Here is a 57,671-nt window from a genome sequence, read left to right on the forward strand (position 1 = left end):
GAAAAAACACCGCTTTGGGAAGACGTTCACGCTAACTACGAAACTGAAAATGAACGCATTCAGTTATCGAATTATCAGCGTGATCTTCAACTACGAAAAGTGAAATGATGTCTATGAATCACACATGTTAGGCTCTTCCTTTTTTACTCAATACCAAGCAGTTATCGATTTTTCAAAAAATAGGTTGGAGCTTTATAATAAAAAAATTAAATATCTAACCTAAATTTTGTTAGTAGATTTTAACTAACGCACCATGTTTATGGATTTTACTATGGCATGGTGCGGCAGCTGTTATTGTTTACAATCTGTATTTTATAGCTACTTTTCTAATTCTCTTTTAGTAATTCTTTTCTTATAATTTCTGCCCCTGCGCTCAAGGCATTTAATTTGCCGTTAGCTATATGGTGAGGTAGTGGAGCCATGCCGCAGTTTGTACATGGGTAGAGTTTGTCGGCATCTACAAATTGGAGTGCTTTACGTAGCGTATTAGCTACTTCCTCTGGCGTTTCGATAGTATGATTTGCTACATCAATAGCGCCTACCATTACTTTTTTACCGCGAATGAGTTCTAGTAAATCCATTGGTACATGTGAGTTATGGCACTCTAATGAGATAATATCGATATTAGATTGCTGAAGCTTAGGGAATGCTTCTTCGTACTGGCGCCATTCGCTTCCTAGTGTTTTTTTCCAATCTGTATTGGCTTTAATGCCGTAGCCATAGCAAATATGCACGGCGGTTTCGCATTTGAGCCCTTCAATTGCGCGCTCTAAACAGGCAATTCCCCAGTCGTTTACTTCATCAAAAAATACATTAAACGCGGGCTCGTCAAATTGAATAATATCAACGCCTGCGGCTTCTAACTCTTTTGCTTCTTGATTTAGAATTATGGCAAATTCCCACGCTAGTTTTTCGCGGCTTTTATAATGATCGTCGTAAAGCGTGTCAATCATTGTCATTGGGCCTGGCAATGCCCATTTTATTGGTTGCTTGGTTTGCTGGCGTAAAAATTTAGCGTCTTCAACAAACACAGACTTTTGACGGCTAACAGGGCCAACAACTGTAGGCACGCTTGCGTCGTATCGGTCACGAATTTTTACTGTTTTACGTTTTTCAAAGTCAACACCGTTTAGGTGCTCTATAAATGTAGTTACAAAATGCTGCCTTGTTTGCTCACCATCGCTAACAATATCAATACCTGCTTGTTGTTGGTCGAATAATGACAAACGTAGGGCGTCGTGTTTTCCTTGGGTTAATTCATCACCTTGTAATTTCCAAGGTGACCAAAGTGTTTCTGGCTCTGCAAGCCATAAAGGCTTAGGTAAACTGCCTGCGGTAGATGTAGGTAGTAATTTTTTCATAATAAATAATGCCGTATATTTTAGTTAATTATTAAACGTATTGTTAAGCGCGTTATTACTGGTTGTTGCTATTAGTTGTTATGACAGATAGCGAGTAGAGAATTGCTCAAGAACTCTTTGGTACGGCTTGATAAAATGCTCTTGTGCAAACTTGCCTTGCTCACTGGCTAACTTGCCGCGCTCTTCTCGGTCATACACAATTTGCGTTAGTGAGTGGTCCAAGTTTTTTAAGTTTGGTTTATATGATTTACCCGCTGTTGCGTTGGCATTATAAATCTCTGGTCTGTAGATTTTTTGAAACGTTTCCATCGTACTAATGGTGCTTATAAGCTCAAGATTGCTGTAATCATTAAGTAAATCACCAAAGAAAAACAATGCTAAAGGCGCGGCACTATTTGGTGGCATAAAATAACGTACCTGTAAGCCCATTTTTTTGAAGTATTGCTCAGTTAAAGACGATTCATTTGGTTCGTACTCAACGCCAAGTACCGGGTGTTGGTTTTCAGTGCGGTTGTAGGTTTTGTTATCTGACACACTTAGGCATATAACCGGTGGTTTTTTAAAGTTTTGTTTATATGTATCCGAATTTACAAATGACTGAAATAGCTTGCCATGTAAAATCCCAAAGTCATCAGGAATACTAAATTGAGGCTTGCCTTTATTGTGCTCTTGTAGGAGTACGCTAAAATCGTAGTCGCGCACATACGATGAAAAGTTGTTTCCTACAATGCCTTCAATGCGCTTATTAGTTTTATGATCAACAATATTTGTTTTTAATATTTCGATTGATGGGAAGCTTTCGCCGCCGTCTTCAATACCTATCTCAACAGACACAATTTCAAGCTCAACAGCATAACGCTCACCTTTGGTGTTATCCCAATGGGCTAGGGCATTAAAACGGTTGTTAATCATGTTTAAGGCGTTACGCAAGTTTGCTTTGCGGTATTCACCTCTGGCTAAATTAGCAAAGTTGGTTGTGATACGCGTATTAGTTGATGGATGATAATTTTCGTCGAGTGAAACGCTCTTTATATTAAATGTAAAATCTTTTTTCATCGTGTTTATATCCAATTTTATAATTTAAACCTGATTGATGCTTTGCGCTTTATTAACCTTGCAACTTACTTAGCTGGCTTAGCTGGTTTAGGTATTCAGCAGCTTTAAGTTGTTAGCAATAGTGTTTAGCGCTAAGGGATGAGTAATTTATACGTTGATTGGTATATGAAGAAAAACGGTTTAATTTCACATAAAACATGAGTCATATTCATTACACATTATTGTTAGATGCGATTACGTAGTAATTGACGAAAAAAAGGCATAAATCGATAAAAATAAAGGATGGATGTTTAGCCGTTTAGACTTCCTTTGTGTTGATGTGTACTTTATTCATGTTAAACATGAGGAATATTCAAAGAGTTTTTTTGTAGCTATATCAGTGTATTAGTTGGTTTTTAGCATATTGCATCGCTGTTTATAATAAATGTCGTCACGGGTAAGTTCCAGCTAGCTATATAAGTAGATACCTTAGCTAATCTAATCTCAAAAGATAAACCGACTTTTCTGAGTACGTATATAAATGCCTGTAAATTAATAAAAGGCTATAAATCATATTAATAGCCATGGCAGTACGTTAAGTAAGTTATACTCGTTTTTCATCACCTCACCTATTGAGTATTCGTGGATATCAAAGGCACTTGTATTGCATCAACTATTGATGAGCATGGCCCTGTTTATGTATATCAAACAAAAAAGAATCTTATTCTCAGCTTTGACGGAAAAATTTATCAAAGCTGTATTAAATTAAATAATATTAATGGGTTAAGCTTAGCTTATACGCAAGCTATGATGGCTGCGCTTTTTTTTATACCAAATTTAAAAACCGCGATGATAATGGGACTTGGGGCGGGCTCTATCGCAAAAAGTCTTTATCATGCGTTTCCTGCACTAACTATACATACCGTTGAATACCGTAAAGCCGTTGCTGAAATGGCTATAAAATATTTTGAACTGCCTGTGTCAGAACGTTTGTTTATTCACATTGATGATGCGGCAAACTACATGAAAAACACGCAGATAAAAACGGATGTTATTTTTTCTGATTTATACAGCTCAGAAGGGATGGAGTCAGATCAGGTGCAATCATCCTACTTACGTGATTGTAAAAATACGCTCACTTTTGATGGTGTTTTAGTACTTAATATTTGCCATACCAAAATTGGGCAAAGGGAAGTGTTTGATCAACTACTTGAGAAAGAATTTGCAGGAAAGATTCTTAGTTTTATTATTGAAGGCGGTAATAAAATTGTGTTCGCTTTTAACAATAAAATGCCTGCACTTAGTGAAGACGAATTACTTGCTAAGGCTCACGCGTTACAAAAATTAATAAACGTACCAATGACGCGCTATGCCGGGCTTTTATTTAATTAAAATGGTTAGTTTGATTTACTGTTAAATGGGGCGTTTAAATCCATTCATCTATCTGTTGTTCATTTAAACTTGGTTAAACTAATCATACTCTGAATAAAAATAATAAAGTACGTACCCGTACGGAAACACTCATACATGGATTACTGTAAAAATATAATCGCTAAATTTATAAGCGCGATGCAAAAGCGGCCTGGATTATTGGCTGTGTTGGCGTTTTTGTCGGGCGTTGCTAGCTTTGTACTTGTAGATAGAAAAGAGTCTTTTTCGCAATTTATTGCAATATTTTTACTTATTAGTTGGTTGTGGCTAATTATTGATAATTGGCTGCGTGATAAAGTAGAAGAAAAGTTTGGTGTAGCGGTATCGCCTAATGTAATGCGTTTTGCGCTACAAATGGTGCAACAAGAAAGTCTATTTTTTGCGTTGCCATTTTTTTTAGCGGTTACGCAGTGGGATCATCCTCAAGCAATTTTTACTTCCCTTATTGCTTTGTGTGCAGTTATATCGGTTATCGATCCCTTTTATTATAAAAAACTGGCTAGAAACCGCACGCTATTTAGCGTGTTTCATAACTTTGCTTTATTTGTTGTTTTACTTGTTACGTTACCTATTTTGTTAAACCTTACAACGAGCCAAAGTTTAGCTGCCGCACTTGTAACTGCTATAGTGGTTACTCTTCCGAGTTTAAACAATTTAATGCCTAATGCTCGCTGGTGGCGTTTTCCTATTCTTGTATTGATTTTATGTGCTTTAAGCACAGCAGTGTGGCAATTAAGAAGCTATGTGCCTCCTGCAGCACTGCGATTAACCGATATTACGTTAGCTCATGAAGTTGATTTACAACATAAAAAGCCAGTAGGGAGTATTAAACAGTTAGATTCTTATACGCTGCACCATCAAGGTTTATATAGTTGGACTGCTGTTAAAGCACCAAGAGGCTTAAACGAAAAAATATTTCATGTGTGGCTTCATAATAAAAAAGAAGTTGATCGGATCACGTTAAATATAAACGGTGGGAGAGAACTAGGTTATAGAGCGTGGACACACAAAGTAAACTTTCCTAAAGACTCTGTTGGTAAGTGGCAAGTAAAAGTAGTCACCGAATCAGGTCAGTTAATAGGTTTAACGAAATTTACTGTTACACCTTAATGATGGTAATAAGTTTGTAATCGAATAAATATTTGATAGGCTATTTTTAAAGTGTTTATTGGATGAACGATATGAGTTTTGCATTTGATCTGTTTATTTGGTTAATGGTAGAGACTATTTTAGGTTTTTTAATTTACTCAACAGGTTGTACTATTTTAAAAATAGCTACCTTTGGTAAGTTTAAAAGTGATATTACCGATTACGTATCGTTTAAGGCGAATAAAGCCAAAAATGTTTATTTAATTTGTATGCTCGGGTTTAGCTTTTACGTGCTATTAATTGGCTTCGTTGCCTACATGAGTCATTAAATTATAATTACATGAATAATAATACATTATTTACAGCAGGCATTTTAAGCTTTATAGCATCACTTTTACATGTAGCCTGTGTTTTTGGAGGGCCTGACTGGTATCGCCTTTTGGGTGCTGGTGAGCAAATGGCTCAAATGGCAGAGCAGGGTAGTATGTATCCTACTTATGTAACTTTAGCTATTTCAGTTATTATTGCTATTTGGGGCCTTTATGCGCTCTCTGGTGCGGGCGTCATTTTAAAACTGCCACTTTTAAAAACTGCGCTCGTATTAATAACCGCAATGTATTTAATACGAGGTATTGCGGGTTTAATCATTCCTTTTTTAACTTCAAGCCAAATCGTTCATCAGAATTCTATTCAATTTTGGATTATAAGCTCGATAATCTGCTGCATTTATGGGTCATTCTACTTATTTGGTACCCTTAAATGGTGGCGAATAAAAAATGTATGAATGCTAGATTTCCTGATTTTTTAAATTCAAATTATTAAATACTGATAGCTTATTTTTATATTGCGAAATACTATGTGCGACTATTTTTTACGCGCATATATTTTGGCTTTAGGTATCTATAAATGAATAAAACGTTATTGAGTACTTTGCTTGCAGCTCTTATTTGTGCATCTCTTTTAGCTAAAGTGCAGGCCCAAGACGTTCATGCACTTGAGCCTGAATTAGGTGTTGGCGGAAATATTAAGCTAGATGAGGCAAGTACAGCTTATGTTGATGACGGTTTTGATTTTCATGTGCATCCACTTTGGGAAAGTCGATATGTAAGTGAGGGCCGTGACAATTTAGCGGGTAAAGGTATTGCCTCAATCGCAACTGAATTCAATTATAATGAAATAGCTATTATTCCTTGGGTTGCAACGGGTGTTGATAGCGATTATACCGAGTTTAACTTAAATGCTATTTATGCAACTCAGTTATTTAATACCGTTGATATGTTTATTGGTTACAACCATTTAAGATCGCGTGAAAATACCTCTAATGCTCTCGACAATGAGGTTAGCTTAGATTTTTCGTATTTTTACGATGATAAATTTCAGCTCACTAGCAGCGCATATTATTCGTTTGATTCTCAAGGCACATTTATAGAGCTTACGATAAATAAAGGCTACGAGATAAATGAAGCTGTTAATATCGATTTTCAAACGGGGCTAGGGTTTAATGCAGGTTATGTAAGTGATGGCCATAATGGTATCAACAACCTTAAGCTTACAGCTAACGTATCGTATCAAGTTATTAAGCAGCTTGAAGTATACGCATATACTAGCTACACCATGGCAATTAATAAAAATGCTGAGCGCTTTGTGGGTGATCAAACCTTAAAAAACGTGTTTTGGAGTGGTATTGGTCTGAGCTATCTATATCGTTAAAAGTTAGCAGCACAATAAAATGGTTGTGCTGCTTATTAAGAGTTTATCAATAAAAATTAGCCCTAAATTTACATAGCTTTATTAACGTTGGTTTTTAAATCACTCTTTTCTTTTTCGTGAGTGTGGCTTTTTATAGGGGCGGAAATTCCATTATCAATTTTTTGAATCGGCTGGCTTCGTACACACATTAAATCATCAGCCATATACTGGCAGCTGCCAATATATAAATCGTTATGGCCGCCTTCGTATTTACATGATTGAGATTTTACTTTATCTGCGCAAGCTTTAACTGCAACACCATTTAACGGCCCTGCATGAGCATTTAAAAATGTGGGTGCTGCAAGTAAAGCCATACCAAACACGCTTAAACAACTACTTTTTATAAACATAACAACTCCTTTTTAATGTTTTTCAAGATCATGGCCTGGCGGTGGACCGTTGTGATCACCTGGTGGCCCACCTGCAGGCCTAACTGATTCTCCATGTAGGCACCCTATAAACATATTTTCACTAGGACTGGCTGCGTGGTAGTGATAACCCCTTACTTCATCTGTATTACCTCGGCATTCATCAAGTGACTCTTCTTTACCGCTTGTATCACGCATTGCATAAATACCATAACCGTCTATTGCATAACCTATAAGAGGTGCATGTCCACCTTCTGTAGCAGCTGAGTCAGTACAACCAGTGGTAGAGTGATAGTGATAACCTTGGTGTAAATTTATATGGCCACCACAATCATCAAATGCCGCAATGGTATAGCTCTCTAAAATTGCATTAATTGGAGCAGGCCCTGATAGCTCAGTACCGTCTAGTGCTATACCTACTGTTCTTAATCGGCCAGTATCAGATGCTGGAATAGGTGTAACAGGAATTAAATACGTTAATGAAAAATTATCTTCTAAATACGAAAGTTCACACTCAATACAATTTTGTTTATATTGCTCTTCAACATCAGGGCGAGCTGCACCAGCGCAAGACTTTTTTGTAGCTGTATACCTAATTTCATTTGTTTTAGTGTCGTAAAGTACCCACTTTTCATCGCCGTAGTATTCATCAAGCTTTAGGACAAATTGGCCTGTTAAATCAACTAAATCACCAGTACCTTCTTTACTAAACCAACTGCCAGTTACATCAGCGCCATCGGTCGATGTGCGCGGGCAAAATGGACCCGGCTCTCTACCTGCAGGTGCGCCTGATGTAATTAACTCATAACACTTAGTTTTAGTTCCTTGCGCCGTTTCGCAATCAACAATGTTAGGCTCAGATAAAAAGGCCCCTTTTTTAAACATAGATAAATTTATTGTTTGATTCGTTTTTTGTACTTCACTAAGGGAGCTACTAACTTGCTTAGTATTTTTATTAGTTGGTGAGTCGTCGCAGCCACTTAGAGTTAAAACTGTTGCGGTAATAATGATTGCAAACGCGCTGTAATTATTTGAGCCCATTACTTGTATCCTTTTCAGTATAGGTTTTGGTGTACTTATACTGTGGCATATTACTGGCTAAATGTGCAAAAAGTATGGAGAACGACAAAATAAGCACATGATAAAAAACCTTTAACAGTGTGTGGTTGCTAAAGCGCAGTTTTAAATTTAATTATTAGTGTTCAAAATTAATAAAAACGGATATGTGTAATACACATAAGCTAAAAGTGTTAGTGTTTAGATGTTATTCAAATACATATGAGGATTACATATGAGGATTACATATGAAGTTTTTAGTGTTTTTAGGGACAGTGCGTAACAGCACGCCACCAAAACCTGCTCGCTTAGGTGAGAGAGTGTCTAAAGCCTGCATGGAGTGCTTAAACGAGCAATTCTCCGAACATGAGTTTGAGCTTATAGATGCACTTGATTACCCAAGTGATCAAGTTTTTAAACCACATTTTGCCTATGCTCAAGGTAAGGCGCCTTCAATGCTAAATACTTTAGCTGATAAAATTAAAGCGGCTGATGGATATGTAATGGTTAGCCCTGAATATAATCACAGTATGAGCCCAGCTCTCGCTGACTTACTTAATCACTTTGGTAGCTCACTATTTTCATATAAGCCCAGTGCTATTGTTACTTACTCTGCTGGGCAGTGGGGTGGACTCAGAGCGGCAATTAGTATGCGCTCGTTTTTATCAGAGCTTGGCTGCTTACCTGTATCAGCAATGATCCACGTACCAAAAGCACAAGAAGTATTTAATGATAATGGCTCTGTGCAAGCTGGTGAAGAGCAGTCATCGTGGTTTAATTATTTTCACCGTACTTTTGGGCAATTGGTTTGGTGGGCGCAAGCGGCTAAAAATCAGAGTGGCGTTGAAGATCCTGAGCAGATGCTAAAAAGCTTTAAATCAAATCCATCGCAGCGAAATGCCCCATAACGAATACTTTTAAAATATAACAAATTTAGCCCTTGATTGGGCTAATTTTGTTTCTTTTATAGAAACTTAAAATATATAAATGTTAATATTAACATCTACTTATAAAAAAGGATGTTATATCTTGAAATACCTTACTCTTTTAAGTGTATTAACACTTAGTGCTTGCAGCTCTGTACAAAACTTACCGGCGCTAGGCGAAGGGACTACTGCTAATATGAATTTAATAGCTCTATCGGAGCAGAGCGCGCCACAAGGTGTTAGCGGTACATTTAAGTTTTATATTAAAACTACAGGCTCTCAGTTCGGTGACGTATTTTTAAATACCGAAGCTGACTATCGTGATCGACGTGCTATTACAATTTCAATTGATTCAAACGTAGCTGCTAAACTCACAGAAAAATACGGACGATCAGCCAACACATTTTTTATTGGTAAAACAATTGAAGTAACAGGTGAAGCGAAGCGAGTAACTATCGATTTTTTAAGTAAAGGCAGAAAAACCAATAAATATTACTATCAAACACATGTTGCTGTTAACTCAATAAATCAACTTCGCATTGTTGAGTAACATCAGCCAGCTTGTTGAGGCATCGGATTAATTACTAAGATACTTATTGGCTAAGGGTATGTTTTACAGTGGCACTGTTTTTATATACAGTACCCCTGTAAATCTCAATGAATACTAAAATAACAAGCTTAATGTTAGTCGCGCTGTTCTTGGCTCTATTGGATGAAAGTGGTTATCTTCAACGCCTTGTGCTGATTCGCCAGGTAAACGCGATGCATAATAGTAATCTATATCGTGGTCGGTGCTATTAAATAAGTTAAGTAATTCAAAGTTTACTTTCCAGTGAGTCTGCTCATAGCTAATTGCGCTATTTACTACTGTTAAAGGCTCCGAACGCTCGTCACCATCGCTAGTTAATGTACGTTTGCCAATATGGCGAACTCTAACTGATGACTGCCATTGCTCACTTAAGTGCCAATTTAAACCTGTACTTGCAACAACCGGAACAGCACCTTCTATATAATCATTATTGTCATTAATATCTAAACGTGAATGCGTGAACGAGGTTTCTGCGTCGATACTAAAGCTGTCGTTAATCCAATAATAAGCGCTTATTTCTAATCCGTAACGCTTAGATGCATCACTTGGTTCTGTGTTACCCGCATCGCCAACAAATAAAAGCTCTGAGTCGAGTGTTAGCCACCAAAGTGCAGCTGATAGATTAAACTTTTGCTCATCAGCAAATCGGACGCCTATTTCAGCGCCTTCACTTTTAACTAATAAGTCAACTTGCTCAGCTTGCTCACCGGTAACAGGGTCAATATTAATAGTAGATCCGCGCGCATCATTTGAATGAAAAGATTGTCCCCAATTAGCATATGCAGCTACTAAATTTGTAAAACGGTAATTTAAACTCCCTTTAAAACTTACTAAATCATCCTTTGCTTTTCCTGAATTTACGGCGGTAATACTAGTCACGTTTGTATCAAAATAGTCGTACCTAACGCCAACGGTTGCTTCAAGTTTTGGAGTAAGTAAAAGTTTAGACTCCCAAAAGCTTGAGTAGCTCGTTTGCTTTAGTTCATCTTGCCTAACCGTACTAAGTCGCTCTCTTGCTTGTGTGTTATAAAGCCCTACGTTATCTATGTCGTCGTGGCGAAGCTCAATACCTACGGTATGTTGTATGTTTATATCTGATGTTTTGGTTTCAAACTGGTAGCTTATATCTGTTCCATAAATATTTCGGCTATCTTGCTGATTAAACTGATCGCCATTAATTGGATCATTTAAAGAATAACTAAAATTAGAATACAGGTTTAAATCGTAATTAATTACATAAGCGCTGGCTTTTATATGCTCGCCCTGCCAGTTACTCGATAAGCTATAACGGCTAGAGCTACCGCCAAGTGTGGTGTCAAGAGAGCCTAATTGAGTAATTAAATTTTGTGATATAGCGCGCTGTGGAATTTGATCTGCTGAATTCCATGTATTGTCGTATGCCATGGCACTTATTGATAAGTCACCATCAAAAGCTTTACCAACATAGCGCAGTAGGGCATTCTTTTTATTTACATCTTCGTTTATATCATCCCATGGGCCGTCATAGCCTTGCCATTCTGCCGCTGCAATGAGCTTACCTGTTGCAATGTTAGTAGATCCTAGTACAACAGCGCGTTTATAATTATCTTCTCCTATGCTGAGTTCTACTTGGTGATGTTTTAGGTTATCAGCAAGTTGAAATTGAGCACTACCAGCGGTTGAAAAGTCACCTTGGCTTGCGCTATATGAGCCTTTTTGATAGTTAATAGTTGAAATAGACTCAGGGATTATAAAGTTTAGGTCGGTGTAACCTTGTCCGTGGCCATGGCTGCGCATATTAATTGGCATGCCATCTATGCTGGTGGCAAAGTCGGTGCCGTGATCTAAATTAAACCCCCTAATAAAGTACTGATTAGCTTTACCAGAGCCGCTATGTTGAGTGACCGCCATACCTGGGATTAACTCTAACATTTCGGCGCTTCTTAACATTGGGCGCTGCTGAATTTCACCTTGACCAATAATACCGCTAGATGCGCTGATTGACTCACCAATTAGCCCATCTCTGTGACCATAAACGGTTAACTTTTCTATGTTTGCATAGCTATAACCACTATACAAAGTGCCTAGCGCTAAAATTGCTAATGTTCTCATGACTAAAATCCCTATCTAATGTATTTGTTATTAATGCAGCTATGTTAAATACGGCTTAGATAATTTATTGGATGCAACATTTGTTGGTTATTTGTAATTATTTAGGGGTGAGTAAAGATGGGTAACTTAAAAACTACGCCGCACGCTATTGTAATCTTATTACATAAAACTAATAATCGAGTGCTTTAAATGACTACATAACACTAACAAAATAGAGAGCCCGCATTGAAAGCCAAAGAAATCCGCAATTTTTATATTAACGAAGAGCAATCTGTTTATTTGCTATCGCATCATGATGCTAAAAAACACCGCCAGTGGCTTAATATTTGTATTAAGCAGTTAACAGTGTTGGGTTATAAAAACGTTGAAATGATTGGCTCGGGTGCTTTTGGTTTTGTGTTTGCAGGAGATGACGATAACGGATTACCTTGGGTGTTTAAATTTTCGCGTATTACTCTTGCCCAAAGTGTGCGTGACCGACTAGAAGACGAAGCGTATATGCTTTCGCAAATTAATAACCCCTTAGTGCCTACCTTTTATGCTTTTGAACGTATTAAAAAACAAGGGATTTTAATGATGGCACGCGCCATTGGAGAGGACCTTGAAAAAGTATCGCTTAAAACAGGGCGCTTTAGTGCCGCGCAAATAATGGCGCTAGCTGTTAGGTTACGTAATGTATTAATTGATTTACGTAGTCACAAAAACGGCGTTAGCCCACAACCTATAGTGCATGGAGATATAAAACCTTCAAACCTTGTTTGGGATGCAAACACTAATGCGCTTTCGTTAGTGGATTGGGGCAGCTCTGTGTATGCACAGCTCGATAGTGATGGTAACCCTGTTGCCAGTAACTTTATGGATTTAATGTCGGGCGATTTAAGCACAACGAATGCCCGTATGGGCGATGTATACTTTATTGGTGAAGCGCAAATGTCGGGGGAGCAATCATCCCCACGATTTGACGAACAAGGTGTAGCCGCTACGTTATATGCGCTAGCGTCGGCGCAGTCGTGCCGCTTTGGTGCGCAAGCCATCCCTGCAAGCAGCTTAGGGCTCCCAAAAGAGCTGGCTAAGGTGATTGATGGCATGTTGTCAAAAAGTAAGGCCTTACGTGATGGTGCTGGTGATTACTTTATGCGTAACATTACAACTATGGCGAAAGCGTATTTACCTGAGTTTGCTAAAAAACAAAAAAAAGCAGATATTCCTTTTTGGTATGGTAGCGATGAGCAGCCAGATACGGTTGTGTATAGTTCACGAAAACAGTTTTTACGCCAAGCCGATCATAACCAGCAATTACTAGATATAAACGACGCGCAACTTGACCGCTATTATAAAGAGTTTTTGTTTGATACAGGCGATACCGAAAAAGCATTTTTAGCATCAATAAGCCGATTAGCTAAGTACCCTGTAGTAGGTGGGCTTAGTTTTCATTGGAAGGATGAGTCAATGTTTGTTGAATCATCTTTAATTATGCATGACGAATCATTGGGTGATGCGTTTAGTGATGCGATTAATAACACAGTGATGCTTGCGCAAGCGATTAATCAAAAAGGGTTATTTAAGTGTTGTTTGTTTGATGCCCGTAAAACTATTCAGTTAGAGCGAGATGGCACCGGTGCATTTAAGTTTGATAGCCTACCAGAGCTTGAATACGAAGTTGTAAGCATGAAAGCAAACGACATAACCCGCCCGCATTCATACTTTGAAGACGGTAAAGACCCTGATGAGCAACTACAGCTACCTAAAAAAGTTATTAAATGCGTATTTGAGCTTAACCAAATTCATCATACGGGGTGTATTATTTTTGAAGCACTGCCGGACAGAATGAAGATTCACCATTACTACCGCTTACTCGATTCGAGCAAAGAGGTTGAGTTTAAACGTTTGCTAAATAAACTAATGCAATACGCGGTAAATATTACGGACGTGGGTGTTGCGGGCTTTATGAAGTTGCCATATAAAAACACCCGTGAGTTTAGTTTATGTGAGCAGCAACAAGAGCATTACTTTCCTAAAAATCCGAAAATAAGAGGTGTTAAGTAACACCTCTTATACAAACTTAATTATAGCTCTTTTTCTATAGCATTTTGAATAGAATATGCGCGATCATCTACTTGATTGGCCGCATTCAAAATTGGAGAGTGGTTTAATGTCAGTACACCTTTATTATAAGTAGCAAAGTTGTTTGCGTTATGTACATCACCGTAATTTTGTATAATTATTTTTTTCAAATCTTCTTGAATAGCTTCTTGAGACAAGTCATCCGAGCATAACTCTTTGAAAGCTTTGATAGTTGGCTCAAAGTATACCAAAGGCCAAGTTTGATCAAATAAATGAGCGTAATCATCTATAGCAATCGTATCCCAGTTAACATCGATTTCGAATTCAAATTTAGCTGCTTTAAAAATTTGTTTTTTCAAAGAATCTAGACGATTTTCTTGAAATTCTCTTGCAGCTCTTTTCTCTTTAAGTCCCATTGTCATTCCTTTATATTTGACAGGTTAAAATATATAATTGGTTACAATACTTTATTGAAACCTTTCTCTATTAAGTTATTAATGTTTTTCGGTAGTTGTTGATTAAAATCCATAGTAATGTAAATTTCTGCTCCAGAAAGTCTCATAGAAAATTTAACATCTTTTTTATCATGAAAATGAAACTCTTTTACTTTTTTTAGTGAAGACATAAAAAAATCATCACTAGCTAAATCTTTTATATTTTCAGTTAAAAAATCTAACAAAGTTGAAATGTTTTCTGTTTCAGTTTTATTTATCTTATCGAATCCATCATATTTAAATTCAAATTCTAAAGAGTAGTTTTTGTTTAACATTTCTTTTATTAAATCTGTTTTCTCATCTATGTTAATTAGCTCTTTATTATTTTTATTTTTTTGAGGTAAGTTTCCTGCAATGAAATTAGAGTGGGTACTAGAATCGTGCAGAATTAAATGAGTGATGTATTTCATGTTGAAAAAAGTAATATCATCTGAGCTATCAATCAAGGTTAGGAGGCTTGAATTAGAATCTAATGAATCAAAAATACCAGAGTATTTATTACCAAATTGGTCGAATACTGAGACTTTAAAATCAATATTAAAGTCATTTTTACTATTTTGCATACGCTCAAGTAATTTTAATGGGGTATTAGTATTTGTAGAAGTATTAAACATGACAGTCCTTATCATTTATGGTGCATCCTATGAAACAAATATAACATTTTTTTTCAGGGACAAACAATACCTTTAAAATAAAAATTTAATTTTTTAAAACACCTTACTAAAGGGCGACGTTGGTGATAGCTCAAATTGATGAGTTAGCTTTTGCGTTTTATTAGTCGCTGTAATTTGATAGTGCTGCTTGTGCTCATTGTTACTAAATAGCTTAACGTTAAAGTTAACTTTGGTTAGTTTACTAGGCAAAGAGTAGCGCCCAGTAATGGTTACTTGGTCTATATTGTCGCTTTTATGTTTATGAGACGCTTCTGGGTTTAGCAAAAGTCCGTCAATAGTAAATTTATATTGATGATCCGCTAAATAAACGTTCTTTTTAATTCGCTTAGTTATTAGCTTTTTATGAGCGTTAAACTCAATTATTGACACTTTGCCATCCTTGTTTTCATCAACCCCTTTAAAAGCTGACATAGGGATTGAAAGTACAATAAACACGTTATTATCAACAAAATTCAGCGTACCGTGCTCTGCAACCATTAAATGCGCGTTTGCTAATGTTGATGTGCTCAATAAGCCCAATGTGGTCACACTTAACAGATAATTTTTCATATAAAGCATAACTTACTCCTAATTAAACTTCGCCTTTAACGCAGCGTTGAAAAAACGGATAAGTGTCTGTTGCGTAGTAGTGGTATATCCCATCAGGAAACTCAGGTGTTACGCCAACGCGGCCATTACATTCATCTAAATCACCAGAGCCTGCTACGTATTCCCAATCTTGTGCAAATGTACCTAATGGGTTTATATCGGTAGAAGGGCGGTTTGCGCTTACAGATGTTATGTGTTGGTAGCTACCGGTCATTACGGTTAGCGCTGAAGTTGCATCATTTGAGTCTGCATAGCCGTAACGTGCATATATAGGAAAGCCATCTGCTGCCCAGCCTATTAGAGTCATAGTGGAGCTATTGCCACCTCGCAGTGTTACAAAGCCTTCAGGCATACCGTGATAATGATATGTGCCATCGGGTTGTACGTGTGCATTGTTGTCGTCTGTTCCAAAACTAAACGTGTCTTGGCTTAAAGCTTCTATATTCCAATTACCGCTGTTGTCGCCTAAATCACAATAGGTGCCTGAATCATCGCAACTTCCGCCTGTGCCGGCGTCTATTTTAATGCCGTTAAGTACAACACCTATCATTCCACGAGGGCCACCAAGCATGGTTGCTTGTGTTTTTTCTACAGGCTCAAGTGTGTAGCTTTCATTTACTGATTGTTCAGAAATAGTATTTGGGTTATCGGCATTAGGGAATGTACCTACTTCGTGATCAGGTATACCATTAGCGACTAAGTCGCGTGTAGTTCCTGTGCATGACCAATCTGCGGCGCTGGTGGCTCGTACTGATACTGACTCGTTATATTCACTGTAGCTATATTCACAAAACACGCCTTGGGTTGAGCTACTCGTACCTGTACCGTTATCTGAGGTGGTTGATGATGAATCTGTAGTTGTTGAGGTATCAACTATGCCTTCTACACCTCCGCAAGCAACTAACGATAAAACAACTAGAGCCAAGGTGCTTAGCTTTATAGCATTTACCCTATTTGAGTTTTTAATATTAAGTGCGTGTAGTTTCATTGCTGCCTACCTTATCAATTAAGTTACTTAAACAATAATCAGCAATTGTGCAAATAGTGTGTAAACAATGATGACAAATTAGCAATGATGTAAATAGACAAAGTATTAAAGCTAAGTTGAGATTTAACTTTATTGGATTGTGTTTTATTTTAAAATTTCAAAAGTTAAACTAATGCAAAAATAGCTAATATAAAAGGTTACCTTAATGGCTAAAACAAAACCTGTAGTGACGTTACAAAGTCACGGTATTTACTCTAAGTGGGACAGCGAAAGTAAAGCATTGCCACAAATAGAGCAATTTACAACAAATGTAATAGCTGAGGTAGATGTTGAGTTTGGCTTAATCGTAAATATTAAAAAGGGTAAAGGCGAAAAGCTTCACTATTGTATATACCATCCAGATATTCCAGACAGTGACGGTGATGTAATGGACCCCTTTGAAGGCGACGTATACGTTAAAAACAGTGATTGGAACTTTTATTTAGGCGACACGCTTTGGTTACCAATAGAGAATAAGTTGGGTGATTGGCGTATGACGATTGAGCTAAATGGAAAAATTATTGCTGATAAAACTTTTAAGGTGGCATTAGAGCTAGAGCGTACTGAAACAGATTTTTGGAAAAACCGAGGCTATTGATTTCTATTTTTAGCTATATGGTGTGGATGTAATAAAAATTAATAAAAGAGAGTTGTAGAGCCATTTAAAATAGCTCTACAAAATTAAATTAGCGTGTTTAGTTACCCCAAGGGTTACTAGAATTAGAGCGTTGTTTGCGATCACGAGCACGTTGCTTTGATGCTTTTTTTTCCATAATACGTTTTGCATCACTAAAACTTAACTCACATGGCTCACCAGGTTTATGATCAGCTGGGATCACGCGATCACGTGGCGGTAATTCGTATTGCACATCATCAGGTCTAGGTAAGTTTTTTAGGCGATAAAGGTAAAAGTTATCTACTTTTTCTTGTGCCCATTGTGTTTTACGTAAAAATTTAACCGCTGACTTTATATCAGGATTGTTTTTAAAGCAGTTAAGTTGTAAATAAGCGTGTAGGAGCTCCCACCCGTATTGTTCAACCAGCTCTTCAACCACTTGTTCTAATTTAACGCCTTGCAGTGGATTATTACTGAAAAGTTCTTGGTTGCTCATAGGTGTTGCCTCGTTATTAAAATACAAATTGCATTATAAATTTAATAACGAGGCTTTAACAGAGTAAATAGCTTAACTTTGACAATTAACTACAACACGACCGCGAATTTTGCCTTGCATAAGTAGCTCTGCGTTATCAATTACGTGTTCTAGTGATATTTCTGTCGAAATTTTATCTAAATAATCAGCGTTTACTAATTTAGCTAAACGATCCCACGCTTCAATTCTGTCGGCTTTAGGGCGCATTACGCTATCAATGCCTATTAGTGACACACCACGTAATATAAATGGGGCAACTGAGGCAGGTAAATCCATGCCTTGGGCAAGTCCGCAGGCGGTTACTACACCCCCATACTTTAATGATGCACAAATATTAGCAAGTGTATGGCTACCTACTGAATCTATTGCCGCTGCAAAGCGCTCTTTTTGCAAAGGCTTACCAGGATTTGAAAGCTCGTTTCTGTCAATTACCTGTTTAGCACCTAACTCTTTTAAATATTCACTTTGATCTAATCGACCCGTAGCTGCTGTTACGTTGTAGCCAAGCTGGTTTAATAAATAAATAGCAAAGCTGCCTACGCCACCATTGGCACCTGTTACAAGTATTTCGCCAGATTCAGGGTTTATTCCTTGTTTTTCAAGAGCTATAACACTTAGCATAGCGGTATAACCGGCTGTACCTATTTGCATCGCTTGTTTTGGAGAAATACCTGCAGGCAAGGGGATTAGCCAATCGCTATTAAGTGCCGCTTTTTGAGCAAGCCCGCCCCAATGTTTTTCGCCTACACCAAAGCCATTTAATATTACGTTATCGCCGTTTTTAAATTCATCGCTGGTGGAATTTGTAACCGTACCCACTAAATCGATACCTGGCACCATAGGAAAACTGCGTACAACGGGGCCTTTACCAGTAATTGCTAAACCATCTTTATAGTTAAGTGTGCTGTATAGCACGTCGATAAAGACGTTTTCGTTTGGTAAATCACTGCTTTCGATAGTCGATAATGAGGCGCTGTAGTTATTATCTTCTTTATTAATAACAATGGCTTTAATTGGGTTATTCATAGGATATCCTTTTAGACCGATCGTCTTTTAATTGGTAAATAAAAACGCATTAGGTTAGTAATGCGCGTAAAAACATTTCTGTATATAAAGTAAGTGGGGTATTTGATTTTGTGAGCTTGGCGCGCATAACCGCACCTTCCCAGCCAATCCAAAAGTACTCACTCATCAATTTTGTATTTACATGGCTTGCAATAGTGCCTTGTTGCTTAGCTTGGTTTAAGCAAACCTCTACATGGTTTTGCCAAGCGGTGTAGCTTTGCATTAATCTGGTTTTAAACTCATCACTTAAATGATTAAGCTCTTGATTTAAGTTACCTACTAAACAGCCACGTTTGTAATCGTATTTTTTCATTCCTTTAATTGCGCTTTGGGTAAAATTAACGATTCGCTCAAGTGGGGGAACATCTTCTTGCTGTAGGTAATGGGTAAGCTTTGCAATAAAGTAACTGTCGTATGCATCAACTAGGGCAATGCCGTAGGCCTCTTTACTTTTAAAGTAATGATAAAAGGAGCCTTTAGGTACAGCCGCTTTTTTTAAAATAGTATCGAGCCCCGTGGCGCTAAAGCCAAATTCAGTTAAGGTTTCTAGGCCCGTGCGAATAAGTAACGCTTTGGTATCGGCGTTCTCTCTGGCTATTTTAGGTGGGCGACCACGGCGTATTGGTGTTGATGTATTTTTGTTCATGTACATATATTAGACCGATCGACTTTAAATAATCAAGCATAAATTTAAATTGTTTAAAAATACTTCAAGTTAGGGGCGGGCTACTAATTTAAGATTAATGAAATAAAAGTGTCACGATTACATTTTTGTTTGGAACTTAGTCAATATTAGTCGGTCACAAATAAAGCACATAAGTGCTTTTTAGCGATTATTGAGTCGCATTTTATTTAGCATAAAACCGGTCAAATTAAATGTTGTATGACCACTTACTTTTTTAAATGTTAATTCATTTTTGCATCAGCAGCTTAGTTAAAGTCAAACAATTTAATTGCTTTTACGATTTGAATTTTACATTTTTATTAACTATTCATTAAATGTAGATTTCACTAATGCTACACAATATACAAATAAAAAGGTGAGGATATTACCGATGAAGAGACAGAAAAGAGATCGTTTAGAAAGAGCTCATTCTCAAGGTTTTAAAGCAGGTTTAGCAGGTCGCTCAAAAGAGCTATGCCCTTATCAACAAGTAGATCCCAAATCAGAGTGGTTAGGAGGTTGGCGTGAAGCGATTGAAAACCGCAACATGTACAAAACCTAAAATCAATAATCGAATTTAAGCAAAAAGGCCTCCACGTTGGAGGCCTTTTTGTACGCATTTAAAAATTAAAACGCGCTAGTGTCTTGGAACAAGCCCACTTTTAAATCTTTTGCTTCGTAAATTACTCGGCCATCTACTTCTACAGTGCCATCTGCAACGCCCATGAACAATTTACGTTTAATTACGCGTTTCATTACAAGGCGGTAAGTTACTTTTTTATTAGTTGGTAAAATTTGGCCAGTAAATTTAACTTCACCCACACCTAGCGCACGGCCAAGACCAGGGCCACCAGACCAACCTAAGTAAAAACCAACTAGTTGCCACATAGCATCTAAGCCTAAACAACCTGGCATTACTGGGTCGCCTTTAAAATGACAATCGAAAAACCAAAGGCTAGGGTCAATATCAAGCTCAGCAACAATTTCGCCTTTCCCATGAATACCGCCATCAGCAGTAATTGAGGTAATGCGATCCATCATTAACATGTTGTCACTTGGTAAACGGCAGTTACCTTCACCAAACATTTCACCTTGACCACACAGGATCAACTCTTCTTTTGTATAGCTATTTTTAGGTTCCATAACACTTATCTTCGCTTAGAAATTGCCAAGTACTTTAGCGTACACTTGTACGCTAAACAACTCGGAGCAGTTAAAAAATCAAAATATTGCATATTAAATCATCAATCAATCAACGCGATTGGTTTTTGCACTATAAAACCGCGCAATTACAATCAGAAATCATTATAATTAACGCTGTCTTATAACCAGTCTAAAGGAAGTTTATGATCCTTTTTGTTAACTCACTAACTGTGATTGATTTTTCTTACTTATGTAACAAACGCGGCGCCGTTGGCGAGAGCTGGATTGTTGATTTAACTTTGCACGGTAAACTTAACGAAGAGTCTATGGTTTTAGACTTTGGTTTAGTTAAAAAGCAAATTAAAGGCATTATAGATGAGTGTATTGATCACCGTTTAGCAATTCCTACAGGGCTTAATGGTACTGTATCTGAATTTGACGAGCATAAAACACTCGACTGTACATTTGGTGAAAATAATCACTTAGCTATGAGCGCTCCTCATCAAGCTTATTGCATGATTAACGCAGATGAAGTAACTGTTGAATCGGTTACCAAATTTTTAATTGCGACTATTTTACCGAAGCTACCAGATAACATCGAAAAAATTGAGCTGTCTCTTAAGCCTGAACACAGCCAAAGTTTTTACTATCATTACAGCCATGGCCTTAAAAAGCATGACGGTAATTGCCAGCGTATTATTCATGGGCATCGTTCTCAAATTGGTATTAGCCTAGATGGTATTTCTATGCCGCGCTTGCAAAAAGAATGGTCTCAAAAGTGGGAAGATATTTACTTAGCCACCAGTGAAGATCAAATTAACGCTGCTGATTTAAAACACATAACAGCCAAAGCGGGTGATGTATGTTTTGCTTATATATCGGCACAAGGCTATTTTGAAATGGCTATAAGCGAGTCTCGTTGCGACATTTTGCCAGTAGATACCACTGTAGAATGTATTGCTGAACATGTAGCTGGCCAAATTAAAGCCCAATACCCAGAAAAAGCAGTGAAAGTAACGGCTTATGAAGGTGTTGGAAAAGGATCGATTAGTTATGTTTAAAACACTTTTAGCAACAGCGCTTGTTGCCTCTGCTAGCTTTAGTGCTATGGCGCTTGAGTTAAAAGGACATTTAACACAAGGCGGTTTAGTTACTGGAAAGCTAGAAAACGCTAAATCAGTAAGCTTAGATGGCAAAAGCTTAAAACTTTCACCAAAGGGTGACTTTGTATTTGGTTTTGGTCGTGACGCTGAAACTACTCATACTTTAAAATGGGTAGATAACAATGGTAAATCGCATTCACAGCCAATAGCTATCACAAAGCGCGAATATAAAATTGATAAAATTACCGGCGTAGCTAAAAAATATGTATCTCCACCAAAAGAAGTTAGTGCGCGTATAAGCCGCGAAGCAGTTGCTGTGCGAAAAGCCAGAGAAGTAGACTCTGATTTATTGTACTTTTTAGACCCGGTTTTAAAGCCTGCAGAAGGGCGCATATCGGGTGTTTATGGTAGTCAGCGCTATTTTAATGGCGAGCCTCGTCGTCCGCACTTTGGCTTAGATATCGCGAATAAAACGGGCTCTCCTGTTTACGCGCCTATTAGTGGTACCGTGGTATTTGCTGAACCTGATTTATACTACTCTGGCGGAACATTAATTATTGATCATGGCCATGGTATTACCTCAACTTACATTCACTTAAGTAAGCTTGATGTTAAAGTGGGTGATAAAATTGAGCAAGGTAACAAAGTGGCTGAAATTGGTGCAACTGGACGTGTAACGGGTCCTCACCTAGATTGGCGTTTTAACTGGAAAGGCGAACGCCTTGATCCTGCATTACTAATGCAAGATACATTAGCAAACAAAAAGTAGAGATTATGACTGACGTAAATCGCGATGCAATAATTGCTCAGCGTATTGAAGACTCAACCACATCGGTAACTAAAACCGTGTTTCCAGGGCGTACTAATCATCACAATACTTTATTTGGTGGTGATGCACTGGCGTGGATGGATGAAGTGGCATTTATAGCCGCGACTCGTTTTTGCCGTAAGCCTTTGGTAACTATATCTTCTGATAGAGTCGACTTTAAAGAAGCCATACCTGCAGGTACTTTTGCAGAGTTAATAGCTAAAGTAGTGCATGTAGGTAACACCAGCTTAAAAGTTGACGTAGATATATTATTAGAAACTATGCACAAAGACGATAAGCATTCAGCCATTAGTGGCAGCTTTACCTTTGTTGCAGTTGATGATAACCACAGACCGACTCCGGTAGTATGCGATAAAATGATTTATGGTTTTGATTAACTTAAAGCTTTGAATATGCGCTAAAGTAAATTTATATAAGCACCTTAATTGGTGCTTATATAACCCCATTAAAAGAACACATCATACTAAATATTCATAAAGTATAACCTCAACAACAGAGTGAGTATTAACTAAAAAAGTAATCAAACTGAAGGGAATTGATAGGGGTGAGAGTTGTTGGATTTGGATACTAAAAAGGTATGCTTTTAACATACCTTTTTGGTTATATTTAGCTTTTAATTACATTTATTAATACTTACATAAATACTTTTTAAAGTACCATTGCTGCAATCCAGCCAAATATCAGCAGCGGTATGTTAAAGTGAATAAACGTTGGAATAACAGAGTCTCTAATGTGGTCGTGCTGGCCATCGGCATTTAAACCCGATGTTGGGCCAAGCGTTGAGTCTGAAGCAGGAGAGCCTGCATCACCTAAAGCGCCCGCAGTACCAACAAGCGCAGCGGTAGCCATAACAGAAAAGCCAAGGTCTAAACATAAAGGAACAAACAAAGTTGCAATAATAGGCACTGTTGAAAACGAACTGCCAATTCCCATTGTAATTAATAACCCGACTAACAAAATAACACCGGCGGCCAAAGGTTTATTACCATCAAAAAGGGCGGCTGCGCTGTGTACTAAGCTTGCTACATCGCCAGTGGCTTGCATAACCGATGCAAAACCTTGTGCCGATATCATAATAAAGCCAATCATGGCCATCATCGCAACGCCTTTACTAAATACGTCGCCGTTTTCTTCCCACTTAACTACACCAAAAACACTAAATATCATTACACCTACTAAGCCACCTAAAATCATTGAGCCACTTAGGTTTTGTGCAACAAGTGAGGCAAGTACTGCAAAAAGCCCCACAATCATTACTTTTTTAGGGTTTTCTACCTCAGCAGATTTACTCACAGTTGTTAATGGGAGCTCGGTGTATTCGCGGCGTTTTTTGTAAGTAATAAATACCGCAATAAGCAATCCAATAAACATACCTAATGCAGGAATTATCATCGCCATAGGGACTTGGGTATTTACAATGTCTAGGCCGTTATCAACTAGGTTTTTGTGCAAAATCGAATATAAGTAAATACCCCCAAAACCATAAGGAAGCACCATGTAAGACGTTGCTAATCCAAATGTTAAAATACACGCTATAGCACGCCTGTCTAATCTTAACTGATTAAAAACAACAAGTAACGGCGGGATCAAAATAGGAATAAACGCTATGTGTACAGGGACTAAGTTTTGCGAAGAAATTGCACAACCTAAAATAATTAATAAAATGAAGTAACTTAAAAATGTTTCATTACCGCTGCCTTTTGCATTTACTTTAGCAAGTAGCTTATCAGCGAGAATGCGTGTTAAACCCGACTTAGAAATAGCAACGGCAAACGCGCCGAGCATAGCATAGCTTAGTGCAATTTCAGCCCCAGCTGAAAGGCCAGAATTAAACGCATCTACACTTTCTTTTATACCCAAGCCTGCAGTAAGACCTGCAACTAACGCGCTTATGATCATGGCAACAATGACGTTAACGCGAGCCAGAGATAGCCCGAGCATTAAAATAACGCCTATAACAACAGCATTCATAGTATTCTCTATTTGGAAATTTTAATTAATTTTATCAGATCTTTAGCCTGAGTTTTACGCTCTTTCGTAAAAGGTTTTTTACCATAGCGTACTTGGTTAAATAACTGCCTAAAAGTGTTTATAGATTGTGCAGAACGAGGAAGTTGATCAGCAAAAAAGTCTAACTGCTGACTCGGTGTTAAATTATCGGGTGTATTTATTTTTTGTTTTTTAGCCCATGCTTTTACTTCATAAAACTCTTTAACCATAGGCGCTAATTTAGACGGGCGTTTTGGCAAGTTTAAATAAATAAAATAACCTATAAAACAAAAACCAGCTGTTAGTAAAACCATTAATGGTACAAGCCAAATATTTTTACTACCAAAAATTGATTTTAAAAAATCATTTTGTTTTTCTTCGTCAAAACCAAGTACCCAGCTAGACCATTGATAATCGAGGTTTTCAAGTTCCAACCTTAACCAATTAATAGCGGGGAAATTACTTAAACTCACTAAACCAAAATCAAGATTACTTTTAAATTCGTCATTCAGCTCTTCGTTTTGCGAAAGCGAGCCATTTAAACGCTCTGGTGCAACAACGGCGGTTGCATCAAAAATAACCCAACCTTCGTTTTGTAAAAATACTTCTACCCATGCATGTGCGTCGTATTGGCGAACAGTGAGCGTATTATTATCTTGATTTAATTCACCACCTAAATAGCCACTTACTAGTCGAGCGGGTATACCTGCGGTTCTAAAAATGTACGCGGCGGCACTGGCATAGTGGCCACAAAAGCCACGTTGGTTTTCAAATAAAAATTGGTCAATTGTATTATCACCGCTCATAGGCGTGGGTGTTAACGTGTACGTAAATCCCGTACCTGCAAAGTACTGTAATAAGCTATTGTAAAAATCGCGGTCAGAGTGTGTATTTTGCTTTAAGTTTTTAGCAAGTGATGATGTTTTTACATTCTTTTTATTGGAGAGGTATTTGTAGCGTTTTTCTTCAAATTCGCCAAGCGGTAAAGCTTTGAAGTTAAAGCTATTTACATCGTATTGTAAGTTTTTAGCTAGGCGACTTTTTTTACGCAATAAACCTAGCGAATTACCTTCAACATTTGGTGAGTTACTACTGGAATACGCTAAACCATAGAGCCATTTTTGTGTAGCAGGCTCTGTAATAACTGAGTAGCTTGCGATAAGTTGCTCATCATTTTCGCTCTGCGTATTTGTTTTTACATTATTATATTTTAAAAAGTCAGACGTAAGCCACGCATTGCCATTAAACTCATCATGGACTATTGCTCGCCAATAATAAGGCGCTACAGGTTTTTCTTCGTTAAATTTAGCTCTAAATACAAGCTCGTCAGAATTTGAAAGCTTAGCAATATCGAATGGATCGACTTGTTCAGAAAGCCCTGTTTTAGCAAGCTTAGGTCCAGGAAGCTGCCAAAAGGCGGGCATTTTTGGCAAAAAAAGCAGTAAAAATATAGCTAAAGGAAGCGCTAAAAGTAGCAGTTTACCGCTTTGTTTAGAGGCTATTTTTAAATTATGTTTGGACTCGAGTAGGCCAAGTACTGCAAAGTTTAATATGTATAAACCACTTACAGTTAAAGTCGTTAAAATGCTTTGGTTAAATAAATACACAGATGAGAGTGAAAAAAACGTAAGCGTTGTAATTACATGATAGTGTTTTTTGGTTTTAGCCTGTAACAGCTTAAATAAACTAGCAAGTAGCAGCATGGCCACAAATAAAATAACCGTATCCGACATGCCTACTGTGTAGAGCATTAAACCGAGTGACACACTTGCGAGTATGTTTGCCAGCCAAGCATTTGGCTTTGGTTTATTACTCAGCGTTATGTAAAAGTTCCATGCACAAATAAGTGAAAGTACACCTACGAAAACAAGCGGTAAATTTGATACAAAAAATACAATCAAACATGCATATATAAAAGACAGTGAATAATTTATTACTTTTTCGTTTTTAAGTATGTCCATTACACATCACCATTAAATGAGCATAATAATCCTAAGCATTGCTGCTTATGTTGCTGTCCGGTATTTGTATTTATTGTTTTATTCGGTAGCTTTAACATAAAAGGGGTGTTTTTCTCGGTTGCTTCACACACTAAAAAGCATAACTGACTTAACCGTTGTTCTGTATCTCCATTCATTAACGTAAAATCGAAGAGTGCATTTGCTGTTTTAAAGTCTACAAACTCTTTAACTAACAACTGCTGTGTTTTTGCGTAATGCTTCCACGACACTCTTTGCAAGCCCATCTCAGGTAAGTGTGGGATAAGAGACTCAAACTCTTCGCTACCAGATTGTGTAGAAATACCTTTATCGGCTTGCTCATCAAGCATAGAAACATGCGCGTCACAGTGAACCTGTTCAAGCGACGGGTATACAAATACATCTTGTTGTAATTGAATGTAGCTCCAAACAGTTATCAAACCAAAGGGATAGTTACTCGCTATTTTAATACGTTGCACTGAGTACTTACCGCGTGAGCTGTAGGGTAAGTTGAGTGTAAGTAACTGAGGTTTACTATCAACTTGGCCGGTATGTTTGTGAGTTTGCTCACTACCTTGATATGTTAAATTAATAGATTGGGTAACAGAAGGGCTTTGTAATTCAAATATAATACTCGGTTTTTGAGGAGCGTAGCTGTTAAATGCATCTTTAAATTTAACTGTTAAGCCTTTAGCGTTACTGTAGCCCATTAATACAGCAATAATCATTACCACAAACATAAGATAAGACATTATTAAAATTAAATTATTTTGATAATTAATGCCCATCACAAAGTTTAAAATAGCTACAACTATAAAATACCAACCAAGGGATGATGGCAATACATAAATTGTTCTGTGTTCAAGTGTAATTGAGTTTTTTAAATGTTTATTTTTTAATAACTTATTAAATACACTTTGCTTAAATGACTTAAATAAAGAAGGGCGCTTAGCTGTTTTTTTTGGCATAAAAGTTTATACCGGAACTAATACGTTTTTTAAAATATCGTTTACTTGTGCTTCACCTGACTCATTATGCAAACCTAATCGATGCTGACACACACTTACAAATACGGCTTGAACATCTTCTGGCATTACAAAATCACGACCATCAATAAAGGCCCACGACCTAGCTGCTTTAGCCAAAGCCATACTAGCACGAGGTGATAACGATGATGCAAAAGTGTTGCTTGTGCGTGTGTAATTAACAAGCTCTATAATGTAGTCAATAACCGGGCTACTTAAAGAAATTTGGCTTATCTGAGTTTGAATTGCCGCTAACTCTTGTTGGTTAATACGCTTAGGTAATTGGCTGTAATCTCGTTTTTGCATATTCAAAATTAAGCGTTTTTCGGCTTCTTTAGGTGGAAAACCTAAGCTAATGCGCATTAAAAATCGGTCTAATTGCGACTCAGGTAACGGGTAGGTACCTGATTGGTAAAGCGGGTTTTGTGTTGCAATCACAAAAAATGGATTTGGCAACGTATATTTTTTTCCATCAACTGTCACTTGTTGCTCTTCCATTGCTTCAAGCAACGCACTTTGTGTTTTGGGCCCTGCGCGGTTTATTTCATCAGCTAAAACAACTTGGCTAAAAATAGGGCCTTTATGAAATGTAAAACTGTGCTCAGTAGAATTAAACACGTTAGTACCCAAAATATCAGCAGGGAGAAGATCACTGGTAAATTGTATACGCTGATATGATAAGCCTAACACAGCTGACAATGCATGAGAAAGAGTGGTTTTTCCCATGCCAGGCAAATCTTCAATGAGTAAATGCCCTTCGCTAAATAAGCATGTAAGTGCCAGTTTTATTTGTTGTTGTTTACCAAATATAACACTCGAAAGATCGTCTATAATCGCAGTAACAGTACTATGCATGCTAACCTTATTATTATTCTATTATTTCAAGACGCTTCATTACAGTGTCTACTTTTTTTGTATTAAAAGGTTTTGCAATAAAACCTTTAGCGCCCATTTCCCACGTGTTTTGTACGTTTTCGAGACTATTGTGGCCCGAACACATAACAACATGAGTGTGCGGGTAAGCACTATTAATGTATTCCAATATCTCTGCACCGTTAGAGTCTGGTAAATCTACATCTACAAATATGACGCCTGGCGGTTTATTGTCCATAATAGGTTTGGCAGAGCTAAAATCAGCACTTTCTAATATATCTTCAAACCCTAAGTCAGTTAAAATTTGGTTTAGATAATCACGAATTTCCTTAACGTCATCAATAATGAGGATGGGCTCTAGCGGGCGAACAAATTCCATATGTAGGTTACTTCTATTTTGAATACATCTAAGTGCTTTAATACTAAGCTAACCCCATCATAAGCTCAAGAACGTTACTTAAAAAACACCAATAAATAAACTGTTTATAGGTTTGCCCAACAACGTATTTTTAAAGGATTATCTGCTCTCATATCTTCTACTAACTTATATTTTCATTAATTGTAATGAACAATAATGACGTATTCATAAGAAATTCCTTAATCCAATACAACATTCCATCAAAACTTGATGTAACAAATTTGCTACTTAACTTATTGATTCAAAAATATTTACATATGAATTCGATTTTTTGTAAACGTTTTGTAATAAAAAATCGTTGACCTTCTAAATTCATTCTGTGATTATGCTCAGCAGATGGGCTTATGCTCACAAGTGCAGTTTCATTAACCACTTAATGTTTTGCTCAGTCAGCCTCATCTATACACACTGAATTAATACCAATTTCATTAAATGAAAATGCAATTTAATAAAGTTGGCATCACACACCACACTAAATAAAGAGCTTATTATGTTGAATAATAAAAAGACTAAATTTGCAATTTCTCTCATAGCGGCAGCTATGGCTACATCGGCTCCAGCACAGGCTGATATTTCTGAATATTTAGATCGCGTTGACGTAGACTTTTTACTAATGCAAAACTTTCAGTCAATTCAGGCTAAAGATGGTGCATTTCGTCCAGAAGATGAAGAACAAGAATCAGGATTTGGCCGTATTAGAGCTAATCTAATGCTTAAATTTCATATTAACGAGTTCATCACTGCCGATATAGATATTGCAGAAGAGCCTAATGACTTTGGTGGCGAAGATCGTGACTTTTCATTTCACAACGATTTTGCAGGTGTTGAATTTGACTTACTAGGTCTATATGGCACACCAAAAGAAAACGCAAATTTAACACTGCGTTTGGGTAATATTGGTGGCTCACCATTTCAATTTAAAGGCTTTCAAGACGGCGCAGATAACCAAAGTAATGCACTTATTGGTAATAGTATTACCGATTACGCAACCGCAGAAAACGGCGCACAGCTAAGTTACAGCGAAACTTTCGATAGTGGTGTAGTACGTGCTTATAATGTTACAGGTCACATTACGACTTCAAGTTTCGGTGAAGCATTTCAAGAAGACAGAGGTTATAACTACCGACTTCAAGGTACTCTAGAATTTGAAGGTGGCTTTAAAGCAGGCTTAAACTTATTAAAAGCGAATCAAGGCGACCAGTTACGTTTTGAAAATGGCGTAGCAAGTCTTGATGGTGTAACCACAACAAACTATCGCTTTGGCGATGGTGAAAACTATAATTTCTCAGCGTCACCTTCGAATGAGCGTGACACTCACGTTGGCGCAATGCCAGGGCTTGAGCAATCAATCATCCAGCTTAACTTAGCTTATCAACCATCTGACGAAACTAGCTTAATTTTTATGGTTGGTAAATCGTCTGATGATTACACATTTGCAGATGCCGCTGGTAATGCAGTTGCCGGTATTACCTACTTTGGTACAAACGGCATAGCTGATGAAAATGGCACTACTTTTGATTCAAACAGTGTAATAGAAGGCGACTCATCGGTTGAGTACTTCGTGTTTGAAGCACAACAATATCTAATCCCTAAAAAGCTATATGTAGCGGCTCGTTATGCAGAAGCCGATAACACTTCCGACTTAATTGAACAAACAGACAACACAGTAGAGCGTATTCAAGTAGCCGCAGGTTACTGGTTTAACGATAAAACGCTTTTAAAAGTTGAGTATGTTAACCAAGAAGAAGGTGTTAATTCGGGCGGCCAAATCGGTAAAGGATTTGACGGCTTCACTTCTGAAATATCTGTTAAATTTTAAATCATTATCCAACTAGTCTATCTATTTAAACAAAGGACCTAAAAAGGCACTTTGCGGGCAGTTTTATGCGTTAAAACTGCCATAAATAGAATTGGTAATAGATTGAAATTTAATAGCACTTGTTAAAACATAACGTGTATGGGGAATACCCGATGAAAAATAAATTAATTATGCTCGCGTGTGGCTTTATAAGCATGGGCGCTGCGGCAAAAGAAACAATCACAATAGCGACTGTTAACAATGGTGACATGATCACCATGAAAGAATTAAGCAGTGACTTTACCAGCCAAAACCCTGATATAGATCTAAAATGGGTTACTCTAGAGGAAAACATTCTTCGCCAACGTGTCACAACCGATGTTGCAACAAAGGGCGGCCAATACGATGTTATGACCATAGGTACTTATGAAGTACCAATTTGGGGCAAGCAAAATTGGCTAAAAGAGCTGGATAATTTAGGTGAAAACTACGATTTAGACGATTTAATTCCGGCAATTCGAAGCGGTTTAACGATTAACGACAAGCTTTATGCTGCGCCATTTTATGGCGAAAGCTCAATGGTTATGTACCGCACTGACTTAATGGAAAAAGCAGGGCTGACAATGCCTAAAGCCCCAACATGGGACTTTATACGCAAAGCTGCTAAAGCCATGACAGATAAAAAACAAGGTGTTTATGGCCTTTGTCTACGTGGTAAAGCAGGTTGGGGCGAAAACGTTGCGCTTATTACATCCATGGCAAATTCGTTTGGTGCGCGTTGGTTTGATGAAAATTGGAAACCTCAGTTTAATACCCCAGAGTGGGAAAATACCCTTCAGTATTATGTCGATGTAATGAAAGAGTCAGGACCTGCGGGTTCATCTGCAAACGGTTTTAATGAAAATCTTGCACTATTTCAAACCGGAAAATGTGGTATTTGGATTGATGCAACCGTTGCAGGCGCATTTGTTACTAACAAAAAAGACTCAGAAGTTGCCGATAAAGTAGGGTTTGCACTTGCGCCAGATAACGGTCTAGGTAAACGCGGTAACTGGTTATGGTCTTGGACTTTAGCCGTACCAGCAAGCAGTAAAAAACCAGATGCCGCAATGAAATTTATTAGTTGGGCAACATCTAAAGAGTACACTCAACTTGTAGCCGACAAAAAAGGTTGGGCAAAAGTACCGCCAGGTACACGTAAATCACTTTACAGTAATCAAAAGTACATGGATGCAGCACCGTTTGCGCAAATTACCTTAGATTCTATTCAATCTGCAGATCCTAAAAATCCAACCGTTAAACCGGTGCCTTATGTAGGTATTCAGTTTGTTGCTATTCCTGAGTTTCAAGGAATTGGTACAGCTGTTGGGCAACAATTTTCAGCAGCATTAACTGGCCAAATGACCGTTAAGCAAGCGCTTAGTACGTCTCAGCACCTCGTTGAGCGAACAATGCGTAAAGCTCGCTATCCTAAATAGCATGTAATGGGCGGGTAAGTACTCAAACTTACCCAATATTTTATGTCAATTCTATTTACTTGTTAGTTATAAACACTATCAAGGGTTTCTGATTTTCACTTGATAGTTAACAAGTAAATAGAATTGGCTTTTTTAAGGTCACCTTTATGGCAACAACTAACTCGCGCACGCTTGCTCGGTTTATGCTTCTTCCTAGTGTAATTTTATTACTTGCTTGGATGATAGTTCCGCTGTGTATGACACTGTATTTCTCATTTATTGATTACAACTTACTCGTTCCAGGGGATAAAGAGTTTGTAGGCTTTTTAAACTATGAATTTTTCCTAACTGATCCGGCTTTTTTTGAATCATTTTTTAACACGCTTTACCTAGTAACTGGGGTTTTACTTATCACTATTTGTGGTGGTATTGGCTTAGCTATTTTACTAGACCAAGCAATATGGGGACGAAATTACGTTCGCATTATGGTACTAGCCCCATTTTTTGTAATGCCAACTGTGTCGGCATTAGTATGGAAAAACATGCTAATGAACCCAGTTAATGGCTTATTTGCACATTTCGCGATTTGGCTTGGCTTTGAACCTATCGACTTTTTTGCTCAAATGCCGCTATTTTCAATCATCATAATTGTGTCTTGGCAGTGGTTACCATTTGCAGCATTAATACTGCTAACAGCAATACAATCATTAGACCGTGAACAATTAGAAGCGGCTGATTTAGACGGAGCTGGGCCATTTAGTAAGTTTTTTTACATCGTTTTGCCGCACTTATCGCGCGCTGTAACCGCTGTTATTTTAATCGAAACTATATTTTTACTGTCAATTTTTGCCGAAATATTAGTTACAACAAGTGGTGGTCCTGGTTATTCGTCTACCAATATAACGTACTTAATTTACACGCAATCACTACTTCAATTTGATGTAGGTGGCGGTTCGGCAGGGGGCATAGTTGCAGTAATAATTGCAAATATTGTCGCTATATTTTTAATGCGCTTAATTGGCAAAAACTTGGAGGGTTAATTATGACTATAAAAGATAGCCGTCGTTCCAAACTAATTTATACCATTGCTGCATGGACAATAAGCGGCATGATTTTCTTTCCAATTTTATGGACGTTAATCACCAGCTTTAAAACGGAAGCTGAAGCAATTTCAGCAAGTCCAAGCTTATATGCATTCGATTGGACACTCGAAAATTACCGAGATGTACTGTCGCGTTCGCCATACTTTAACCATTTTTGGAACTCTGTAGTTATATCGCTAGGTTCAAGTTTACTGGGGTTATTAATTGCTGTACCTGCTGCGTGGTCTATGGCGTTTGTGCAAACTAAAAAAACTAAGCATTTATTAATGTGGATGCTTTCTACCAAAATGTTACCGCCAGTAGGGGTACTTATTCCGATTTATTTATTGTTTCGAGACTTTGCGCTACTCGATACAAAATTAGGTTTAGTAATTGTAATGACACTCATTAACTTACCAATAATGGTATGGATGCTGTACACCTACTTTAGAGAAATACCAAACGAAATACTTGAAGCTTCACGTATGGATGGCGCAACAATTGGTGAAGAAATATTCCATGTTTTATTACCAATAGCCTTACCGGGTATAGCCTCAACGCTATTACTCAATGTTATTTTGTCGTGGAACGAAGCTTTTTGGACACTTATTTTAACCGCTGCAAATGCTGCACCTTTAACGGCATTTATTGCCAGTTACTCAAGCCCTGAGGGGTTATTTTACGCTAAGTTATCGGCAGCATCTGCCATGGCCATTGTGCCAATTTTAATACTTGGTTGGTTTAGTCAAAAACAATTAGTGCGTGGATTAAGTTTCGGCGCAGTAAAATAGGAGAATACACATGGGCAGCATCACACTAAAACAAGTCACTAAAAACTTTGATGAAGTTAACGTAATTAAACCGCTCGACTTAGAAATTAAAGACGGTGAGTTTATCGTATTTGTTGGGCCATCAGGCTGTGGTAAATCTACATTACTTCGTATGATCGCAGGTCTTGAAGATACCACCAGTGGTAATATAGAAATTGACGGCATTGACGCTACAAAAACACCGCCTGCAAAAAGAGGCTTAGCAATGGTGTTTCAATCCTATGCGTTATATCCGCATATGACCGTGCGTAACAATATTGCTTTTCCTTTAAAAAGAGCCAAAGTTAGCCCTACAGAAATCGAAAGTAAAATTGCTAACGCCGCTAAAATTCTTAATTTGACCGATTATTTAGACCGAAAGCCTGGGCAATTATCGGGCGGTCAGCGCCAGCGTGTAGCGATAGGGCGCGCAATTGTTCGTCAGCCTTCGGCATTTTTATTTGACGAACCGCTTTCGAATCTTGATGCGTCATTACGTGTAAATATGCGTTTAGAAATATCTGAATTACATAAAAGTTTAGCTACAACAATGATTTATGTTACGCACGATCAGGTTGAAGCTATGACAATGGCAGATAGAATCGCGGTATTTAATGCCGGTATTATTGAACAGGTAGGCACACCTTTAGAGCTTTATAAAAACCCAGTAAACAAATTTGTAGCTGGTTTTATTGGCTCTCCAAAAATGAATTTTATAGATGCTCCACAAAATGAAAATGCGAATGTTAGTTGTATTGGTATACGACCAGAGCATATAACACTCTCTACTGAGCAAGGAACGTGGGCTGGTACTGTCGGTGTAATTGAACATTTAGGGTCGGAGAGCTTTTTACATATAAATATTGAAGGCAAAGGGACCGTAACAGTAAAAGCAGATGGTGATTGTCCGTTAAAATATGGCGACAGTATTTACCTAAGCGCACCGGATGATAAAGTATTAAAGTTTGATAATAACGGTTTAACAATTCGCTAAAGCCAATCTTTAATTACCTTAAATAGCACCTTTATAAGGGTGCTATTAACTAAATTCTAATTACATAATCCTATGAAACCTAGGTATTTTTTATTAAGGAATGGTATATTTAAAACTATAAATAACAAAAACGTTATTGATAAATAGATAATCCAAAATTAATAAAATAATTTATATAGCAGCACATATAATTAAAATTATGTAATGAAAATAAGGACTTAGTTTTCCTTCTATTTTAAGAGGTTTACGTGGTAAAGCTATCAAATACAGAAATTAGAAAACTAGATGATGCAGCCAGAGCAGGGTGGTTATATTATGTTGGCGGTAACACACAAGATGAAATTGCCAAAAAGCTAAATATATCTCGTCAATCTGCACAAAGAATGGTCGCATTATCTGTGAGCCAAGGATTAATTAAAGTTAGACTTGACCACCCGATTGCTAAATGTATGGATTTGGCCGAAAAATTAAAAAGCCGTTTTGGGTTAGATTCGTGTGAAGTTGTACCGAGCGATCCATCTGAACCTTCATCTACATTAGGTTTGGCTCAAGCTGGCGCGGCAGAAATAGAACGTCATTTAAAATCAGAACAACCCAAAGTACTTGCTATGGGAACCGGTCGAGTTTTACGTTCATGTGTAGATGAGCTAAGAACCGTTGATTGTCCGCAACATAAAATTGTAGCCATGCTAGGTAATATGGCTTTGGATGGATCGGCTTCACCTTATGATGTTGTAGTAAGAATGGCCGAACACACCAATGCAAAACATTATCCAATGCCATTGCCAGTTTTACCAAGAAGCATTGAAGAAAAAGAACAGTTGCACGCACAACAAAATATTACCGGTAATTTAAAACTCGCTAAAGATGCCGATGTAACATTTGTGGGTATTGGTAGCTTAGGTGAAAAGTCGCCATTACATATAGATGGTTTTATTGATGCGCAAGAACTTAAAGAGTTACAAGATCTGGGTGCTGTTGGTGAAATGATTAGTTGGGTGTTTGATAAAAACGGTAAGCTTTTAGATTGCACAGTTAATCAGCGTGTAGCAAGTACGCCATTAAAAACAAATGCTAACAAACAGATTTATGCGATAGCTGCTGGTGAAGAAAAAGTGTTAGCCATTTTGGGCGCAGTAAGGTCAAACATGATCAGTGGATTAATTACTAACGAATATACAGCTGAGCGTTTACTTAGTATTGATTAAACAAATTGATAAATAAAGTATCTGTATTAGTAATACTAGTTATTGTAATAAAAACACTTAATGTCCGATACCGTCTAGTATTGGACATAGTAAGGGCGCATTTAGGCGCTCTTTCTATATATACATTAACTACCTATAATTTATATTATGTTAAATAGCATAAATAAATACATAACCAAGTTACTCACCTTCATTAATTAACGTATAAACGCGATATTTTGACTATTTAATAAGCATTAACCTACTTATCTTAATAGTTAATGTTTCTCCCATTTACGCTATTAGCTTCTTGAACATATAAAAATACCGCTTGGTTATTAATATATCCAAGCGGTATTAACAATAACTTCCTAGAAGATATTTCATCCAGTAAAATTCAAGATTCTGAATTTAATGGCTTTTTAACTATCCTACTGATGTACTTGCTGAGACTTTAGAATTTTTTATCATTCATAAATTCACTAATAAGCTCAGATACTTTATCTGGATGTTCATCAACAACCCAATGAGCGGCTTTATCTATCCAAACCAATGACGAATTTTGAATTGCTTCTTCTAACATTGGTGCATACTTTGGCTTTTGAAACTTGTCTTCTTTACCCCATATTATGAGTGTTTCATGAGGTAAGCTTTTAAGATCGCCTGTAATAGCTTGTGTATATTCTTTATTGAGCCTGCGCATGTTACTAAATAAAGCGGCTTTTCCTTGCTCGTTGCTCCATGGTTTTAAGTATATTTCCATTAACTCTTCAGTCATTACGCTAGAATCGTATACACCTTTAGGCATGAAATCTCTTAATGTACCAACAAATTCAGCTACACTTGTCTTTTCTTCTACACCAGGTTCTAGCAAAGGTTCAAATTCTGGTATTGGCCAAGAATCAAAACATACACTATCTATTAAAACTAATCCGTTTACTTTATCAGGATGATTTACCGCCATTAATTGAGCAACACCACCACCAATATCATGTGCAGCAATATTAACTTTAGAAATACCGAGTTCTTCCATAAACTTACACATTATTCTACATTGCGCATTTATAGATACATCGGTGTTAATTGGCATATCTGATTCACCAAAGTTTAGTAAATCAGGCGCTATTACTCGATGTTCTGATGCGAGTTTGGGCATCACATTTCGCCATAAAAATTTGTTAGTTGGTATGCCATGTATTAATAATAAAGGTGTGCCTTGTCCCATTTCTTGATAAGCAATTTGATGACCTTCTACTGTAACGTACTGTGTTTTGCTCATAGTTTTGCCTCGTTAACTTTAAAAATTATAATGTTTAATAAACTATAAAATTAGAATATAACCTTATAAAGCAAATTCCATCCCAAGATGTGCATTTATTAATTATTAAAAAATATTAATGTTTTGAAAGTTAAACCCTTGTGATACGTGGGCTCTAGGCTAAATAAATTTACTAACTTTATAATATTACAGCGTTTAATAATTGAGATTATTAACCGCTTTAAAAAGTGTGAAACGATGACTCGTATACATGCAACAATTACAAAAGCGTAGTTTGTAATAATTTAAAGTAATTATTCTTATTAAAGGTTCATATACACAAAAGCACTAAATAAATATTAGTCTTTAAAAAATTATAATTTAATTTTTTAATAAGCTATAAATAAAAATAGTTAACCGCCCTACTGTTTCTATTTATCATTCCAAGAAAGTTCTAATATTTTCAATTAATACGCTTTGCTTAACTGGCTTTAACAAAAGACCGTTAAACCCAAGCTTCACGTACTTATTATCACTATTTTCGTTTTCACTAAATGTATGAGCTATAATTTTTGTTGCTGATGCGTCAGCATGCTTCCTGATTTTTAGCATTGCATCAGTGCCTGTAAATTGCGGCATTACTATATCCATTAAAATAATATCGTAAATATTTTGAGAAACCATCAATAGCGCCTCTATAGCACTTGATGCGAAATCTATTAAAATATTTTCTTCATTAAGCATTTTTCTTATTACTATTTCTATTAGTAAGTCATCATCTACTAAAAGTAGTCGTTTAGTTTTATTTATTGGCGTTACTTTAAATTCGATAACTTCTGCCATATTTTCATTAATGTTTTTCATTTATTACCCCAGCGGCTTATCTTTTTAAAATACGTGTTATTTGGTTTATTAAAACACCTTGTTTCACTGGCTTTAATAACATGTCATCAAAGCCCTGATTTACATATTTAGATTCTGTATCGGGTGTCGATGTATGCGCAATTATTTTAGTTTTAGAATTATCACTGTGTTTTTTAATTTTTAACATAGCGTCAGTTCCCGACAATTCTGGCATTACTATATCCATTAGAATAATGTCGTAACTATTTTGCGAAACCATCAACATAGCCTCTATCGCACTGCATGCGTAATCTATTATGATATTCTGATCTTTTAGCATTGCCCTAATCACAATTTCTACAAGTGGATCGTCATCAACAAGTAGTAGCGTGTTTTGGTGATTTTTAGTCACTAAACTCGCTTTTACTAAATCAGTATTTAATGAGCTACTTGGTACTTTTTGCACATTGTCTTTATCTTGCTTCGTTACTTTGTTTACCAGCATAGAAAGCGTTATCGTTGATTTATTCGCGTTACTACTTACAGTTATCGCTTTACCACCTAACATTTTAAATATTGAGATAAAAAACTTTAACTCTAATGAAACGTCTTTATCATCTATGAGACGTGCTATATCATCACCCGATATACTTTTAAGCTCAGTTATAAAGTAACTACTGTCGATTAAATTGCTTAATGAAAAGTCTAGGTGTAAGTAATTACGGTTACTTTCATTTTTAATCTGAGCGTTAATAGATAGCGTTGTATTATTTGACGAATCCAAAACCTCTGTCACTAACTGAATAACCAATTGAGAAATTAACTTTTCATCGCTTACCACGGTTAACCCAGGCGTAATATTATTTTTAAGAACTATTTTTTTGTTTTCAGCTTCTTTAGTTAAAATCGAAATATTATTATTGATCATATGATTCAGGTTAACGTTTTTGGCCTGCAGTTTTAACTTACCTATTTCCGATTTATTTATATTTACGAGTTGTTGAATTACACTTTCGAGCTGGTCGCATGCATCAGAAATATTCCCCACATTGTTTTTAAATTCGTTAAAGCTTATTGGATCTTTAGATATTTCAACTAATGACTTTAAAGATGATAAAGGCGTTTTTAATTGACGGCTAAGCCTTGTAACAAATTTTTCTTTTAATTGATTTGTCTGTTTTGATTTTTCAAGAACATCAGCGAGTAAACATTCTTTTTGATGTGCCTCTGTATCATCTCTAAAGTAGCAAACGAAACCATTAAAATCTGTATGTCTTTGTAATACAGTTATCCACTTCCCGTCTGTAAAACCTATATCTATTAATTGGTTACGATCATCATCAAGCTTATGATGTTCATGGTAGTGATTTATAATATTATTCTGCTGCGCAATACTTACCAGCTGGCTATACGATAGCTGACTATTTTGTTTATTCACTTGTGCAAATAAAAGGTTAAATGCATTGTTGGTGATCACAGGAAATTCGTGGCTATTAAAAATAGCAAACCCATGCGGCAGTGCATCAAGAGAACTTGAAAAAAGCTCTTCTCTATTGAGTATTAACTGATTTTTTTGTTTTATTTCGTTGTGTAAACGTCTTGGCAAACGTAAAAAATAATACACAAAGGCAAATACACAAAAAGAGATTAACCCTAATCTAATTAAACTATATTTAGTTATTTGTGGGCGTACTATTTTATTCATAGGTTGTACATGTAAGCGCCATGTAGGTGGAAAACGACTACTTAAAGCGCTAATACTATTTTTAATTATACTCGGGCTAACTTCTCCTTGTTTTCCTAAAGTAAACTGTGGTGTTACTATAAAAACGTTATAATTTTCAGTGTTTAATTTGCCAATAACGGCTTTTAAAAACTTACTTAAATCAAATGCTGTAAGTGTATAAATAGAGCCTTGTTTAATTTTTATTTCAGAAATTAAGAAGGCCGTATCTGCAACAGTAAATACTTCTACTGCTTGTTTATTCGCTCTATTATTGAATTTTTCTAACCAGTTTTTAAATCCATACGCGGCTAAATCAAAATTATTTTTTGACCAAAGTGCAAGTTGGTTATACTCAGAATCAAACACAATATACCCTTTATAAGTTAAGCTTTGTGAAACCTGACTCTGTACTAAATCATTAAGCTGCTCTTTTGTATAGCTATTTTGGCTTTGTAAAAAGCCTGCGATAACTAAATCTTTTTGCGATATATATAATCCTTGATTATCAAATCGCTCTAAAGCATTAAATAACGTTTTACGTAATTGCTGAGTTTGTTCATTGTAATTACTTTGCAGCTCCTTTTTTTCTATAGTATAAAGCAGTAATGCAGTGAATGAGCATAATACTAATGCAATTAAGAATGCCACGGGCGCTAAACTAAATACATGAATATACTTTTCCCCATAATTTTTTTTCACAGGATTAGTACTTTGATTACTTACTGAATCTGAATTTTTATTTAACTGTGTCTGCAATAATTGAGCAAATGAAATAAACTGATTTTTTTGTGAACCTATTAATGTTTTAGGTGCTAAATCAGCCATCAGCACTACGCCAATTAATTTATTAGTGACACTATAAATTGGATATTGTGCATAAAAGCGAATTAATTTGTGCGTGTTGTTTGATACATCATCAAAAAAAGTATCTTCAAATAAATATAGTTTTTCTTGTGTGCAGCGTAGTTGATAGCTTAATAACTCATTTTCGACACTTTCTTTATCGTTGCAGGTTATTAACTGCTCTGAATAAACCTCTCTAAAATCGATAAATTTAACAATTGGAACATCATAAAACTGTTTTAGTAGCGTTAGCGTTTCTTTAATTTCTGTTGATATTTCATCAGTTGGTGTATCTGCTAAATTAGCATGTGAGGTAAATATATTTGAGGCGTTCATTGACGTTCTCCTTCCCCTTTTGGGGGAGTATGTATCCACGTTGTCCTGTTTTGGCCGCTATGTACTGGCAGTAAAACTTTAAATGGTGGCGTTAAACTACTAAGAGCAGGTTCGCCTGTGGTGATATTAATTACTTGTTCTGCATTAACTAAATTAAGTGATGTTTTGCAATATGTAATACCTGGCTCAATCCCTATTAAGCTCAGTGTTTCACTAATGATAAGGTTATTTACTAAATCGATACCGACCAGCTCAAATGTGGTTTGTAAAATAGTGAAAACAAGTGTTTCTACAATGTTTTCATCATCTTCTAAGCGTGTACCTTCTGGGCAGCATATTGTGCCAAGCTCTATATCAACGTTTGTGCCTATACCTACTAATGAAAGCGCATTAAGGGCTGTATTTAAAAGCGGTTCTACCTGAGGTAAATATAAATCAAGTATGTCACCTTGCGATTCGTACCCTGTTTGGCATGTATCACACGATTGTGATATACCTTGATCGCTTGTACCTAAAAGTGGATTTCCTAAAGCTGTTACTCCAACTAAACAACTGCTGTCGGCTGGTTGCGTATCTATTTCAAAGCTTTCACAAGGTGAGCCTGTTACTACTTTTTGGGATACATAACGAGATAGAATTTGTTCACTATTAGCAGGGCATTGTTGTGGCGTGCTTCTTAATAACTGACCAATAACGCTGTTACCTAACTGCCCTATTGCGTAATTTGGACCTTGCTGCAGCGCATTTATATAACTTACATTACCGGTATTATTTAACTTGCTGACACCTTGGCTGTCTGTTGCTTCGTCGCTTAAGCCCTTTAAACACGGGTTACCTTGGCAATTTGGAGCATCGTAATAAACAGCTTCTCGCGAGGTAAACCTATCATCTCTTATGCCTATTAATGCCCTGTACGTGTTGTTTTCTCCACGATCTGTATAAAAAATGAGTGGTGCTTGATGCTCATCAAAACTTACTGCAATACCGAGTGGTCTATTGTTAGCATCAACTACAGTAATTTGATTATCTACCTTAGTTTGATGGCGCTTAATAAGGGCATCCCTTACTAAAATCACCCCACCAATTGAGCCAATAATTAAAATAGTTATAATTAATATAAGCTCAATAGTAAGTATGTACCCTTGTTGATAATGCTTTTTCATATCAGGCTCCTATAACACTTCTACAAGCATTTTAAGTACGTTCATTACTTGTAATGCTGCGGGAAAAAACACCAATACCAAAAACATCGGAAAACAAATTAAGATAATGGGAAAGGTTGTGTGCATCGCTTTTTTGTTTACCTTTTTAGCGAGTAAAATGTTCTTTTTTAAAGCTAGGCCTTCAAGTTGAGCCTCTACTGCTTGGATAAGTGGCGTACCAAGTTTTGACCCTATTAACATTAAGTTTGCGAGTTTTTTAATTCCTAATACGCCGGTTCTTTCAAAAAGTGAATTAAATGCAAATTCACGATCTTTACCTGCACTTAGTTCGAATAAAAATAACTTTAGCTCTTTGTATAATGGGTGTTTTTGACTCAATCCATGATCAACCGCCAGTGCAAATGAACGTTCTAACGAAAACCCGGCGCGCATGTAAACCAGTAACACCCGTAAAAAAAACTCTAAGCTGTTATTTATAGTGGTTTGACGTTGATTTTTACGTAATAAAAACCAGCATTCGGGTGCAAAAAAACACATAAAACACAGTAATAATTTAATCGATTGGCTCAGCTCATACCCTGTTAGCTCTATAACCGTAAATGCACTAAAAGTAGCAGCCACTTTAAAGCAGTACAGGCTTATTAATATTTTATTAACTTGAATTCCTGCTTGCCTTAGTTGACGTTTAGAGATGATAATTAGCGGATACCAGTTAATGTTTTTAGTATCGGGTTTATCTAATTCGACTTTAAGCGATTGCCTATGAATATGGATAAATGAGCCCATACTTACTAAAAGCCCGATAAGTAAAAGTATATCAATCATAATGTTACCCTTAAGCTAAGACGTAGCCATAAAAAGCCAAATAGCTGACAAAGAAGCGCAACCGTTATAAATGCAATCCCATTAGGATCGTTTAATAATGGTTCAAACCAGGTTGGATCGGTATAGCTAAATAAAGGAATTAGTGCGTAAGGTAAAAAACCACTAAACACAGCAGCGTATTTAGTACCGGAAAGCTTAGCTTTCAGCTGTTGGCGGTCGAGAGTTATTAGCGACATCATGTTGCATACGCTTTTTAGCATGTCGGTCAAATCGCACTGGCTTTGTGTATGTGTAATGATGCTATGAGCAAACAATCTTACGGTTTCGCAGTTGTATCTTTCAATTAATGGGGCAAACGACGTTTCGGCATCACTACCCATGCTCATGCGTTGTATTAGTAAGGTGCTTTGTTTTTTTATATATGGGTCTGCATGTTCATCAGCAAACTGCATTGATTGCTGTAGCGATAGCCCTGTGCTTAAACAAGATTGTACGGTTTCAATAAATTCTAAAAAGTGATGCTCAAATTTTGCTAATTTATAATGAGCCAAGTCAATCACAGTTATAAAACAGGTTACAAAAACCACGATTGAAATAATAAACGCGCTGGTTGATGCCTCTGGGTAATATAATTTAGCTAAAAACCAGGAGCTACTAGAGAGCGAGCACGCCATGCTTATAAACCAGGCGTTACTAATATTTAAACCAAGCACTCGTAGTGACAGAGTAAGGACATCTTTTTCTTCTAAAATATCTGCTTTTTTAGTGCTTTGGTTGCTTTTATTATTCACATACAAAGAAGCCAATACACTCGCAGCCAGTACAAAAGTTATAACCGCCGCAATAGCTAATAAATAATCAAGTTTAGTCATTGTTAGCCTCCGGGTTATTGTGCAGTAATGCTTTCAATTCTTGTGCATTTGCGCCTTGACCTTTCATAAACTCAATAACACTTGAGTTATCTATTAAATCACTTTGTACTGGTTCTGCTTCGTTAATACTATAAAGCGGGCTAAATTGTGCCCCGCCATTAACACGCTTAATTTCACCAATACTTTTTAGAGTGCGGATGCCATTAGTTGAGCGAGAAACATGAACTATGAGCTGAATACTCGACGCGATTAGCGAACTTGTATGGGTATCGCTCAGTTGTGCATTGTGTAACTGCACTAAGGTAGATAAACGAATAACGGCATCATTTGCACTGTTAGCATGTATGGTCGTCATCGAACCTTGGTGGCCACAGTTCATTGCTTGGAGCATATCGATTACTTCGCCTGAGCGTACCTCACCTACAAGTATTCTATCTGCGCGCATTCTAAGGGCTGCTTTTACTAAATCTCTTAGGCTTACTGCACCTTTACCATCGCTGTTAGTGTCGTGGGCTTCCAATTGCACAACATGGTTGTGATGCAAATTAAGCTCAGCGCTTTCTTCAATGGTTACAACACGTTCGTTTGGATTAATTGAGTTGGCAAGTACGTTCAATAATGACGTTTTACCAGCCCCCGCATTGCCACAGACTAAAATATTAACGCCTGTTTTAACTGCACTTTTTAAAAATAATAAGATGTTTTTATCTAAAAAATGGTTATTAACTAAAAAGTCATCGTTTATTTTTTTATGATTAAACTTACGAATAGACACGATAGCGGCGCCGGTACACGCAGGCGGTACAATAATATGAACACGGCTACCATCTTTTAATTTGCCATCAACAATTGGCATAAGCGCATTTACCTGGCGACCACAGCCATCAAGTAAGCGATCAACAAATCGGCGTAAATGGCGTTCGTCATCAAACTTACTGGCTGTGCAAAGTAGTTTGCCTTGTTTATCAATCCAAATATCTTGCGTGTCGTTTATTAAAATATCACTTACCTGATCGTCCAGCATAAACTGTGCAATAGGACCCAGACCCTGAATTTCATCAAATACAGCCTGAACAACCTGCTCTTTTTGATGCTGATTAAATGAAGATTGATTGAATTGTGGGATTTCACTGCACAATGCAGAGATTTTTTCGAGAACATTACTTGATAAAAGCGCGGTTGGTTCTTGTTCGTACTCTTCGATAACGGCATCATGCAATAGCTTTTTAAGCACTTCAAAGGTACTTAAACTGGTTTGAACTTCTTCATGTTTGCTTGATAAATTAAACATAAAAACTCACTTAGCTACATATACAGCTTCATTTTTAACGCCTTTAACCACTTCGATTGTGCGACTGGTTTGTAAGCGTGAAAAGTTTTGCAAACGACCTTGTTCAATGTCATAAGCGCTATGCACAATAATTGAAACTTTGTCAGCGTTATCTATACCCGCCAACGAATAAACATCTTTTGGAAGTACCGCGAGGACTAATGAAACACCGCCCGCAGCAGAATTAGACTCTTTAGCTAAATTATCCATTACGCCACTTTTAGCAGCTTGCGATTTAGGACCTTTTGAAACACCAATAAGCTGTACATCACGGGCAACGGTTCTTACTAAGCGATTAGTTTTAGCGACTATGTCGAGTCGGTCACCTTTGTGTATGCGCGAAAGCGGAATATCCAAGGTGTTTAGTTTTAAAGTATATAAAACACGCCCTGCCGGTATGGCTTCTGATAAGTTTTGGCTTTTTGCTCTGATAAAATCGGTGTCAAACAAGGGTTGTTCAACCATTTTATTAGTTGCTAATTTTTGACCAATTAATGCACGTGGGTTTTGAACGCTCAGTGCAATATTTGAATAGTTACTTGGATCTATACTCTTTTGCTCAACATCGTGAACGGTTACTGTTTGACCGGCCGACATATTTTTGTTTACTACCCAAGCTGTTACGCTATTTTCATCGTTTACCTGTCTAATACCCAAAGCCGAAGCTAACATGCCAGAGGTGATGAGTAATGTGAGAGCCGCTGTGGTTGCGCCTTTGTTACTTTTACTTTTCATAATATTCCTCCGGAGTAACTTTCACTGCCACAATTTTGTGGCAGTGAGCCTTAAGCTTGGTATTCAAACCTGGTTACCTTGCGTTAGTTACCTTGTGAACCGCCTGCTGCTGTACGTGTTGCAGCATCGCCGCTTGGTGTTGCATTAACAAGTGCGGCACTTTCACTAAAGTCTGATGCAACAAAAGTGAATGAACTACCATCGCCTGCGTACACGTCAACTGAATCTACAAACCCAGAGCCAGACACTTCAGCTGTGCCTTCGGCGTTAATCATGCCGTCAAATACATAGCTTTGGTCAAGTGAGCCAATTGCTTCAGCTACATCTTCAAGTTCGCTGGTTACCGAGTCACGTAATGTAGATAAACCAATTACAAGTGCCGCTACCATTGAAGTCGAAAGAATGATTAGCTCTGACGTTAGTACAAAACCTTTTTGCTTTTTGCTATTTAAGTTATGTTTAATAGTTTTCATAATCGTAGCCTTTAAATTAGAAGAGCTTATGCTCACTTTATATATAGCGAGGACCATGCCAACTAATTAAATCCTTTAAATACATGTGGTTAGTGTGTTTAGATTATTTGTTCTTTAGCTGTTTTTACTTTTGATTTGCAAAATGCAAATCAATATTAAAAAATAATTTTTAGATACTTAATGTTAGAAACGCTCTGTTAAATTATTAAAACTAATAGGTATTCAAAAAGGGTTAAATATTAGAAGCAGTCTTGTGGGGTAACTTATAAAACGTATGATTAGCGTAAGCTCTACTACTATTTTTGATAAATAATAAAGTGGTTTTGGCTCCTTAATAATGCCAAATTTTAGGTATAAAAAAAGGCCCGAAGGCCTTAAGAATAACAATTACCTAAAACAGAGAGTTTACCGCGCCTAGCAAGTGCTTTTTGATGCGTGGGTTCGACACGTAAAACTTGCTCATAATAGCCACAGGCCAATAAATTATTGGTATTAGCTTCTTCAATTAGGCCTTTATGGTAAAAATAGGCGGTGCTATTTAAACGAAACTTAACCGAAAGCTCTAAATAGTTTGAAGCTACAACGTAGTTACCCTGGGCATAATGTATAGAGGCCATTTGCAGGTATGGTGAAGCATGTGTACCAAAAACATCTACGCCGTATTGGGCAATGCTTTTCGCTTTAGCTAAATTGCCTTGCTCAATTGCTAAAGTGACTCCTAAAGTAATTGCGTTTAACGGCGGGTTAGCTTTATTAAGCAGAGTATTTATAACTTGTTGAGACTGATTAGCACGGCCACTTTTATAAAGTACATATGCCGATATTGAAAGTATTGCCGTGTTATCGGGGTGTTCAAGCATTAACTGATTCACCTCATGCACAAGGTTCAAACAGTCACTTGCATTAATACCTTCGCACTTTAATGGTTGGGCATTTAATTGGTATTTTTTAACTATGTCACCCAGCGCGTTGTAAGGATTTACTGTTGGCTTGTAATCAATATGAGCGCAACCCGATAAAGTAAGCAGTAAAATTATATAAAATATTTTCATAGCCCTTGCTCCTGTATATAGCTAAGTATCTGGGTGTCTATATTTGCCTGTTCCCACGAACGTAAGGTATTAATTGGCTCACGCACCAGGTTTGGAGTTACAACAATTATAAGCTCGCGGTTGTTTTCACTTTTACTGGTTGTTTCGCTTAACTTTCCTAGCATGCTATTGCCGTTGCCATCAGGTACAAAGTCGTGGCTTGCATTGTTATCGGTGCTAATTAAGCCACCAATAATAAGAGGTTGTCCGTCTTTTAAACGCGTTGATGTTTGCATGCTGCGTGTATTAAATGCACTACTGTTTAAACTGCTGCCTGTGCTTTGTGCAATTTCGGCGGTTAACGTGGTATCGGGTAGCGAAATTACTGGGTTTAGATCAAGTGTGATTCTGTCTTTGTCGTCAACCATGGCGCGTACATTTAATTCAACTCCAAATGATTTAAATTCTGTGCCGCTAAACACCGACCCACTACTACCTTGCTGCCCGCTTGTAATTCCTGAAGGGCTATAACTTGTAGGTACGGGTACTTCTCCACCGACCTTAAATACGGCACTTTCACCAGCTAAAACCGTGATTGTAGGGCGAGAAAGCGTTCGAGAAATACCTTCTTGTTCAAGTAATGAAAACAACATATCAATGGCAAACTGTGAGGTAGAAAGCTGTAAGTTATTAGTTAATTGACCGCCAATTAATTGCAGCGCATTTTCTATTGTTGCAGAGCCTGATTCGCGTTCAGTCATACCGTCACGACCAAACAATCCCGCTTCTTTTTCATACCCATTAGAGAGCACGCTAATATCTGGGCGCCATTGCTTTAATCTACGTTGATTTACTTCGTATAATTGCACCGACACACGCACTTGAGGTAAATCTTCAACTTCAATGCTCGACAAAACTTTACCGCCAGCCACTGAAAGCAACGTTGCTCTGGCAATGTTAGAACTTACATTACTTAAGTTTAATCCTGATGTAGCATCGTTTATTAACCCACCCGACTCGTTGGCAAGCACTTCAATACCTGCGCTTTTATCCTGCGTTGCGCCGCCCATTAAATTATTAGGATCAAGAGGAGATCCCTGAGTTTGTAATGCTTGCTCTGGTTCGAATAATTTATTAATTGTATTTAATAAGCGCACTAGCTTTATTTGATTTTTTACAGAGCCTGACAGTAAAAATACATCGCTATCATCATTTGATAGCTCATCAACCGAGATGCGTTTAATGGTCACTTTATCTGCGCCCATTGATTTAATTACTTCGCTAATACGTTCTTCTTTTGGCTTGGGTGCTTGAGTTACTTTTATTAAATTAATAATAGCGACTTTGCTCGAGTTTTGAGAGGTACCACCGTTTGCGTTACCCAATCCTTGCAAGCGTTGAGCGAGAGAATTAAACATTCCTTGGTTAGGGTTTGAGGTAATAACGGGTTGTGATGCTTGTGAGCTACTGGCGTATAGATAGTTTTTTGCAGCTTCATAAGCGGCATGACGATAATTTATAGTAGGTACTTCACCGCGTAATACAACAGCATGGCGATCAGGTGCTATGGTTAGTTGCACGTCAGGATGAATATCGTTGAGGGCATTTTCCAGTACGCTATAGTCTTCGGTAACACCAAGTAAAAATGTTTCCGAGCTTTTATCGTCGTACCACACCATCATAGATGTACGGCCTAACTTTTTAGCTAAAATTAGTAGCTCGCGACCATTAACCACGTTCACATCAAGCGTTGTTTCGTGGCCAAGTGCTATACGCGAAATATCACGGGTAAACACAAAGCGAGTATGTGTCCATTTAACTAAGTGTGATACTTTTTGTACCCGCTCACCATTTGCATTTTCTATATAATCTAAATGACTTTCACTGCCTACGGCGCTAAAAGATATTAGTAATAGTATAAAAGTAAATTTTAACATAAGCCTTTCCCTCAATTTGCTTAATGTATAGGTAGCAAGTATGAGACCAAACGCTTTTGTATTTATTATCAATGCATTAAGATGTGTAAAAGTGTGTTTTATTATTTTGATTCGCAAATTGCAAATCAATAATTCATGAAGGGTTTAACCAAGAAATGAGAGTAGAGGCAGGTGGCGCAAAGCGAATAAAATAGGCTCTGCGCTAATTTTAGTTAATGCAAAGCAGCTGTAAATGGGATGCTTTCACAGATTTTAGCTTCTGCTGTAAGTAACTCTTCTAGGCGAGTATCAACTTCTTCTTTATCAAAGTATTCGTAAGCAAGCTCTACAAAAAGATTTTTATGTTTTTCTTCTGACTTGGCAATCGCAACATAAAAGTCTTTTTCTTTACCCTCGGGAAGTGCTTGTGCTACTAAAGAAAAACGCTCGTGACCACGTGCTTCAATTACACCGCCAACCAGTAATCGGTCCATTAAAAAACCATCACGACCGTGTCTAAATAGTGCACGTATTTGTTTTATGTACGGATCTTTTTTGTCGTCACCTAAGTTTACATCGCGCTCTAAAAGTAACTTAAGCACTTGTTTAAAGTGTATTAATTCTTCTAGTGCTAAATCGGTCATGGCTTTTACTAATTTACGTTTGTCTGGATAATGCGAAAGCATAGACATAGCCATACCCGATGCTTTTTTTTCTGCAGCGGCATGATCTTGTAAAAAAGTATTAAAGTCAGCAAGGACAACTTCGGTCCATTCAAATGGGGTGTGGTATTTTAATTCAAACATGTTCTGTACAACTTAAATAATAATGCGGGGATTTTAACGTATTTGATTTAAAAAATCTTGTAAGGCAGTAATTTATCTATGCGCCCTTTAGCCGTAGACTCAACTTTTAACGGGTGTTTAATATCGTTCCATGCGGTGACTTTTCCGCCCACATTCATTTTTTCAAAATCAGTTTTATCACTTTCTAACCCTAAAAAATTACACAACTTTTTGCAACTATTAGGCTTTGCTATATCAATGGATAAAAAATCGTCGTCACGGTTATTAAAGTACGTTTGAGCATCATTAAAATGTGTATCATAACAGTCTGCTAAGTAACTATCGTTGCTAATATTATCAAGCGAAAGCTCACTAAACGTATTTAAATAACAGCGCTTTATATGAATATTAAAGCCCCCGTCGCCGCGCGTTAAATTAGTGTGCATACGCGTTAAAAGCTGCTTTATTGAAGGTAGCCATGCACTCAATTCGCGCTCTAAATAAATAAACTTAGAGTCTGGGTAATGAATATCAAGTGCTTTAAAGTCGTTAAATATGGGAGTGTCGGCAATCGCGTTAGCATTTTCAAAACAAGCATTAGTATACGCGGTATGCGCCGTTGTAATGCCGAGCTCTAAAAATGCGTGGCACACACTGGTTGTGCCGGTACGCGGTAAACCTATTATAAATATTTTGCTCATTAGCTTTTCTTTAATTAGCCACGTGTTACTAGCAATAAAAAGGCGCTAACAATAATCACCAAAAATGTAGCAATAGTACCAATTTGGCGATATTTCAGACTTTTTTCTACTATGCCTAAATTTTGAAATACACGCCCTATTAATAACGCACCACCTAATATATGGCAGTAATGGCTAGCAAGTCCTTGGTACTCTGCCAAAAAGAGTAAAATTAAAGCAATTGGCACGTATTCCATAAAGTTAGCGTGGGCACGTACAGCACGTTGCAGCGTTGCGTTACCGTTATCACCAAGTGATATCTGCTCCGCACGGCGCACTTTTATTACGTTAAAGCTTAAATAAATGTAAAAGAAGGCAAGTAATGCAGCATAAGTTGAAATGATCACGGCGTTTTCCTGTTATTTTTATCGCATAAATATGCGCTCTATTATTGTGGGCGTGATAATAACACATAAATTTGAGCAGCATTATCAGAAGTTTAATAATTGCCTATGCTAAGCTAGAGGTATTAAGTTAGTAGAAAATACATAAGGATTTTATGTTTGTACCTCGTAAAGTAGCCGACAGTTACCGTGAAATGATTAACAGTATTGGCTTTTACCCTTCGATGCTTTCAGTGGGCTTTTTGGTATTTGCCATTATTACAATGTCGGTTGAATATTTAGCCCCTGTTGAGCAGCTAAAATCGTTTATATCGGTTGTACTTGTAGATAGCGCCGAAAACGCGCGGACTATTTTAAGCACTTTAGCGGGGAGTATTATTTCGCTTACCGTGTTTAGTTTTTCGATGGTAATGGTGGTTTTAAATTCAGCCAGCGCGAGTTTATCGCCCCGCGTAGTGCCAGGGCTTATTACGCGTAAATCACATCAAATGGTTTTGGGCTTTTATTTAGGCAGCATAATTTACTCCATTATTATGCTTATAAATATTAATAAACTTGAAGGTGGCAGTACGGCTATTCCTTCAATTGGTGTGTTATTCGCACTTGTTTTTGGATTGATTTCATTAGGTTTATTTGTATTTTTTATACACTCAATCTCACGTGCTATTCAAGTTGATAACGTGTTAAATGGCTTGTTTAGCCAAACTAAAAACGAAATTAAAACAATAATACAAAGACAACAAGAGAACCCAGTTGAGGACTTTCCAGACTTTAGTAAGTGGCATTCGGTTAGCAGTAAAACAGAGGGCTATTACAAAGGCGTGCAAACCGATAAGCTGTGTGCCATTTTGGCTGAGCAAGATATAAAGGTGTATATATCTGTAAACCAAGGCTATTTTACAGTTAAAGGTTACCCGTTTTTAAAATGTAATAAAGAGATAGCAAACGATGAAGAGCTGATTAATAAAATTCTCGACTGCTTTATTTTTTATATAGAAGAGTACATTAGCGATCATTACCGTTATGGATTAACGCAAATATCAGAAATTGCGGTTAAGGCAATGAGTCCAGGCATAAACGATCCCGGTACTGCGGTTAAATCAATTGATATGCTGAGCATTTTACTTATTCAACGGCTTTCGATTAACGATATTAACTACTCGTTTAAGCACAGTGATAATGCCCCGTTGTTGTACCTTCATGAAACAAGCTTTGATGAGTTATTACACGACAACTTTACACCGCTGCGTAATTACGCCAAAGGCGATGCATACGTAATGACAAACGTGCTTGAGGCATTTAAAAACATTTTGTTTGTAGCCCATAAAGATACCGATGCACGCAACAGTTTATTTAATTATTTAAATGCAATTGTTGATGACATAAACGAGCATGTAACTAATGAATACGACAGACGCGAAGTGACTAATATGCTCAACTCTATAGCGCGTATCAGCCAAGAGCAAGGTGAGAAGTTGGTGGCACGTTTTGAGCACCACCAAAAATAAAAACTTAAAACATAGTTTAATCTATGTAGTACACAGCGTAGCTTGACGCTGTTACTTTAATCTCTCCAGCATGGTAAGCATCAGGTACATAGTTACTTGGTGCGCTATCAGCCATCATTACTTTTTCTGCGCGCATATAAGGCTGCGACTGCACATTGAGTGGACTTAGTGACGCGCTGTATAATCCTTTTAAATCAACGTCATAATCTTCACTAAACTCTTTTGCAGCATCCCGTGCGTCTTTAATTGCTAACTTTTGCGCTTTTTTATGCAGCTCGTTGTAGTTGCTTGCTAAAAATTGCGTTTGATTAATTTCGTTAATACCGTTGTTAACTAAGCTTTGTAGTAACTCAGGGTATTTATTTATATCGCTGAGTTTTACTGTTAACGTACGAGAAACCTTAAAGCCTTTAAATTCTTGATTACCGGTAGTGCGGTTGTATTGGCTATCACGGTTTATTGAAATTTGCCCTGCGTTTATATCTCCCTCTTTAACACCAATCTCTTTTACGAGCTTAATTGCCTTGGCGATAGTTAAGTCGGTTTTATTTTTAGCAGCAATTAAGTCTTTATCAACTTCGGTAATACCTACACTAAGCTGTACGTAATCTGGCATTGTAGTAAGAGTCGCTTCGCCCTTAACATAAATATGAGGAGCATCGGGAGTCGCTGCCGCAAGTGCATCAAAGCTAAGTACGTTTAAAGCCAGTGCACTACCTAAAACAAGAGTCAGTGTTTTCATTAAGTCGATCCTTTAATTATGTAAATGCTATTAAAGACCTTACGTGGTTAATTAAATATGAACAAGCACAAAAAAACAGGCAATTGCCTGTTTTTTGTTAAGCGTTGTAACTAATGCTATTACGCCATTTACTTTTAATTACTTATAAACCCAATTAAACACTACAACGTTTATAGTTACGGTATTTTGGTAACCAGTAATTTTTGTCGATTGCTGCCCATAATGCGTCATCCGTAATCTCAAGAGCAACGCCCTCTTCGATTGCCTTTTTAGCGATGGCAAATGCAATACGTTTACTTAGCGTTTCAATTTCCGTAAGGGCTGGTAATAAACTACCTTTACCTGTGTTTGCACGCGGCGACGACTCTGCAAGCATTTCGCTAGATACACTTAACATTGCATCTGTAATGCGTGTCGCTTTAGCGGCAATAACCCCTAAACCAATACCCGGGAAAATATAACTGTTGTTACATTGTGGGATTGGGAACGTCTCGCCATTGTACTCAACAGGATCAAATGGGCTACCTGTGGCAACAAGTGCTTTACCGTCAGTCCACTTAATCACATCAGCAGGATGCGCTTCTACTTGCTTAGATGGATTACTTAATGGGAAAATAATTGGCTGTTCACAACCGGCATGCATAGCGCGTATTACTTGTTCTGTAAATAAGCCAGGTTGACCAGAAACACCAATCAAAATGTCAGGCTCAGCACAGTGCATAACATCAAGCAGTGATGCGTACTCGCCGCTGTACGTCCAATCACTTAACGAGCCTGTAGGTTGTGCAAGTGCTTGTTGGAAATCGCGTAAGCCTTCCATACCCTCACTAAGCAAACCAAAACGGTCAACCATAAATACTTGGCTACGCGCTTTTGCTTCTGAAATACCTTCAAAAACCATTTGGCTAATAATTTGCTCAGCAATACCACAACCAGCAGAGCCTGCACCCACAAAAACTACTTTTTGCTGGCTTAGGGTTGAATTTTTAACACGACACGCAGCAAGTAAAGAACCGACCGTTACAGCCGCAGTACCTTGAATGTCATCGTTAAAGCTACAAATTTCATTGCGGTAGCGCTTAAGTAATGGCATTGCATTTGGCTGTGCAAAATCTTCAAACTGAAGTAATACATTTGGCCAGCGACGATTAACCGCTTTAATGAATAAATCTAAAAACTCATCGTATTCGTCTTGAGCAATTCGCTTATGGCGTGCGCCCATGTACATAGGATCGTTTAAAAGCTTTTCGTTATTAGTACCCACATCAAGCATTACAGGCAATGTGTATGCTGGGCTTATACCACCACACGCTGTGTAAAGTGACAATTTACCAATTGGAATACCCATGCCACCAATACCCTGATCGCCAAGGCCTAAAATACGCTCGCCATCGGTTACAACAATAACTTTTACTTTACCTTTGGTAGCGTTGCGTAAAATGTCGTCAATTTGGTAGCGGTCTTCATACGAAATAAATAAACCACGTGCGCTGCGATAAATGTCAGAGAATTTTTCACAAGCATCGCCCACTGTCGGTGTGTAAATGATTGGCATCATTTCTTCAAGGTGGTCACGCACTAAACGGTAGTAAAGTGTTTCGTTGTTATCTTGAATCGCACGTAAGTAAATATGCTTATTAAGGTTGTCGGTAAAGCTAGAATACTGCTGATAACAACGCTCAACTTGCTCTTCTATTGTTTCAAAGCGAGGAGGAAGTAAACCAGCAAGATTGAAATTTTCGCGTTCTTTTTTACTAAAGGCGCTGCCTTTATTTAATAGCGGTGTTTCAATTAGGCCAGGGCCAGAATGATGAATATATAAGTAGTTAGGATCAGTATTAGTTGTCATATTTCCAGGCTTTAACGGAGTCTTAAGTTATGATCTGTCATTATCAGTGTTAGAGGTTTAATTGCAACGACAATTAAGCTAGTCAGACCATTGAGAGAAAATACATGCGGGCTTCACTGCCCGCATGCATATTATACATAATTTAAAATTTGATAGTGGCGTTATTATCAGTTAAATCAGATAACGCAACACCTTCACGGCGTGGATCAGCTCCGCCGTAAAGTTTGTCATTTTTAACTTCAACTGCGTGTAAGCCCGAGTTTAAGTCAATAATACGTACATTGTGGCCGCGTTTAGTAAGCGCAGGCGCAATGGCTTCAATAGCTGTGCCTTTTTCAAGGCTGGTGTAATCGTTACGATTTGTTGTACGCGGTAAGTTAATAGCGTCTTGCGCTGATAAATTCCAGTCAATAACACCCACAACAACTTGTGCAACGTAATCTATGATACGACTACCGCCAGGTGAGCCTACAATTAAACGTAAGCTGCCATCTTTATTAAATACCATTACCGGTGACATAGAGCTACGCGGGCGTTTACCAGCCTCTACACGGTTTGCTACAAGCTTGCCGTTTTTACGTGGCGATAACGAAAAGTCAGTTAGTTGGTTATTTAAAATAAAGCCATTAACCATAACCGTAGAGCCAAACGCCATTTCAATTGAACTAGTCATCGAAACGGCATTACCTTTACTATCTACAATAGAGAGATGAGAAGTAGAAGGTAACTCGTATGAATCATCCATTGCATAACTTAGGTACCCTACTGGATTACCGGCTACGGCTTTTTGGTCTGTTTCGGTAATTAATTTAGCGCGTGAGGCAATGTAATCTTTGTTTAATAGCTCTTTTGTAGGTACTTGCGTGAAATCGGGATCGCCCATGTACATATCGCGATCGGCAAATGCAATACGCGAAGCTTGGCTAAAGTAATGAATCGCCTTTTCGCCATTTGGTTTAAGTGCGCTCATATCTTTATGCTCAAGTAGGCCAAGCATTTGTAGCACAGCTACACCGCCACTACTTGGTGGCGCCATAGAACACACGTTATAAGCACGGTATTGTATACATACCGCATCGCGTTCTTTACTTTTGTAATCTGCTAAATCTTGCACACTTAATTTACCAGGGGCTATTTTAGAGTGCTGTACAGCATTAACCATTTGTTTAGCGTTTTCGCCTTTGTAAAATGCATCAATGCCCTGCTTTGCAATGTCTTTGTATAAATCAGCAAGCGGTTGATTCTTTTTAACACTACCTACTTCAATTAACTTACCATTTGGGTAAAAGTATTCGTTAATAATCGGCATACTCAATACACCAGGGTTTAATTGGCGTGCTAATAAGCCATGTAAACGCGGCGAAATTACAAAGCCTTGCTCTGCAAGTTCAATAGCCGGTTTAAAAAGCGCTTCCCATGGCAATGTACCGTATTGTTTATGCGCGCTTGCAAAGGCGTGTAAAATACCAGGCACACCAACAGAGCGTCCGCCTACTACAGCTTCAATCCATTTAACGGCTTTACCGTGCTTATCTAAAAACAGCGTTTCGTCTGCATTTGCAGGTGCTGTTTCGCGGCCATCAAAACTAGTCAATTTATTGTTTGCTTTGTTGTAGTACATCATAAATGTACCACCGCCAATACCTGAGGATTGCGGTTCAACTAAAGTAAGCACTAGTTGAGTAGCAATCGCAGCATCTACGGCACTGCCGCCTTGGGCTAAAATTTGTTGACCGGCTTTTGAGGCATATGGATTTGCCGCAGCTACCATGTATTTATCACCTTGCACTACTTTTTTATGGATTAATCCGGTAGCAGCTTCAGGTTCGCGAGTTTCAATTTGAGTTGCTTGCTGTGCAAATGAAGGCAGTGATACTGCGCACAGTCCAATGGCAAATAATGAGTTAAGTTTAAAATGCATAAAAATACTAAAAACACTTAATTACGTAGTTGTATTTGGCATCTTAAAGTTAAACGGGCACAATATGCAAAAATTTTGACTAAAAAAATATAATAAAATGCTTAATTTACCTATTCAACCTCGTTATATATTACCGCCTATTATTTTGCTGCTTTTTAGTACCATTTTTGCTGCATTTGATTTAAATAGTTTACTTGAATTTAACCGAAGCCTAATTGATGATGGCGAACTGTGGCGAATTTTTTCTAGCCAATTTGTTCATGCTAATTGGGCTCATTTGGGACTAAATGCCAGTGGTGTTTTACTAATATGGTTACTACATG

General features: G+C 37.4%; 56 protein-coding genes (1 of these 56 running past the window's edge). 21 read left to right on the forward strand and 35 right to left on the reverse strand.

The annotated features are described in order from the left end of the window. Positions 1 to 326: 326 nt before the first annotated feature. Both H5118_RS15710 and H5118_RS15715 read right to left on the reverse strand, forming a co-directional pair. Positions 327 to 1,361: a methionine synthase gene (locus H5118_RS15710; RefSeq protein WP_182724493.1), complete on the reverse strand. Its 1,035-nt coding sequence runs from the start codon at positions 1,359 to 1,361 to the stop codon at positions 327 to 329. A gap of 78 nt (positions 1,362 to 1,439) precedes the next feature. Then, complete coding sequence (locus tag H5118_RS15715) at positions 1,440 to 2,417, reverse strand: DUF1852 domain-containing protein (RefSeq protein WP_182749412.1); 978 nt, start codon at positions 2,415 to 2,417, stop codon at positions 1,440 to 1,442. Between the two features lie 621 nt (positions 2,418 to 3,038). Between H5118_RS15715 and H5118_RS15720 the strand changes: the two genes are divergently transcribed. From H5118_RS15720 to H5118_RS15740, 5 genes are all read left to right on the forward strand, one after another. Next, positions 3,039 to 3,788 (forward strand): ATP-binding protein, encoded by a 750-nt coding sequence (locus H5118_RS15720; RefSeq protein WP_182749414.1) that lies wholly within the window; start codon positions 3,039 to 3,041, stop codon positions 3,786 to 3,788. A gap of 135 nt (positions 3,789 to 3,923) precedes the next feature. Continuing rightward, a complete protein-coding gene (locus H5118_RS15725) occupies positions 3,924 to 4,937 on the forward strand; it encodes a DUF5924 family protein (protein ID WP_182749416.1) in 1,014 nt (337 codons plus the stop codon). 71 nt (positions 4,938 to 5,008) lie between these two features. Further along, positions 5,009 to 5,245 (forward strand): hypothetical protein, encoded by a 237-nt coding sequence (locus H5118_RS15730; RefSeq protein ID WP_182749419.1) that lies wholly within the window; start codon positions 5,009 to 5,011, stop codon positions 5,243 to 5,245. A gap of 11 nt (positions 5,246 to 5,256) precedes the next feature. After that, positions 5,257 to 5,700, forward strand: a complete 444-nt coding sequence (locus H5118_RS15735) for a hypothetical protein (RefSeq protein WP_182749421.1) — start codon at positions 5,257 to 5,259, stop codon at positions 5,698 to 5,700. A gap of 122 nt (positions 5,701 to 5,822) precedes the next feature. Further along, on the forward strand, positions 5,823 to 6,626 hold the full coding sequence (locus H5118_RS15740) for a hypothetical protein (RefSeq protein ID WP_182724489.1): 804 nt from the start codon (positions 5,823 to 5,825) through the stop codon (positions 6,624 to 6,626). A 68-nt stretch (positions 6,627 to 6,694) separates the two neighbouring features. Here H5118_RS15740 and H5118_RS15745 read toward each other — a convergent pair whose 3' ends face one another. Both H5118_RS15745 and H5118_RS15750 read right to left on the reverse strand, forming a co-directional pair. Next, a complete protein-coding gene (locus H5118_RS15745) occupies positions 6,695 to 7,015 on the reverse strand; it encodes a hypothetical protein (protein WP_182715461.1) in 321 nt (106 codons plus the stop codon). Between the two features lie 12 nt (positions 7,016 to 7,027). Next, the gene (locus H5118_RS15750) at positions 7,028 to 8,074 is read right to left on the reverse strand and encodes a YHYH protein (protein ID WP_182749423.1); all 1,047 of its coding nucleotides are present in this window, start codon (positions 8,072 to 8,074) and stop codon (positions 7,028 to 7,030) included. Between the two features lie 263 nt (positions 8,075 to 8,337). Between H5118_RS15750 and H5118_RS15755 the strand changes: the two genes are divergently transcribed. Both H5118_RS15755 and H5118_RS15760 read left to right on the forward strand, forming a co-directional pair. Next, entirely contained in the window at positions 8,338 to 8,997 is a 660-nt protein-coding gene (locus H5118_RS15755; RefSeq protein ID WP_182715463.1) for an NADPH-dependent FMN reductase, read from the forward strand. A gap of 121 nt (positions 8,998 to 9,118) precedes the next feature. Continuing rightward, positions 9,119 to 9,565 (forward strand): hypothetical protein, encoded by a 447-nt coding sequence (locus H5118_RS15760; RefSeq protein ID WP_182749425.1) that lies wholly within the window; start codon positions 9,119 to 9,121, stop codon positions 9,563 to 9,565. Between the two features lie 114 nt (positions 9,566 to 9,679). On the opposite strand, the gene H5118_RS15765 is transcribed toward H5118_RS15760, so the two are convergent. Continuing rightward, the gene (locus H5118_RS15765; RefSeq protein WP_182749427.1) at positions 9,680 to 11,695 is read right to left on the reverse strand and encodes a TonB-dependent receptor; all 2,016 of its coding nucleotides are present in this window, start codon (positions 11,693 to 11,695) and stop codon (positions 9,680 to 9,682) included. Between the two features lie 225 nt (positions 11,696 to 11,920). Here H5118_RS15765 and H5118_RS15770 point away from each other — a divergent pair, with 225 nt between their 5' ends. Beyond that, positions 11,921 to 13,741, forward strand: coding sequence for a protein kinase domain-containing protein (locus H5118_RS15770; protein ID WP_182749429.1), 1,821 nt, complete (start codon positions 11,921 to 11,923; stop codon positions 13,739 to 13,741). Between the two features lie 20 nt (positions 13,742 to 13,761). Here H5118_RS15770 and H5118_RS15775 read toward each other — a convergent pair whose 3' ends face one another. From H5118_RS15775 to H5118_RS15790, 4 genes are all read right to left on the reverse strand, one after another. Further along, positions 13,762 to 14,175 carry a hypothetical protein gene (locus H5118_RS15775; protein ID WP_182693027.1) on the reverse strand — a complete coding sequence of 138 codons (414 nt, stop codon included), beginning with the start codon at positions 14,173 to 14,175 and terminating at the stop codon, positions 13,762 to 13,764. Between the two features lie 41 nt (positions 14,176 to 14,216). Further along, complete coding sequence (locus H5118_RS15780; protein ID WP_182693026.1) at positions 14,217 to 14,867, reverse strand: hypothetical protein; 651 nt, start codon at positions 14,865 to 14,867, stop codon at positions 14,217 to 14,219. Between the two features lie 93 nt (positions 14,868 to 14,960). Next, on the reverse strand, positions 14,961 to 15,485 hold the full coding sequence (locus H5118_RS15785; protein ID WP_182749430.1) for a hypothetical protein: 525 nt from the start codon (positions 15,483 to 15,485) through the stop codon (positions 14,961 to 14,963). Positions 15,486 to 15,498: 13 nt separating this feature from the next. Next, positions 15,499 to 16,503 (reverse strand): YHYH protein, encoded by a 1,005-nt coding sequence (locus tag H5118_RS15790; protein WP_182749432.1) that lies wholly within the window; start codon positions 16,501 to 16,503, stop codon positions 15,499 to 15,501. A 205-nt stretch (positions 16,504 to 16,708) separates the two neighbouring features. On the opposite strand from H5118_RS15790, the gene H5118_RS15795 reads away from it, so the two are divergent. Beyond that, complete coding sequence (locus tag H5118_RS15795) at positions 16,709 to 17,140, forward strand: DUF3859 domain-containing protein (RefSeq protein ID WP_182749433.1); 432 nt, start codon at positions 16,709 to 16,711, stop codon at positions 17,138 to 17,140. Positions 17,141 to 17,237: 97 nt separating this feature from the next. On the opposite strand, the gene H5118_RS15800 is transcribed toward H5118_RS15795, so the two are convergent. The 3 genes from H5118_RS15800 to H5118_RS15810 form a co-directional block, all read right to left on the reverse strand. Further along, a complete protein-coding gene (locus H5118_RS15800; protein WP_002960902.1) occupies positions 17,238 to 17,654 on the reverse strand; it encodes a VF530 family DNA-binding protein in 417 nt (138 codons plus the stop codon). A gap of 72 nt (positions 17,655 to 17,726) precedes the next feature. Further along, positions 17,727 to 18,719 carry an MDR family oxidoreductase gene (locus H5118_RS15805; protein ID WP_182749435.1) on the reverse strand — a complete coding sequence of 331 codons (993 nt, stop codon included), beginning with the start codon at positions 18,717 to 18,719 and terminating at the stop codon, positions 17,727 to 17,729. Between the two features lie 49 nt (positions 18,720 to 18,768). After that, positions 18,769 to 19,404 carry a TetR/AcrR family transcriptional regulator gene (locus H5118_RS15810; RefSeq protein WP_007582758.1) on the reverse strand — a complete coding sequence of 212 codons (636 nt, stop codon included), beginning with the start codon at positions 19,402 to 19,404 and terminating at the stop codon, positions 18,769 to 18,771. A 409-nt stretch (positions 19,405 to 19,813) separates the two neighbouring features. On the opposite strand from H5118_RS15810, the gene rmf reads away from it, so the two are divergent. Further along, positions 19,814 to 19,984: a ribosome modulation factor gene (rmf, locus tag H5118_RS15815; RefSeq protein ID WP_002960897.1), complete on the forward strand. Its 171-nt coding sequence runs from the start codon at positions 19,814 to 19,816 to the stop codon at positions 19,982 to 19,984. Positions 19,985 to 20,049: 65 nt separating this feature from the next. Here the strand turns inward: rmf and fabA are convergent, their stop codons facing one another. Further along, on the reverse strand, positions 20,050 to 20,565 hold the full coding sequence (gene fabA, locus H5118_RS15820) for a bifunctional 3-hydroxydecanoyl-ACP dehydratase/trans-2-decenoyl-ACP isomerase (RefSeq protein ID WP_002960896.1): 516 nt from the start codon (positions 20,563 to 20,565) through the stop codon (positions 20,050 to 20,052). Positions 20,566 to 20,768: 203 nt separating this feature from the next. Here fabA and H5118_RS15825 point away from each other — a divergent pair, with 203 nt between their 5' ends. Genes H5118_RS15825 through H5118_RS15835 form a run of 3 tightly spaced genes read left to right on the forward strand, consistent with a single transcriptional unit; the run spans position 20,769 to position 22,874 of the window. Further along, positions 20,769 to 21,626 (forward strand): 6-carboxytetrahydropterin synthase, encoded by an 858-nt coding sequence (locus H5118_RS15825; protein ID WP_182695963.1) that lies wholly within the window; start codon positions 20,769 to 20,771, stop codon positions 21,624 to 21,626. After that, positions 21,619 to 22,437, forward strand: a complete 819-nt coding sequence (locus H5118_RS15830; protein ID WP_182693902.1) for a M23 family metallopeptidase — start codon at positions 21,619 to 21,621, stop codon at positions 22,435 to 22,437. The genes H5118_RS15825 and H5118_RS15830 overlap by 8 nt, the downstream gene beginning before the upstream one ends. Before the next feature lie 5 nt (positions 22,438 to 22,442). Beyond that, positions 22,443 to 22,874, forward strand: coding sequence for an acyl-CoA thioesterase (locus H5118_RS15835; protein ID WP_002960891.1), 432 nt, complete (start codon positions 22,443 to 22,445; stop codon positions 22,872 to 22,874). 271 nt (positions 22,875 to 23,145) lie between these two features. Here the strand turns inward: H5118_RS15835 and H5118_RS15840 are convergent, their stop codons facing one another. Genes H5118_RS15840 through H5118_RS15860 form a run of 5 tightly spaced genes read right to left on the reverse strand, consistent with a single transcriptional unit; the run spans position 23,146 to position 28,742 of the window. Continuing rightward, positions 23,146 to 24,468 (reverse strand): Na+/H+ antiporter family protein, encoded by a 1,323-nt coding sequence (locus H5118_RS15840; protein ID WP_039487838.1) that lies wholly within the window; start codon positions 24,466 to 24,468, stop codon positions 23,146 to 23,148. An 8-nt stretch (positions 24,469 to 24,476) separates the two neighbouring features. Continuing rightward, positions 24,477 to 26,447 (reverse strand): DUF3488 and transglutaminase-like domain-containing protein, encoded by a 1,971-nt coding sequence (locus H5118_RS15845; protein WP_182749437.1) that lies wholly within the window; start codon positions 26,445 to 26,447, stop codon positions 24,477 to 24,479. Continuing rightward, positions 26,447 to 27,433, reverse strand: a complete 987-nt coding sequence (locus H5118_RS15850) for a DUF58 domain-containing protein (RefSeq protein WP_182749439.1) — start codon at positions 27,431 to 27,433, stop codon at positions 26,447 to 26,449. Before H5118_RS15850 ends, H5118_RS15845 begins: the two co-directional genes overlap by 1 nt. Positions 27,434 to 27,439: 6 nt before the next feature. After that, entirely contained in the window at positions 27,440 to 28,345 is a 906-nt protein-coding gene (locus tag H5118_RS15855) for a MoxR family ATPase (protein ID WP_182749441.1), read from the reverse strand. 13 nt (positions 28,346 to 28,358) lie between these two features. Further along, positions 28,359 to 28,742 carry a response regulator gene (locus H5118_RS15860; RefSeq protein WP_002960883.1) on the reverse strand — a complete coding sequence of 128 codons (384 nt, stop codon included), beginning with the start codon at positions 28,740 to 28,742 and terminating at the stop codon, positions 28,359 to 28,361. 529 nt (positions 28,743 to 29,271) lie between these two features. Between H5118_RS15860 and H5118_RS15865 the strand changes: the two genes are divergently transcribed. From H5118_RS15865 to H5118_RS15890, 6 genes are all read left to right on the forward strand, one after another. Then, the gene (locus H5118_RS15865) at positions 29,272 to 30,600 is read left to right on the forward strand and encodes a hypothetical protein (protein WP_182749442.1); all 1,329 of its coding nucleotides are present in this window, start codon (positions 29,272 to 29,274) and stop codon (positions 30,598 to 30,600) included. Between the two features lie 152 nt (positions 30,601 to 30,752). Then, positions 30,753 to 32,057, forward strand: coding sequence for a sugar ABC transporter substrate-binding protein (locus H5118_RS15870; RefSeq protein WP_182749443.1), 1,305 nt, complete (start codon positions 30,753 to 30,755; stop codon positions 32,055 to 32,057). A gap of 146 nt (positions 32,058 to 32,203) precedes the next feature. Beyond that, on the forward strand, positions 32,204 to 33,076 hold the full coding sequence (locus H5118_RS15875) for a carbohydrate ABC transporter permease (RefSeq protein ID WP_002960879.1): 873 nt from the start codon (positions 32,204 to 32,206) through the stop codon (positions 33,074 to 33,076). 2 nt (positions 33,077 to 33,078) lie between these two features. Further along, entirely contained in the window at positions 33,079 to 33,909 is an 831-nt protein-coding gene (locus tag H5118_RS15880; protein ID WP_002960878.1) for a carbohydrate ABC transporter permease, read from the forward strand. A gap of 10 nt (positions 33,910 to 33,919) precedes the next feature. Further along, a complete protein-coding gene (locus H5118_RS15885; protein WP_182693430.1) occupies positions 33,920 to 34,921 on the forward strand; it encodes an ABC transporter ATP-binding protein in 1,002 nt (333 codons plus the stop codon). A 248-nt stretch (positions 34,922 to 35,169) separates the two neighbouring features. Further along, on the forward strand, positions 35,170 to 36,129 hold the full coding sequence (locus H5118_RS15890; RefSeq protein ID WP_002960874.1) for a sugar-binding transcriptional regulator: 960 nt from the start codon (positions 35,170 to 35,172) through the stop codon (positions 36,127 to 36,129). Between the two features lie 433 nt (positions 36,130 to 36,562). Here H5118_RS15890 and H5118_RS15895 read toward each other — a convergent pair whose 3' ends face one another. The 14 genes from H5118_RS15895 to H5118_RS15960 form a co-directional block, all read right to left on the reverse strand. Next, positions 36,563 to 37,387 carry an alpha/beta fold hydrolase gene (locus H5118_RS15895; protein WP_182749444.1) on the reverse strand — a complete coding sequence of 275 codons (825 nt, stop codon included), beginning with the start codon at positions 37,385 to 37,387 and terminating at the stop codon, positions 36,563 to 36,565. 417 nt (positions 37,388 to 37,804) lie between these two features. Further along, the gene (locus tag H5118_RS15900) at positions 37,805 to 38,230 is read right to left on the reverse strand and encodes a response regulator (RefSeq protein ID WP_076925984.1); all 426 of its coding nucleotides are present in this window, start codon (positions 38,228 to 38,230) and stop codon (positions 37,805 to 37,807) included. A 16-nt stretch (positions 38,231 to 38,246) separates the two neighbouring features. After that, positions 38,247 to 41,114, reverse strand: a complete 2,868-nt coding sequence (locus H5118_RS15905; protein WP_182749445.1) for a hybrid sensor histidine kinase/response regulator — start codon at positions 41,112 to 41,114, stop codon at positions 38,247 to 38,249. After that, positions 41,111 to 42,277, reverse strand: coding sequence for a hypothetical protein (locus H5118_RS15910; RefSeq protein WP_182749446.1), 1,167 nt, complete (start codon positions 42,275 to 42,277; stop codon positions 41,111 to 41,113). The genes H5118_RS15905 and H5118_RS15910 overlap by 4 nt, the downstream gene beginning before the upstream one ends. 9 nt (positions 42,278 to 42,286) lie before the next feature. Then, complete coding sequence (locus H5118_RS15915) at positions 42,287 to 43,102, reverse strand: type II secretion system F family protein (protein WP_182749447.1); 816 nt, start codon at positions 43,100 to 43,102, stop codon at positions 42,287 to 42,289. Further along, positions 43,099 to 43,974, reverse strand: a complete 876-nt coding sequence (locus tag H5118_RS15920) for a type II secretion system F family protein (RefSeq protein ID WP_182693151.1) — start codon at positions 43,972 to 43,974, stop codon at positions 43,099 to 43,101. The genes H5118_RS15915 and H5118_RS15920 overlap by 4 nt, the downstream gene beginning before the upstream one ends. Further along, positions 43,967 to 45,265, reverse strand: coding sequence for a CpaF family protein (locus tag H5118_RS15925; protein WP_182733527.1), 1,299 nt, complete (start codon positions 45,263 to 45,265; stop codon positions 43,967 to 43,969). Before H5118_RS15925 ends, H5118_RS15920 begins: the two co-directional genes overlap by 8 nt. A 6-nt stretch (positions 45,266 to 45,271) precedes the next feature. Then, on the reverse strand, positions 45,272 to 46,039 hold the full coding sequence (locus H5118_RS15930) for a hypothetical protein (protein WP_007586678.1): 768 nt from the start codon (positions 46,037 to 46,039) through the stop codon (positions 45,272 to 45,274). 83 nt (positions 46,040 to 46,122) lie between these two features. Next, a complete protein-coding gene (locus H5118_RS15935) occupies positions 46,123 to 46,512 on the reverse strand; it encodes a hypothetical protein (RefSeq protein ID WP_010552792.1) in 390 nt (129 codons plus the stop codon). A gap of 374 nt (positions 46,513 to 46,886) precedes the next feature. Beyond that, on the reverse strand, positions 46,887 to 47,564 hold the full coding sequence (locus H5118_RS15940) for a lipopolysaccharide assembly protein LapB (protein ID WP_182749448.1): 678 nt from the start codon (positions 47,562 to 47,564) through the stop codon (positions 46,887 to 46,889). Then, positions 47,561 to 49,480 carry a pilus assembly protein N-terminal domain-containing protein gene (locus tag H5118_RS15945; protein ID WP_182749449.1) on the reverse strand — a complete coding sequence of 640 codons (1,920 nt, stop codon included), beginning with the start codon at positions 49,478 to 49,480 and terminating at the stop codon, positions 47,561 to 47,563. Before H5118_RS15945 ends, H5118_RS15940 begins: the two co-directional genes overlap by 4 nt. 212 nt (positions 49,481 to 49,692) lie before the next feature. Then, entirely contained in the window at positions 49,693 to 50,265 is a 573-nt protein-coding gene (locus H5118_RS15950; protein ID WP_165743839.1) for a tRNA-(ms[2]io[6]A)-hydroxylase, read from the reverse strand. Positions 50,266 to 50,312: 47 nt separating this feature from the next. Continuing rightward, the gene (locus tag H5118_RS15955; RefSeq protein WP_182749450.1) at positions 50,313 to 50,945 is read right to left on the reverse strand and encodes a sulfotransferase; all 633 of its coding nucleotides are present in this window, start codon (positions 50,943 to 50,945) and stop codon (positions 50,313 to 50,315) included. Between the two features lie 14 nt (positions 50,946 to 50,959). Further along, positions 50,960 to 51,331, reverse strand: coding sequence for an MAPEG family protein (locus tag H5118_RS15960; protein WP_024604385.1), 372 nt, complete (start codon positions 51,329 to 51,331; stop codon positions 50,960 to 50,962). A 152-nt stretch (positions 51,332 to 51,483) separates the two neighbouring features. Here H5118_RS15960 and H5118_RS15965 point away from each other — a divergent pair, with 152 nt between their 5' ends. After that, the gene (locus H5118_RS15965) at positions 51,484 to 52,836 is read left to right on the forward strand and encodes a DUF2254 domain-containing protein (RefSeq protein ID WP_182749451.1); all 1,353 of its coding nucleotides are present in this window, start codon (positions 51,484 to 51,486) and stop codon (positions 52,834 to 52,836) included. Positions 52,837 to 52,852: 16 nt separating this feature from the next. On the opposite strand, the gene H5118_RS15970 is transcribed toward H5118_RS15965, so the two are convergent. The 3 genes from H5118_RS15970 to ggt form a co-directional block, all read right to left on the reverse strand. Beyond that, positions 52,853 to 53,578: an SIMPL domain-containing protein gene (locus tag H5118_RS15970; RefSeq protein ID WP_024596616.1), complete on the reverse strand. Its 726-nt coding sequence runs from the start codon at positions 53,576 to 53,578 to the stop codon at positions 52,853 to 52,855. 154 nt (positions 53,579 to 53,732) lie between these two features. Further along, on the reverse strand, positions 53,733 to 55,427 hold the full coding sequence (locus H5118_RS15975) for an NAD-dependent malic enzyme (protein WP_182749453.1): 1,695 nt from the start codon (positions 55,425 to 55,427) through the stop codon (positions 53,733 to 53,735). 142 nt (positions 55,428 to 55,569) lie between these two features. Continuing rightward, entirely contained in the window at positions 55,570 to 57,348 is a 1,779-nt protein-coding gene (ggt, locus tag H5118_RS15980) for a gamma-glutamyltransferase (protein WP_182749454.1), read from the reverse strand. A 97-nt stretch (positions 57,349 to 57,445) separates the two neighbouring features. Here ggt and rrtA point away from each other — a divergent pair, with 97 nt between their 5' ends. Then, positions 57,446 to 57,671: the start of a rhombosortase gene (gene rrtA / locus H5118_RS15985; RefSeq protein ID WP_182194594.1), read on the forward strand. It continues 359 nt past the right edge of the window; the window shows 226 of its 585 coding nt (coding positions 1-226); the start codon lies at positions 57,446 to 57,448; the stop codon falls past the right edge of the window.

The sequence above is a fragment of the Pseudoalteromonas sp. SR41-1 genome, from assembly GCF_014164015.1.
Classification (GTDB): Bacteria; Pseudomonadota; Gammaproteobacteria; order Enterobacterales; family Alteromonadaceae; genus Pseudoalteromonas; species Pseudoalteromonas distincta.

Bases quoted from the DNA above. Each gene is read 5' to 3' on its own strand.
- H5118_RS15710 (WP_182724493.1), bottom strand. From the start codon at position 1,361: ATGAAAAAATTACTACCTACATCTACCGCAGGCAGTTTACCTAAGCCT.
- H5118_RS15715 (WP_182749412.1), bottom strand. From the start codon at position 2,417: ATGAAAAAAGATTTTACATTTAATATAAAGAGCGTTTCACTCGACGAA.
- H5118_RS15725 (WP_182749416.1), top strand. From the start codon at position 3,924: ATGGATTACTGTAAAAATATAATCGCTAAATTTATAAGCGCGATGCAA.
- H5118_RS15730 (WP_182749419.1), top strand. From the start codon at position 5,009: ATGAGTTTTGCATTTGATCTGTTTATTTGGTTAATGGTAGAGACTATT.
- H5118_RS15735 (WP_182749421.1), top strand. From the start codon at position 5,257: ATGAATAATAATACATTATTTACAGCAGGCATTTTAAGCTTTATAGCA.
- H5118_RS15740 (WP_182724489.1), top strand. From the start codon at position 5,823: ATGAATAAAACGTTATTGAGTACTTTGCTTGCAGCTCTTATTTGTGCA.
- H5118_RS15745 (WP_182715461.1), bottom strand. From the start codon at position 7,015: ATGTTTATAAAAAGTAGTTGTTTAAGCGTGTTTGGTATGGCTTTACTT.
- H5118_RS15750 (WP_182749423.1), bottom strand. From the start codon at position 8,074: ATGGGCTCAAATAATTACAGCGCGTTTGCAATCATTATTACCGCAACA.
- H5118_RS15755 (WP_182715463.1), top strand. From the start codon at position 8,338: ATGAAGTTTTTAGTGTTTTTAGGGACAGTGCGTAACAGCACGCCACCA.
- H5118_RS15765 (WP_182749427.1), bottom strand. From the start codon at position 11,695: ATGAGAACATTAGCAATTTTAGCGCTAGGCACTTTGTATAGTGGTTAT.
- H5118_RS15775 (WP_182693027.1), bottom strand. From the start codon at position 14,175: ATGGGACTTAAAGAGAAAAGAGCTGCAAGAGAATTTCAAGAAAATCGT.
- H5118_RS15780 (WP_182693026.1), bottom strand. From the start codon at position 14,867: ATGTTTAATACTTCTACAAATACTAATACCCCATTAAAATTACTTGAG.
- H5118_RS15785 (WP_182749430.1), bottom strand. From the start codon at position 15,485: ATGCTTTATATGAAAAATTATCTGTTAAGTGTGACCACATTGGGCTTA.
- H5118_RS15790 (WP_182749432.1), bottom strand. From the start codon at position 16,503: ATGAAACTACACGCACTTAATATTAAAAACTCAAATAGGGTAAATGCT.
- H5118_RS15795 (WP_182749433.1), top strand. From the start codon at position 16,709: ATGGCTAAAACAAAACCTGTAGTGACGTTACAAAGTCACGGTATTTAC.
- H5118_RS15800 (WP_002960902.1), bottom strand. From the start codon at position 17,654: ATGAGCAACCAAGAACTTTTCAGTAATAATCCACTGCAAGGCGTTAAA.
- H5118_RS15805 (WP_182749435.1), bottom strand. From the start codon at position 18,719: ATGAATAACCCAATTAAAGCCATTGTTATTAATAAAGAAGATAATAAC.
- H5118_RS15810 (WP_007582758.1), bottom strand. From the start codon at position 19,404: ATGAACAAAAATACATCAACACCAATACGCCGTGGTCGCCCACCTAAA.
- rmf (WP_002960897.1), top strand. From the start codon at position 19,814: ATGAAGAGACAGAAAAGAGATCGTTTAGAAAGAGCTCATTCTCAAGGT.
- fabA (WP_002960896.1), bottom strand. From the start codon at position 20,565: ATGGAACCTAAAAATAGCTATACAAAAGAAGAGTTGATCCTGTGTGGT.
- H5118_RS15825 (WP_182695963.1), top strand. From the start codon at position 20,769: ATGATCCTTTTTGTTAACTCACTAACTGTGATTGATTTTTCTTACTTA.
- H5118_RS15830 (WP_182693902.1), top strand. From the start codon at position 21,619: ATGTTTAAAACACTTTTAGCAACAGCGCTTGTTGCCTCTGCTAGCTTT.
- H5118_RS15835 (WP_002960891.1), top strand. From the start codon at position 22,443: ATGACTGACGTAAATCGCGATGCAATAATTGCTCAGCGTATTGAAGAC.
- H5118_RS15840 (WP_039487838.1), bottom strand. From the start codon at position 24,468: ATGAATGCTGTTGTTATAGGCGTTATTTTAATGCTCGGGCTATCTCTG.
- H5118_RS15845 (WP_182749437.1), bottom strand. From the start codon at position 26,447: ATGGACATACTTAAAAACGAAAAAGTAATAAATTATTCACTGTCTTTT.
- H5118_RS15850 (WP_182749439.1), bottom strand. From the start codon at position 27,433: ATGCCAAAAAAAACAGCTAAGCGCCCTTCTTTATTTAAGTCATTTAAG.
- H5118_RS15855 (WP_182749441.1), bottom strand. From the start codon at position 28,345: ATGCATAGTACTGTTACTGCGATTATAGACGATCTTTCGAGTGTTATA.
- H5118_RS15860 (WP_002960883.1), bottom strand. From the start codon at position 28,742: ATGGAATTTGTTCGCCCGCTAGAGCCCATCCTCATTATTGATGACGTT.
- H5118_RS15865 (WP_182749442.1), top strand. From the start codon at position 29,272: ATGTTGAATAATAAAAAGACTAAATTTGCAATTTCTCTCATAGCGGCA.
- H5118_RS15870 (WP_182749443.1), top strand. From the start codon at position 30,753: ATGAAAAATAAATTAATTATGCTCGCGTGTGGCTTTATAAGCATGGGC.
- H5118_RS15875 (WP_002960879.1), top strand. From the start codon at position 32,204: ATGGCAACAACTAACTCGCGCACGCTTGCTCGGTTTATGCTTCTTCCT.
- H5118_RS15880 (WP_002960878.1), top strand. From the start codon at position 33,079: ATGACTATAAAAGATAGCCGTCGTTCCAAACTAATTTATACCATTGCT.
- H5118_RS15885 (WP_182693430.1), top strand. From the start codon at position 33,920: ATGGGCAGCATCACACTAAAACAAGTCACTAAAAACTTTGATGAAGTT.
- H5118_RS15895 (WP_182749444.1), bottom strand. From the start codon at position 37,387: ATGAGCAAAACACAGTACGTTACAGTAGAAGGTCATCAAATTGCTTAT.
- H5118_RS15900 (WP_076925984.1), bottom strand. From the start codon at position 38,230: ATGAAAAACATTAATGAAAATATGGCAGAAGTTATCGAATTTAAAGTA.
- H5118_RS15905 (WP_182749445.1), bottom strand. From the start codon at position 41,114: ATGAACGCCTCAAATATATTTACCTCACATGCTAATTTAGCAGATACA.
- H5118_RS15910 (WP_182749446.1), bottom strand. From the start codon at position 42,277: ATGAAAAAGCATTATCAACAAGGGTACATACTTACTATTGAGCTTATA.
- H5118_RS15915 (WP_182749447.1), bottom strand. From the start codon at position 43,102: ATGATTGATATACTTTTACTTATCGGGCTTTTAGTAAGTATGGGCTCA.
- H5118_RS15920 (WP_182693151.1), bottom strand. From the start codon at position 43,974: ATGACTAAACTTGATTATTTATTAGCTATTGCGGCGGTTATAACTTTT.
- H5118_RS15925 (WP_182733527.1), bottom strand. From the start codon at position 45,265: ATGTTTAATTTATCAAGCAAACATGAAGAAGTTCAAACCAGTTTAAGT.
- H5118_RS15930 (WP_007586678.1), bottom strand. From the start codon at position 46,039: ATGAAAAGTAAAAGTAACAAAGGCGCAACCACAGCGGCTCTCACATTA.
- H5118_RS15935 (WP_010552792.1), bottom strand. From the start codon at position 46,512: ATGAAAACTATTAAACATAACTTAAATAGCAAAAAGCAAAAAGGTTTT.
- H5118_RS15940 (WP_182749448.1), bottom strand. From the start codon at position 47,564: ATGAAAATATTTTATATAATTTTACTGCTTACTTTATCGGGTTGCGCT.
- H5118_RS15945 (WP_182749449.1), bottom strand. From the start codon at position 49,480: ATGTTAAAATTTACTTTTATACTATTACTAATATCTTTTAGCGCCGTA.
- H5118_RS15950 (WP_165743839.1), bottom strand. From the start codon at position 50,265: ATGTTTGAATTAAAATACCACACCCCATTTGAATGGACCGAAGTTGTC.
- H5118_RS15955 (WP_182749450.1), bottom strand. From the start codon at position 50,945: ATGAGCAAAATATTTATAATAGGTTTACCGCGTACCGGCACAACCAGT.
- H5118_RS15965 (WP_182749451.1), top strand. From the start codon at position 51,484: ATGTTTGTACCTCGTAAAGTAGCCGACAGTTACCGTGAAATGATTAAC.
- H5118_RS15970 (WP_024596616.1), bottom strand. From the start codon at position 53,578: ATGAAAACACTGACTCTTGTTTTAGGTAGTGCACTGGCTTTAAACGTA.
- H5118_RS15975 (WP_182749453.1), bottom strand. From the start codon at position 55,427: ATGACAACTAATACTGATCCTAACTACTTATATATTCATCATTCTGGC.
- ggt (WP_182749454.1), bottom strand. From the start codon at position 57,348: ATGCATTTTAAACTTAACTCATTATTTGCCATTGGACTGTGCGCAGTA.